53 protein-coding genes (1 of these 53 cut by a window edge) are annotated in these 55,363 nt (G+C 71.9%); 33 read left to right on the top strand and 20 right to left on the bottom strand.

The annotated features are described in order from the left end of the window. Positions 1 to 68, bottom strand: partial view of an LOG family protein gene (locus N1F89_RS08565; RefSeq protein WP_290083364.1) — the start only. The gene continues 772 nt to the left of window position 1, outside the view; 68 of the gene's 840 nt are visible here — the first part of the coding sequence; its start codon is at positions 66 to 68; its stop codon lies off the left edge, out of view. A 153-nt stretch (positions 69 to 221) separates the two neighbouring features. Here N1F89_RS08565 and dapD point away from each other — a divergent pair, with 153 nt between their 5' ends. Genes dapD through N1F89_RS08545 form a run of 4 tightly spaced genes read left to right on the top strand, consistent with a single transcriptional unit; the run spans position 222 to position 3,302 of the window. Beyond that, complete coding sequence (gene dapD / locus N1F89_RS08560) at positions 222 to 1,076, top strand: 2,3,4,5-tetrahydropyridine-2,6-dicarboxylate N-succinyltransferase (protein ID WP_290083395.1); 855 nt, start codon at positions 222 to 224, stop codon at positions 1,074 to 1,076. An 18-nt stretch (positions 1,077 to 1,094) separates the two neighbouring features. Continuing rightward, complete coding sequence (locus N1F89_RS08555) at positions 1,095 to 1,463, top strand: DUF805 domain-containing protein (protein WP_290083363.1); 369 nt, start codon at positions 1,095 to 1,097, stop codon at positions 1,461 to 1,463. Between the two features lie 52 nt (positions 1,464 to 1,515). Then, complete coding sequence (gene dapE, locus N1F89_RS08550) at positions 1,516 to 2,700, top strand: succinyl-diaminopimelate desuccinylase (protein WP_290083361.1); 1,185 nt, start codon at positions 1,516 to 1,518, stop codon at positions 2,698 to 2,700. Between the two features lie 2 nt (positions 2,701 to 2,702). Then, positions 2,703 to 3,302 carry a transporter gene (locus tag N1F89_RS08545; RefSeq protein WP_290083360.1) on the top strand — a complete coding sequence of 200 codons (600 nt, stop codon included), beginning with the start codon at positions 2,703 to 2,705 and terminating at the stop codon, positions 3,300 to 3,302. Here N1F89_RS08545 and truA read toward each other — a convergent pair. The 4 genes from truA to def form a co-directional block, all read right to left on the bottom strand. Then, the gene (gene truA, locus N1F89_RS08540) at positions 3,283 to 4,053 is read right to left on the bottom strand and encodes a tRNA pseudouridine(38-40) synthase TruA (protein ID WP_290083358.1); all 771 of its coding nucleotides are present in this window, start codon (positions 4,051 to 4,053) and stop codon (positions 3,283 to 3,285) included. The genes N1F89_RS08545 and truA overlap by 20 nt on opposite strands. Positions 4,054 to 4,059: 6 nt before the next feature. Then, a complete protein-coding gene (locus tag N1F89_RS08535; protein WP_290083356.1) occupies positions 4,060 to 4,560 on the bottom strand; it encodes an N-acetyltransferase in 501 nt (166 codons plus the stop codon). Next, positions 4,557 to 5,492 (bottom strand): methionyl-tRNA formyltransferase, encoded by a 936-nt coding sequence (fmt, locus tag N1F89_RS08530; protein ID WP_290083355.1) that lies wholly within the window; start codon positions 5,490 to 5,492, stop codon positions 4,557 to 4,559. Before fmt ends, N1F89_RS08535 begins: the two co-directional genes overlap by 4 nt. An 84-nt stretch (positions 5,493 to 5,576) precedes the next feature. Then, the gene (def, locus tag N1F89_RS08525; RefSeq protein WP_290083353.1) at positions 5,577 to 6,107 is read right to left on the bottom strand and encodes a peptide deformylase; all 531 of its coding nucleotides are present in this window, start codon (positions 6,105 to 6,107) and stop codon (positions 5,577 to 5,579) included. 104 nt (positions 6,108 to 6,211) lie between these two features. Here def and rmuC point away from each other — a divergent pair, with 104 nt between their 5' ends. After that, entirely contained in the window at positions 6,212 to 7,489 is a 1,278-nt protein-coding gene (gene rmuC / locus N1F89_RS08520; RefSeq protein WP_290083350.1) for a DNA recombination protein RmuC, read from the top strand. A 112-nt stretch (positions 7,490 to 7,601) separates the two neighbouring features. Here the strand turns inward: rmuC and hisG are convergent, their stop codons facing one another. The 5 genes from hisG to N1F89_RS08495 all read right to left on the bottom strand — a co-directional run bounded on the left by hisG (position 7,602) and on the right by N1F89_RS08495 (position 14,634). Next, positions 7,602 to 8,309: an ATP phosphoribosyltransferase gene (hisG, locus tag N1F89_RS08515; RefSeq protein ID WP_290083348.1), complete on the bottom strand. Its 708-nt coding sequence runs from the start codon at positions 8,307 to 8,309 to the stop codon at positions 7,602 to 7,604. After that, positions 8,306 to 9,439 carry an ATP phosphoribosyltransferase regulatory subunit gene (locus tag N1F89_RS08510; protein ID WP_290083345.1) on the bottom strand — a complete coding sequence of 378 codons (1,134 nt, stop codon included), beginning with the start codon at positions 9,437 to 9,439 and terminating at the stop codon, positions 8,306 to 8,308. The genes hisG and N1F89_RS08510 overlap by 4 nt, the downstream gene beginning before the upstream one ends. 118 nt (positions 9,440 to 9,557) lie before the next feature. Further along, entirely contained in the window at positions 9,558 to 11,135 is a 1,578-nt protein-coding gene (gene hisS / locus N1F89_RS08505; RefSeq protein ID WP_290083342.1) for a histidine--tRNA ligase, read from the bottom strand. A gap of 213 nt (positions 11,136 to 11,348) precedes the next feature. Further along, positions 11,349 to 13,265 (bottom strand): TadE/TadG family type IV pilus assembly protein, encoded by a 1,917-nt coding sequence (locus tag N1F89_RS08500; protein ID WP_290083340.1) that lies wholly within the window; start codon positions 13,263 to 13,265, stop codon positions 11,349 to 11,351. A 127-nt stretch (positions 13,266 to 13,392) separates the two neighbouring features. After that, positions 13,393 to 14,634, bottom strand: a complete 1,242-nt coding sequence (locus N1F89_RS08495) for an EAL domain-containing protein (RefSeq protein WP_290083338.1) — start codon at positions 14,632 to 14,634, stop codon at positions 13,393 to 13,395. A 188-nt stretch (positions 14,635 to 14,822) separates the two neighbouring features. On the opposite strand from N1F89_RS08495, the gene N1F89_RS08490 reads away from it, so the two are divergent. The 5 genes from N1F89_RS08490 (at position 14,823) to N1F89_RS08470 (ending at position 21,714) form a co-directional block, all read left to right on the top strand. Continuing rightward, positions 14,823 to 15,683 carry a TIGR01459 family HAD-type hydrolase gene (locus N1F89_RS08490; protein WP_290083393.1) on the top strand — a complete coding sequence of 287 codons (861 nt, stop codon included), beginning with the start codon at positions 14,823 to 14,825 and terminating at the stop codon, positions 15,681 to 15,683. A 3-nt stretch (positions 15,684 to 15,686) separates the two neighbouring features. Further along, positions 15,687 to 16,673 carry a bifunctional riboflavin kinase/FAD synthetase gene (locus N1F89_RS08485; protein ID WP_290083337.1) on the top strand — a complete coding sequence of 329 codons (987 nt, stop codon included), beginning with the start codon at positions 15,687 to 15,689 and terminating at the stop codon, positions 16,671 to 16,673. A 111-nt stretch (positions 16,674 to 16,784) separates the two neighbouring features. Continuing rightward, complete coding sequence (locus N1F89_RS08480; RefSeq protein WP_290083335.1) at positions 16,785 to 17,594, top strand: MipA/OmpV family protein; 810 nt, start codon at positions 16,785 to 16,787, stop codon at positions 17,592 to 17,594. A 239-nt stretch (positions 17,595 to 17,833) separates the two neighbouring features. Further along, positions 17,834 to 20,812: an isoleucine--tRNA ligase gene (ileS, locus tag N1F89_RS08475; protein ID WP_290083334.1), complete on the top strand. Its 2,979-nt coding sequence runs from the start codon at positions 17,834 to 17,836 to the stop codon at positions 20,810 to 20,812. A 254-nt stretch (positions 20,813 to 21,066) separates the two neighbouring features. Then, positions 21,067 to 21,714 carry a hypothetical protein gene (locus N1F89_RS08470; protein WP_290083333.1) on the top strand — a complete coding sequence of 216 codons (648 nt, stop codon included), beginning with the start codon at positions 21,067 to 21,069 and terminating at the stop codon, positions 21,712 to 21,714. A gap of 222 nt (positions 21,715 to 21,936) precedes the next feature. Here N1F89_RS08470 and N1F89_RS08465 read toward each other — a convergent pair whose 3' ends face one another. After that, positions 21,937 to 22,371, bottom strand: a complete 435-nt coding sequence (locus N1F89_RS08465; RefSeq protein ID WP_290083392.1) for a nucleoside deaminase — start codon at positions 22,369 to 22,371, stop codon at positions 21,937 to 21,939. A gap of 190 nt (positions 22,372 to 22,561) precedes the next feature. On the opposite strand from N1F89_RS08465, the gene N1F89_RS08460 reads away from it, so the two are divergent. From N1F89_RS08460 to N1F89_RS08450, 3 genes are all read left to right on the top strand, one after another. Then, positions 22,562 to 24,265, top strand: a complete 1,704-nt coding sequence (locus N1F89_RS08460; protein WP_290083331.1) for a pseudouridine synthase — start codon at positions 22,562 to 22,564, stop codon at positions 24,263 to 24,265. A 3-nt stretch (positions 24,266 to 24,268) separates the two neighbouring features. After that, positions 24,269 to 24,823: a 16S rRNA (guanine(966)-N(2))-methyltransferase RsmD gene (gene rsmD / locus N1F89_RS08455; protein WP_290083330.1), complete on the top strand. Its 555-nt coding sequence runs from the start codon at positions 24,269 to 24,271 to the stop codon at positions 24,821 to 24,823. A 154-nt stretch (positions 24,824 to 24,977) separates the two neighbouring features. Beyond that, on the top strand, positions 24,978 to 25,841 hold the full coding sequence (locus N1F89_RS08450) for a patatin-like phospholipase family protein (protein WP_290083390.1): 864 nt from the start codon (positions 24,978 to 24,980) through the stop codon (positions 25,839 to 25,841). Positions 25,842 to 25,958: 117 nt separating this feature from the next. Here the strand turns inward: N1F89_RS08450 and N1F89_RS08445 are convergent, their stop codons facing one another. After that, positions 25,959 to 27,761, bottom strand: a complete 1,803-nt coding sequence (locus tag N1F89_RS08445) for a monovalent cation:proton antiporter-2 (CPA2) family protein (protein WP_290083328.1) — start codon at positions 27,759 to 27,761, stop codon at positions 25,959 to 25,961. A gap of 189 nt (positions 27,762 to 27,950) precedes the next feature. On the opposite strand from N1F89_RS08445, the gene N1F89_RS08440 reads away from it, so the two are divergent. The 6 genes from N1F89_RS08440 to lpxK all read left to right on the top strand — a co-directional run bounded on the left by N1F89_RS08440 (position 27,951) and on the right by lpxK (position 33,598). Further along, complete coding sequence (locus N1F89_RS08440) at positions 27,951 to 29,294, top strand: TldD/PmbA family protein (protein WP_290083325.1); 1,344 nt, start codon at positions 27,951 to 27,953, stop codon at positions 29,292 to 29,294. Beyond that, positions 29,281 to 30,087 carry a 3'(2'),5'-bisphosphate nucleotidase CysQ gene (locus tag N1F89_RS08435; RefSeq protein WP_290083324.1) on the top strand — a complete coding sequence of 269 codons (807 nt, stop codon included), beginning with the start codon at positions 29,281 to 29,283 and terminating at the stop codon, positions 30,085 to 30,087. The genes N1F89_RS08440 and N1F89_RS08435 overlap by 14 nt, the downstream gene beginning before the upstream one ends. A gap of 116 nt (positions 30,088 to 30,203) precedes the next feature. Further along, positions 30,204 to 30,455, top strand: a complete 252-nt coding sequence (locus N1F89_RS08430) for a DUF4170 domain-containing protein (protein WP_290083322.1) — start codon at positions 30,204 to 30,206, stop codon at positions 30,453 to 30,455. A gap of 4 nt (positions 30,456 to 30,459) precedes the next feature. Continuing rightward, positions 30,460 to 31,239, top strand: a complete 780-nt coding sequence (locus tag N1F89_RS08425; protein ID WP_290083320.1) for a lysophospholipid acyltransferase family protein — start codon at positions 30,460 to 30,462, stop codon at positions 31,237 to 31,239. After that, positions 31,236 to 32,564 (top strand): lipid IV(A) 3-deoxy-D-manno-octulosonic acid transferase, encoded by a 1,329-nt coding sequence (gene waaA, locus N1F89_RS08420; RefSeq protein ID WP_290083318.1) that lies wholly within the window; start codon positions 31,236 to 31,238, stop codon positions 32,562 to 32,564. The genes N1F89_RS08425 and waaA overlap by 4 nt, the downstream gene beginning before the upstream one ends. Beyond that, positions 32,561 to 33,598 carry a tetraacyldisaccharide 4'-kinase gene (gene lpxK, locus N1F89_RS08415; protein ID WP_290083316.1) on the top strand — a complete coding sequence of 346 codons (1,038 nt, stop codon included), beginning with the start codon at positions 32,561 to 32,563 and terminating at the stop codon, positions 33,596 to 33,598. Before waaA ends, lpxK begins: the two co-directional genes overlap by 4 nt. 19 nt (positions 33,599 to 33,617) lie before the next feature. Here lpxK and N1F89_RS08410 read toward each other — a convergent pair whose 3' ends face one another. The 4 genes from N1F89_RS08410 to N1F89_RS08395 form a co-directional block, all read right to left on the bottom strand. Next, on the bottom strand, positions 33,618 to 33,848 hold the full coding sequence (locus N1F89_RS08410; RefSeq protein WP_290083314.1) for a DUF2093 domain-containing protein: 231 nt from the start codon (positions 33,846 to 33,848) through the stop codon (positions 33,618 to 33,620). A gap of 72 nt (positions 33,849 to 33,920) precedes the next feature. Next, positions 33,921 to 35,726: a DNA mismatch repair endonuclease MutL gene (gene mutL / locus N1F89_RS08405; RefSeq protein ID WP_290083312.1), complete on the bottom strand. Its 1,806-nt coding sequence runs from the start codon at positions 35,724 to 35,726 to the stop codon at positions 33,921 to 33,923. Positions 35,727 to 35,991: 265 nt separating this feature from the next. Continuing rightward, positions 35,992 to 36,384, bottom strand: a complete 393-nt coding sequence (locus tag N1F89_RS08400; protein ID WP_290083310.1) for a lysozyme inhibitor LprI family protein — start codon at positions 36,382 to 36,384, stop codon at positions 35,992 to 35,994. Positions 36,385 to 36,590: 206 nt separating this feature from the next. Continuing rightward, on the bottom strand, positions 36,591 to 38,660 hold the full coding sequence (locus N1F89_RS08395; protein ID WP_290083308.1) for an EAL domain-containing protein: 2,070 nt from the start codon (positions 38,658 to 38,660) through the stop codon (positions 36,591 to 36,593). A 265-nt stretch (positions 38,661 to 38,925) separates the two neighbouring features. Between N1F89_RS08395 and N1F89_RS08390 the strand changes: the two genes are divergently transcribed. The 5 genes from N1F89_RS08390 to tdh all read left to right on the top strand — a co-directional run bounded on the left by N1F89_RS08390 (position 38,926) and on the right by tdh (position 44,570). Then, positions 38,926 to 40,143, top strand: a complete 1,218-nt coding sequence (locus N1F89_RS08390; RefSeq protein WP_290083307.1) for an acyl-CoA dehydrogenase — start codon at positions 38,926 to 38,928, stop codon at positions 40,141 to 40,143. Between the two features lie 39 nt (positions 40,144 to 40,182). Next, positions 40,183 to 41,010, top strand: a complete 828-nt coding sequence (locus N1F89_RS08385; protein WP_290083305.1) for an ABC transporter substrate-binding protein — start codon at positions 40,183 to 40,185, stop codon at positions 41,008 to 41,010. 125 nt (positions 41,011 to 41,135) lie between these two features. Continuing rightward, positions 41,136 to 42,173 (top strand): amino acid ABC transporter permease, encoded by a 1,038-nt coding sequence (locus N1F89_RS08380; protein ID WP_290083303.1) that lies wholly within the window; start codon positions 41,136 to 41,138, stop codon positions 42,171 to 42,173. Between the two features lie 130 nt (positions 42,174 to 42,303). Then, entirely contained in the window at positions 42,304 to 43,491 is a 1,188-nt protein-coding gene (locus N1F89_RS08375) for a glycine C-acetyltransferase (protein ID WP_290083301.1), read from the top strand. Between the two features lie 41 nt (positions 43,492 to 43,532). Continuing rightward, the gene (gene tdh, locus N1F89_RS08370) at positions 43,533 to 44,570 is read left to right on the top strand and encodes an L-threonine 3-dehydrogenase (protein WP_290083300.1); all 1,038 of its coding nucleotides are present in this window, start codon (positions 43,533 to 43,535) and stop codon (positions 44,568 to 44,570) included. A 225-nt stretch (positions 44,571 to 44,795) separates the two neighbouring features. Here the strand turns inward: tdh and N1F89_RS08365 are convergent, their stop codons facing one another. Next, positions 44,796 to 45,251, bottom strand: coding sequence for a MarR family transcriptional regulator (locus tag N1F89_RS08365; RefSeq protein WP_290083298.1), 456 nt, complete (start codon positions 45,249 to 45,251; stop codon positions 44,796 to 44,798). Positions 45,252 to 45,348: 97 nt separating this feature from the next. On the opposite strand from N1F89_RS08365, the gene hmgA reads away from it, so the two are divergent. From hmgA to N1F89_RS08340, 5 genes are all read left to right on the top strand, one after another. After that, positions 45,349 to 46,662: a homogentisate 1,2-dioxygenase gene (gene hmgA / locus N1F89_RS08360; protein WP_290083296.1), complete on the top strand. Its 1,314-nt coding sequence runs from the start codon at positions 45,349 to 45,351 to the stop codon at positions 46,660 to 46,662. A gap of 126 nt (positions 46,663 to 46,788) precedes the next feature. After that, the gene (locus tag N1F89_RS08355) at positions 46,789 to 47,808 is read left to right on the top strand and encodes a fumarylacetoacetate hydrolase family protein (protein ID WP_290083294.1); all 1,020 of its coding nucleotides are present in this window, start codon (positions 46,789 to 46,791) and stop codon (positions 47,806 to 47,808) included. Continuing rightward, positions 47,792 to 48,355 carry a dihydrofolate reductase family protein gene (locus N1F89_RS08350; protein ID WP_290083292.1) on the top strand — a complete coding sequence of 188 codons (564 nt, stop codon included), beginning with the start codon at positions 47,792 to 47,794 and terminating at the stop codon, positions 48,353 to 48,355. Before N1F89_RS08355 ends, N1F89_RS08350 begins: the two co-directional genes overlap by 17 nt. Next, positions 48,352 to 49,302: an MBL fold metallo-hydrolase gene (locus N1F89_RS08345; RefSeq protein ID WP_290083290.1), complete on the top strand. Its 951-nt coding sequence runs from the start codon at positions 48,352 to 48,354 to the stop codon at positions 49,300 to 49,302. The genes N1F89_RS08350 and N1F89_RS08345 overlap by 4 nt, the downstream gene beginning before the upstream one ends. Positions 49,303 to 49,306: 4 nt before the next feature. Continuing rightward, the gene (locus N1F89_RS08340) at positions 49,307 to 49,597 is read left to right on the top strand and encodes a hypothetical protein (RefSeq protein WP_290083288.1); all 291 of its coding nucleotides are present in this window, start codon (positions 49,307 to 49,309) and stop codon (positions 49,595 to 49,597) included. A gap of 182 nt (positions 49,598 to 49,779) precedes the next feature. Here N1F89_RS08340 and N1F89_RS08335 read toward each other — a convergent pair whose 3' ends face one another. Together N1F89_RS08335 and N1F89_RS08330 are read right to left on the bottom strand one after the other, a co-directional pair. Then, positions 49,780 to 50,160, bottom strand: coding sequence for a type II toxin-antitoxin system VapC family toxin (locus tag N1F89_RS08335; protein WP_290083286.1), 381 nt, complete (start codon positions 50,158 to 50,160; stop codon positions 49,780 to 49,782). Beyond that, positions 50,157 to 50,420, bottom strand: coding sequence for a type II toxin-antitoxin system prevent-host-death family antitoxin (locus tag N1F89_RS08330; protein ID WP_290083284.1), 264 nt, complete (start codon positions 50,418 to 50,420; stop codon positions 50,157 to 50,159). Before N1F89_RS08330 ends, N1F89_RS08335 begins: the two co-directional genes overlap by 4 nt. A 65-nt stretch (positions 50,421 to 50,485) precedes the next feature. On the opposite strand from N1F89_RS08330, the gene N1F89_RS08325 reads away from it, so the two are divergent. Together N1F89_RS08325 and N1F89_RS08320 are read left to right on the top strand one after the other, a co-directional pair. Further along, positions 50,486 to 52,120, top strand: a complete 1,635-nt coding sequence (locus N1F89_RS08325) for an FAD-dependent oxidoreductase (RefSeq protein ID WP_290083282.1) — start codon at positions 50,486 to 50,488, stop codon at positions 52,118 to 52,120. Beyond that, positions 52,117 to 52,320 (top strand): DUF2783 domain-containing protein, encoded by a 204-nt coding sequence (locus N1F89_RS08320; protein WP_290083280.1) that lies wholly within the window; start codon positions 52,117 to 52,119, stop codon positions 52,318 to 52,320. The genes N1F89_RS08325 and N1F89_RS08320 overlap by 4 nt, the downstream gene beginning before the upstream one ends. 71 nt (positions 52,321 to 52,391) lie before the next feature. Here N1F89_RS08320 and hppD read toward each other — a convergent pair whose 3' ends face one another. Further along, positions 52,392 to 53,504, bottom strand: coding sequence for a 4-hydroxyphenylpyruvate dioxygenase (gene hppD, locus N1F89_RS08315; protein WP_290083278.1), 1,113 nt, complete (start codon positions 53,502 to 53,504; stop codon positions 52,392 to 52,394). Between the two features lie 164 nt (positions 53,505 to 53,668). Here hppD and N1F89_RS08310 point away from each other — a divergent pair, with 164 nt between their 5' ends. Both N1F89_RS08310 and N1F89_RS08305 read left to right on the top strand, forming a co-directional pair. Continuing rightward, positions 53,669 to 54,136: an Lrp/AsnC family transcriptional regulator gene (locus N1F89_RS08310; protein WP_290083276.1), complete on the top strand. Its 468-nt coding sequence runs from the start codon at positions 53,669 to 53,671 to the stop codon at positions 54,134 to 54,136. A 154-nt stretch (positions 54,137 to 54,290) separates the two neighbouring features. Further along, a complete protein-coding gene (locus tag N1F89_RS08305) occupies positions 54,291 to 55,343 on the top strand; it encodes a TRAP transporter substrate-binding protein (RefSeq protein ID WP_290083274.1) in 1,053 nt (350 codons plus the stop codon). Positions 55,344 to 55,363 lie beyond the last annotated feature (20 nt).

The following is a 55,363-nucleotide window of genomic DNA, read 5'->3' as shown; positions in this document are numbered from 1 at the left end:
CGCGCGCGCTTGAGGTCCTCGTCCGAATGCGGCAGCGGTGTCCAGCCCGCCTGGTCCGTCGGCTCCATGCCGTCCCTGTGTCCCCGCTGCGGCGCCATCCCGGGCGCCTACCAGATTGACCCCCCTCGGCGCTTCGCATAGGTTCCGCGCCGGCTTTCGGGTCGTTGTCGTCGAAGGCTAGTGCGCACCCCCTTAACAGCTCGTGTAGCGGAGCCCCGATGATGATGAAGACCGACCTCGCGGCCCTCGAGACCACCATCGAAGAGGCGTTCGAAAACCGCGATTCGGTCGACACCGGCACCCGCGGCGCGGTGCGCGAGGCGGTCGACGAGGCGCTCGACCTGCTCGACCGCGGCGCCGCCCGCGTCGCCGAGCGCGACGCCGACGGCCGCTGGCACGTCAACGAGTGGCTCAAGAAGGCGGTGCTGCTGTCCTTCCGGCTCAACCCGATGGCGGTCATCAAGGGCGGCCCGGACGACGCGCGCTGGTGGGACAAGGTGCCCTCCAAGTTCGACGGCTGGAACGCCGAGGCGTTCGAGCGCGCCGGCTTCCGCGCGGTGCCCAACTGCGTGGTGCGGCGCTCCGCCTTCGTCGCGCCCGGCGCGGTGCTGATGCCGAGCTTCGTCAATCTCGGCGCCTATGTCGGCGCCGGCACCATGGTCGACACCTGGGCGACCGTCGGCTCGTGCGCGCAGATCGGCGCCAACGTCCACCTGTCGGGCGGCGTCGGCATCGGCGGCGTGCTGGAGCCGATGCAGGCGACCCCGACCATCATCGAGGACGGCTGCTTCATCGGCGCCCGCTCGGAGGTGGTGGAAGGCTGCATCGTGCGCGAGGGCTCGGTGCTCGGCATGGGCGTCTACATCGGCAAGTCGACCAAGATCGTCGACCGCGAGAGCGGCGAGATCTTCTACGGCGAGGTGCCGCCCTACTCGGTGGTCGTGTCGGGCGCGCTGCCCGGCAAGCCGCTGCCCGGCAAGGACTGGGGCCCGAGCCTCTACTGCGCGGTGATCGTCAAGCGGGTCGACGAGAAGACGCGCGCCAAGACGTCGATCAACGAGCTGCTGCGCGACTGACCGGCGGGAGGAACCGCGGTGAGCGGCAGGCAGATCCTTTGGCTGTTCTTCGGCTTTTCCGGACGCGTCAGCCGGGCGGCCTATTTCCTGGCCGGGCTGCTGCTCGTCGTCCTGCAGATGTTCTTTCTCTACCGCTTCGCGCTGGCGCCGCAGGAGAGCCCGGCGAGCGAGACCTGGGCGCTCGGCTTCTGGGTCATCCTGCTGGTCTCGATGTGGTCCTATGTGGCGCTCGGCGTGAAGCGGCTGCACGATTTCGGCAAGCCCGGCATCTTCGCCCTCAGCCTGTTCATCCCGGTCGTGTCGATCATCGCCTTCATCCTGTTCTGCATCTATCCCGGCGACGAGGGGGCCAACCAGTACGGCACGCGGACCAACGCCGAGCGATAGCGCCTCGGGCGCCTTGGTGACAGGCGCCGGCGGTTCGATTATCCCTGCCGGCATGAGCCTTCCGACCGACCCCGCCGAAAACCTCGCCGCGCTGATCCGCTGCCCCTCCGTCACGCCGGACGAGGGCGGCGCGCTCGCCGCGCTCGAAACCATGCTGGCGCCGCTCGGCGCACGCGTCGACCGCCCGGTGTTCGCCGCCGCCGGCACGCAGGCGGTGGAGAACCTCTATGCCCGCATCGGCGCGGCGGGGCCGCATCTGATGTTCGCCGGCCACACCGACGTGGTGCCGCCGGGCGACGCGGCCGCCTGGACGCACCCGCCGTTCTCGGCCGCCGTCGCCGACGGCATGATGTATGGCCGCGGCGCCGTCGACATGAAGGGCGGCATCGCCTGCTTTGTCGCCGCGCTTGCCCGGCTGGTGGCCGAGGATGGCCCGCCGTCGGGCTCGGTGTCGCTGCTCGTGACCGGCGACGAGGAGGGGCCGGCGGTCAACGGCACCGAGCCGCTGCTCGCCTGGGCGGCCGGCCGCGGCGAGCGCTGGGATGCCGCCCTGGTCGGCGAGCCGACCAACCCCGAGGCGCTCGGCGACATGATCAAGATCGGCCGCCGCGGCTCGCTGTCGGGCGTCGTCACGGTGACCGGCCGGCAGGGCCACGTCGCCTATCCGCATCTGGCCGACAATCCGGTGCGCGGCCTCATCGCGCTGTGCGAGGCGCTGCTCGAGCCGGCCTTCGACGCCGGCACGGAGCATTTCCAGCCGAGCAATCTCGAGATCACCAGCCTCGACGTCGGCAACCCGGCGACCAACGTCATTCCGCAGAGCGCGCGGGCGACCTTCAACATCCGCTTCAACGACACCTGGGACGCGGAAACCGTGCGCGCGGAGATCGCCGCGCGGCTGGCCCGCGCGGCCGCCTCCGGCCGGCTGCGGCCCGGCCGCGCCGAGCCGGTCGACCACGCGCTGGCGTGGACCGGCCGGGCGAGCCCGGTGTTCCTGACGCGCGACGATGCGCTGATCGACACGCTGGCCGGCGCGGTCGCCGCGGAGACCGGCCGGCAGCCGGCGCTGTCGACCTCCGGCGGCACCTCGGACGCCCGCTTCATCAAGGATCACTGCCCGGTGGTCGAATTCGGCCTGGTCGGCCGCACCATGCACATGGTCGACGAGCGCGTCGCGCTCGACGATCTCGAACGGCTGACGCGCATCTATCTGCGCTTCCTGCGCGACTGGTTCTGACCGTGCCCCCGGCCGACGATATCCAGCGCTATCTGGGCGGCGTGTGGCAGGTGATGACCGGCCGGCCGGACGGCATGCGCCGGCTCGACCTTTCGGCCGACGGCTTCTGGAATTCCTTCTTCGCCATCGTCGTGGCGCTGCCGGCGCTGGCGATCGGCTGGGTGTCGGTGCTGCACGAGTTCGTGCCGGCCGATGCCGGCGCCGGCGCCGCCGTCGCGGTGGCGCTGCGCCTGGCGGTCATCGACCTCGGCTCCTGGATCGTGCCGCTGGCCGTGCTGGCCGCCGTTTCCGGACCGCTCGGCATCGGCGACCGCTTCGTGCCCTATGTCGTGGCCTCCAACTGGGCCTCGGTGATCCTGGTGTGGATCACCCTGCCGCCGGCCCTGCTGCGGCTTGCCTTTCCGGCGACCGAAGGGTTCGCCGCTCTCCTGTCGCTCGGTCTGTTCGCGCTGTCGATGGTGCTGTTGTGGCGGCTGACGGTGATCGCCATCGACCGCGGCACCGGCGTGGCCGCCGGCGTCTATTTCGGCATGCTCGGCCTGTCGCTCGCCGTCCTGTTCGCGCTGCAGGGCCTGTTCGGTCTCACGCCGGTGCCGGCGTGACGGCGTCGCCGTAGTCGACCGCCACGAGGTAGAGCCCCTGCGGCGGCGCCACCGGGCCGCAGGACGCGCGGTCGCGGGCGGCGAGGGCGGCGGCCACGTCGGCCCGGCTCCAGGCGCCTTCGCCGACGCGCTTCAGCGTGCCGACCATCGAGCGCACCTGGTTGTGCAGGAACGAGCGCGCCGAGGCGCGCACCAGGATCTCGTCGCCCGCACGCGTCACCTCCAGCCGGTCGAGCGTCTTGAGCGGGCTCCTGGCCTGGCACTGCACCGAGCGGAAGGTGGTGAAGTCGTGCAGGCCGACCAGTGCCTGGCCGGCGGCCTGCATGGCCGCGGCGTCGAGCGGGCGGGCGACGTGCCAAACCCGGCCGCGCGCCAGCGCGGCCGGCGCGCGGCGGTTGAGGATGCGATAGAGATAGTGCCGGGCGGTGGCGGAGAAGCGGGCGTCGAAATCGCCGGCCGCCGGTGCGGCCGCCAGGACGCTCACCGCCGCGCCGGCCATCGACAGATGGGCGTTGAGCGCGTCGCGCACGGTATCGGCCGGCCAGTCGCGGGCGAGGTCGACATGCGCAACCTGGCCGAGCGCGTGCACGCCGGTGTCGGTGCGCCCGGCGCCGCGCAGCCGCACCGTCTCGCCGCAGAAGCGTTCGATCGCCTCCTCGAGCGCCTGCTGCACCGAGGGCTGGCCGGCCTGGCGCTGCCAGCCGCAGAAGCCGGTGCCGTCATACTCGATCGTCAGGCGGAAGCGCGGCATTGCCGGTCAGAGCGCCTGGAAGGCGGCGGCGTAGACGAGCCGGCCGGCCTGCGGCGCCTCGCCGGTCGCGCGCGCCTGCAGCGCCGCGCCCTGAAAGGCGCTGTCGAAGCCGGCCGCGCGCGCATGGCTGTAGCCGAAGCGGCCGTAATAGGCGGGATCGCCGAGCACCAGGATCAGCGTCTCGCCGGCCGTCTCGAGCCGGAGATGCGCTTCGTCGATCAGCATTCCGCCGATGCCCTCGCGCTGGTGGTCCGGGTCGACCGGGAGCGGCGCCAGCGCCACGGCGGCGGCGCGGCCGGCGGGCGTCTCGACGGTCAGGCGCGAGAACAGGATGTGGCCGCGGATGTCGCCGTGCCGCTCGGCGACCAGCGACAGGACGACGTCGCCGTCGGCCGTCAGCCGCTCGACCAGCGCCGCCTCGTGCGGGCCGGCGAAGGCCCGCCGCAGCATGGCGAGCACGGCGGGACGGTCCTGCGGCGTCTCTTCGCGGATGACGACGGCGCTCATGGCAGGCGCGCTCCCGCCTGCAGGCCCGCGCCGCGCATGAAGGCGTCGCCGGCGACCGGCCGGCCGCCGGCACGCTGCACCTCGACCAGCCGCACCGCGCCGTCGCCGCAGGCGACCGTCGGCGCGGCGTCGAGCACCGCGCCGGCCGGCCCGGCACCGCCGGCAAGCGCCGTGCGCAGCACCTTGACGCGCTCGTCGCGGCCGCCGAGCGGCATCGGCGCCCAGGCGCCCGGCACCGGCGACAGCCCGCGCACATGGTCGTGCACGCGGCCGGCCGGCAGGCTCCAGTCGATGCGCGTCTCGCCCTTGGCGATCTTGGCCGCGTAGGTGACGCCGTCGGCCGGCTGCGGCGCCAGCGTCAGCGTGCCGGCCTCGAGCCGGGCCATTGCCTCGACCATCAGCCCGGCGCCGACCTGCATCAGCCGGTCGTGCAGCTCGCCGGCGGTGGTGTCCGGCCCGATCGCCACGCGCTCGGCGAGCGCCACCGGTCCGGTGTCGAGGCCTTCGTCCATCTTCATGACCATCATGCCGGTCTCCGCGTCGCCGGCCATCACGGCGCGCTGGATGGGCGCGGCGCCGCGCCAGCGCGGCAGCAGCGAGGCATGCCCGTTGTAGCAGCCGAGCCGGGTGCCGGCGAGGATCGGTGCCGGCAGGATGAGCCCGTAGGCGACCACCACCGCGGCGTCGGCCGCCAGCCCGGCGAAGGCCCGCTGCTCCTCCGGCGCCTTGAGCGAAACCGGCGTGCGCACGGCCAGGCCGAGCCGCTCGGCCGCCTGCTGCACCGGCGAAGGGGTGGCGGCGAGGCCGCGCCGGCCGCCGGCGCGCGGCGGCTGGGTGTAGACGGCGGCGATCGCGTGGCCGGCCGCGGCGAGCGCCTCGAGCGTCGGCACGGCGAAGTCGGGCGTGCCCATGAAGATCAGGCGAAGCGGCATCGCGACGGGTTCCTTGCGGGTTCGGGGCCGGCGGCCCCGATCCGCTTCAAGCCGCTCGCCGCCGCCCGGTCAAGGGCCGCGGCCTCAGCCGACCAGACGCGCCGGCTGGCGATCGCGCGCCAGCTTGCGGAAGCGGCGCACCACCATGTCGCGCTTGAGCTTGGAGATGTGGTCGATGAACAGCACGCCGTTGAGGTGGTCGATCTCGTGCTGCAGCGCCGTGGCGAGCAGGCCGTCGGCGACGAGCTCGCGGCTTTCGCCGGCGCGGTCGACATAGCGCACCGTCACGCCGGCCGGCCGCTCGACGTCGGCGTAGTAGTCGGGGATCGACAGGCAGCCTTCCTCGTGCACGTTCACGGCATCGCTGCTGGCGACGATCTCGGGGTTGATGAAGACCTGCGGCGCCGGCTCCTCCTCCTTGCCCGCCACGTCGATGACCAGCATGCGCAGCGGCTCGCCGATCTGGATGGCGGCCAGGCCGATGCCCGGCGCGTCGTACATAGTCTCCAGCATGTCGTCGGCGAGCGCACGCACGGCGTCGTCGACGCGCTCGACGGGCCGGGAGACCTGGCGCAGGACGGGATCGGGCAGGATGACGAGGGGACGGATGGCCATGCGCGTCAGGTAGTCGCTCGCCCGCGCGGCGTCAACTCGCCGTGCGCGCGGCCTGTTCCCCTTTTGGTCTTATAGGCGCGGCGCGAATCGTCTAGGCTGCGACGATGACCGATCTTTCCGCGCTGTTCGCCACGCCGCTCGCCACGCTCGGCGGCGCCACCGTCACGCTCGGCCACGCGGTGCTGTTCGGCGGCGCGCTGCTCGTCCTCGTCGCGGTCGCCGCGCTGTGGCGCGGCCAGGCCGCGCGCGCGGCGGCGGCCGATGCCCGGGCGCGCGAGGCGGAGGCGCGGATGGCCGAGATCGCCCGCGCCCAGGCCGAGATGCAGGGCCGCATCGGCAGCATGGCCGAGCTGCTCGGCAGCCGCCAGTCGGAGCTCGCCCGCACGCTCGGCGAGCGGCTCGACGGGCTGTCGACGCGCATCGGCAGCTCGATCAGCGAGCAGACCAGGTCGACGCACGAGAACCTGGCCAAGCTGCAGGAGCGGCTGGCGGTGATCGACACCGCGCAGGGCAACATCCAGGCGCTCGCCGGCCAGGTGGTGCAGCTCCAGCACATCCTGGCCAACAAGCAGACGCGCGGCGCCTTCGGCCAGTCGCGCATGGAGGCGATCATCGCCGACGGGCTGCCGCACCACGCCTACAGCTTCCAGGCGACGCTTTCCAACAACAGCCGGCCCGACTGCGTGGTGCGCATGCCCAACGGCGCCCCCTCGCTCGTCATCGACGCCAAGTTCCCGCTCGAATCCTGGCACGCCATCCGCGCGGCGGAGGAGGGCGAGGGCGGCGAGGCGCGCAAGGCCGCGCAGCAGGCCTTCCGCCGCGACGTCGAGGTGCACGTCAAGGCGATCGCCGAGAAGTACCTGATCACCGGCGAGACGCAGGACACCGCCTTCATGTTCGTGCCCTCGGAATCGATCTTCGCCGAGATCCACGAGAACTACGAGGCGCTGGTGCAGAAGGCGCACCGGGCGCGCGTCGTCATCGTCTCGCCGTCGCTGTTGATGCTGTCGATCCAGGTCATCCAGGCGGTGCTGAAGGACGCGCGCATGCGCGAGCAGGCGCATCTCATCCAGGCCGAGGTGGTGCGGCTGATGGCCGATGTCGGCCGGCTCGACGACCGCGTGCGCAAGCTGCAGCAGCACTTCCAGCAGGCCAACAAGGACGTCGACATGATCCTCACCTCGACCGACAAGGTCGTCAAGCGCGGCGCCCGCATCGAGGCGCTCGAGCTCGGCGGCGAGAGCGAGGGCGAGCGGCTGGCGGCGCCCGCCGACCGGTCGTCCGACAAGGCCGCCGGCAAGGAGACCGCGCGCGAGCGGCGCCCGGCGGCGGCCGAGACGACGACCGGCTCGCTGCGCCTCAGGCTGGTCGACGAGGAGTAGGCGCGACGGCCTCCGGAGCCGTGCTGCCTTTTGCCTGCGCGCAGATCGGCTCGACCGTGTTGTTTCGACGCGGTTGCGAACGGCGAAGCGGTATCCGTCGCCTGGAAACGCCCTAGCCTTGCGGCGCGTTGCCGGCGAGGCGGCCGGCGACCTCGGCCACCAGCGCGGCGTCGGCCTCCGCGCGCGGCTGCCGGGCGGCGACCAGGCAGGCCTGCGAGCGCAGGATGACGCCGTCGTCGAGCACCTTCAGGTGGTTGGCGGCGAGCGTCGCGCCGGTCGAGGTGATGTCGACGATGACGTCGGCCGAGCCGGCCGCCGGCGCGCCCTCGGTGGCGCCCAGGCTCTCGACGATGCGATAGACCTGGATGCCGTGCTTCTGCGAGAAGAACTGCTGCGTCAGCCGCCAGTATTTCGTGGCGATCCTGAGCCGCCGGCCGTGCCGGTGGCGGAACTCGGCCGCCACGTCGTCGAGGTCGGCCATCGTGGCGACGTCGAACCACACGTCGGGCACGGCCACCACCACGTCGGCGCGGCCGAAGCCGAGCCGGGCAGCGATCTCGACCTTGTCCGACCAGCCGGCGATCGTCTCGCGCACCAGGTCCTCGCCGGTGACGCCGAGGTCGACGGCGCCGCGGCCGAGCTCGCGGGCGATCTCGGAGGCCGACAGGAAGGCAACCTCCAGCCCGTCGAAGCCGGCGACGCGGGCGCTGTAGCGCCGGGCGTCCTGCGGCGCCTCGACCGTGAGGCCGGCCGCGGCGAGCGCGGCCAGCGCGTCCTCCTTGAGCCGGCCCTTGGAGGGCAGGGCGATCGTCACGCTCATCGCGGCCGCTCCCAGTGGCGCTCCACCCGGTCGAGCCAGACCGAGAAGCCGACGCCGGGGATCGGCTGCGGCGCGCCGAGCAGCGTCAGCAGCCGGTCGTAGCGGCCGCCGCCGGCGAGCGGCCGGGCCGCGCCGTCCGCGCCGTCCGGCAGCGCGATCTCGAAGACGAAGCCGGTGTAGTAGTCGAGCGGCCGGCCGAAGGCGGCGTCGAAGGCGATCGCGCCGTCCGGCAGGCCGTGCCCGGCGATCGCCGCCGCGCGGCCGGCGAAGGCGGCGATGGCGTCGTCGAGCACCAGCCCGGCCTCGTCGGCGAAGCCGGCGAGCGCGTCGGCCGCCCGGTCGAGCGGCGCGCGGATGGCAAGATAGGTCTGCAGCGCGGCGAGCGCGCCGTCGGCGATGCGCAGGCTGGCGAGCTGCGCGCGCTCGATCAGCCGCTGCGCGATCTCCTGCGGCGTGCGGCCGGCGCTGGGCGACAGGCCGGCAGCCTCCATCGCCTCGCCGACATGCGCCGTCAGCGCCGCCTCGTCGCCGGCGGCCACCAGCCGCGCCACCGGCCGCGGCAGCGGCGCGGCGGCCGGCGGGTCGGCGAGCTCGGCCAGCGCGTCGGCGAGCTTGTCCGGCGAGCCGAAGGCGCGCGTCAGCTTGGTCTGCCAGCCGGGCGGCAGGCCGAGCGCGGCCAGCACCGCCTCGAACATCGCCTGGTCGCCGAGCGTCACCGCGAGTCGGGCGGACGGCAGCAGCCGCTCGAGCAGGCCGTGCGCGTCGGCCAGCGAGCGCGCGTCCGCGGCCGCAATGTCGGCGTCGCCGAGATCCTCGATGCCGGCTTGGTAGAACTCGTTGCCGCCGGCGCGGCGCTGCCGGAACACCTCGCCGAGATAGCCGTAGCGGCGCGGCGTGGCGGCGCGGCTTTCGATGTGGTCGCGGCACACGGGAATCGTGAACTCCGGCCGCAGGCACAGCGCCTCGCCGCTCTCGCTCTCGGTCAGGAAGACGCGCCGGCGCAGGTCCTCGCCGGCCATGTCGAGAAACGGGTCGGCCGGCTGGATGACCGGCAGCTCGACCGGCGGCGCGCCGCGCTCGCGAAGATGCGCCAGGATGTCCGGCGCGAAGGCGGGGTAGCGCGGGCTCATGCCGGCGCGGGGGCCGTGCGTCCCCCCTCTGGCTTGCCGGCCGTTGCCCTGGCACGGGGGGCGGGCGCCGGCGCTCTTCGGCACCGAACCCTGGCCAGGGAGAGGCTGCACACGGCCGTCACGCGCCCCGCGCGCGGTCCGCCGCCTGGGCGTCGAGGATGTCGCGCACGGTGTCGACCAGCCGGTCCTCGGCGACCGAGACCTGCGCCGGACGCTGCGCGCGCCAGGTCACGTTGTCGGCGATCTCGGCCGACAGCCGCTTGCCCTCGACCAGGTCCTTGATCTGCACCTCGCCGCGCTCGCGCTCGTCGCCGCCCTGGATGACGACGCACGGGCTCGCCCGCCGGTCGGCATACTTCATCTGCGCCTTCATGCCGGCGCCGCCGAGATACATCTCCGCCCGGATGCCGGCGGCGCGCAGCGCGCCGACCATGCGCTGGTAGCGGCCGAGGCTCTGCGGATCGCGGTCCATGGCCAGAACGACCACCGGGCCGGCGCCGTCGGCCGCCGGCAGCTTGCCGAGATTCTTGAGCGCGGTGGCGAGCCGCGACACGCCGATAGAAAAGCCCGTCGCCGGCACCGGCTCGCCGCGGAAGCGCGAGACCAGCCCGTCGTAGCGGCCGCCGCCGCCGACCGAGCCGAAGCGCACGATGCGGCCCTCCTCGTTGGGGATCTCGGCCAGAAGCTCGGCCTCGTAGACGGGGCCGGTGTAGTATTCCAGGCCGCGCACCACGGAGGGGTCGATGTCTATGCGGTCGCGATAGCCACATGCATCGAAAACAGCAGCCATCTCCTGCAATTCACGTGCGCCCTCGCTGCCGGATTCGGTCGTTGCCAAATCGGCGGCCAGCTTTTCAAGTCCGTCGTAGTCGGCGACGTGAGGAATACCGTCAAAGCTTCGTAGGCCGTGCTCATAACCTTCAGTTGTCGCCGGGCTATAGTGTGTTACGGAACCAGAGAGCATGGCGCGGAAGAAGATTTCGATTTGCTCAACCGATAGGTTGGCTCCGGGTGTCCAATCGCCCGATTCATCAAGCCGGCCTGGACCCATCAGTTCACGAACAGCATCCGCTCCAAGCCGGTCTAGCTTGTCGATCGCTCGGAGCACCTGTAAGCGCCGGCCTGCATTTGCCTCGCCAATGAGCCCGGCCTTCGCCATGTAGCCGTCGAGCACCTTGCGGTTGTTGACGCGGATGACGTAGTCGCCGCGGGCGATGCCGAGCGCCTCCATCACGTCGGCCATCATCATCGCCATCTCGGCGTCGGCCGCCACGCCCGGCGTGCCCACCGTGTCGGCGTCGCACTGCATGAACTGGCGGAAGCGGCCGGGTCCCGGCTTCTCGTTGCGGAACACCCAGCCGGTGCGGTAGCTGCGGTAGGGCTTGGGCAGCCGCTCGAAGTTCTCCGCCACGTAGCGCGCCAGCGGCGCGGTCAGGTCGTAGCGCAGCGACAGCCACTGCTCGTCGTCGTCCTGGAAGGAGAACACGCCCTCGTTCGGCCGGTCCTGGTCGGGCAGGAACTTGCCGAGCGCCTCGGTGTACTCGATCAGCGGCGTCTCGACCGGGTCGAAGCCGTAGCGCTCGTAGACGCCGGCGATGGTGCGCAGCATCGCCTCGACGGCGCGGATGTCGTCGGGGCCGCGGTCGACCAGGCCGCGCGGCAGCCGTGCCTTCACCTTGTCGGTCCTGTGCGCCATGAGAAAACCGTTGTCGGGACGAAAGAAAACGCGCCCCGGAGCGGGGCGCGCGTTACCTAGCCGATATGGTCTGGAGCGGCAAGGGCGCCGCCGCGCTTCGCCCCGGCCCGGCTCGGGCCGATCTGCTCTTCATGGAATTGCAGATCGGCTCCGATTTGTTGTCTTGCCGCGTTTGCGGACGGCGAACCGGTGTCCACCTCGCCTGGAAACGCTCTAGCTGACGATGCGCAGGTTGGACAGCTCGTCGGCGATCTCCTTGAACTTGTCGGCGAGATCGGAGCCGGTGGCGTTCCAGTAGAGCTTGGCCGGCTTCGAGGGGTCGTCCGGGTCCTTGCGGAAGCGCGAGTAGGAGGCGCATTCCTTGAGCGCCGCGATCTGCTTCTTCTCCGCGTTGTCGCTCGTCGACAGGTCGAGCGACACCGTCATCATGATGACGCCGGAGTCCTTGGCATTGGTGCACAACGCCGTCATCTGCTCGTTCAGCGCGTCGGAATAGTTGCCGTTGGAGAAGTCCGACTTGCCGACGTCGCTGCCGGTGCCCATGAACAGCCGCGTCGCCGTCTCGCCCGGCTGGACGCGGCCGGTGTAGCCGTAGCTCGAATAGGTCGACTTGTTGCCGGCCAGGTCGTTGTAGCCCAGCGAGCCGGGCGTGTAGTAGGTGTTGGCGCCGTCGGTCAGCACGATCACCACCTTGTCGTTGCCCTTCTCGCTGTCCGGCCGGCCCTCGGTGAAGGGCTCGCCGCCCGACACCACGCGCCAGCCCCAGGCGATGCCCTGCGGCACGTTGGTCGCGCCGTTCGGCGCCATGGCGTCGATCGCCCCCTTGATCTCGTTGAGGCCGGCCGTCTTGCTGACGTCCTTGAGCGGCGTGATCGGCTCGGTCGTGCAGCTCGCGTTCGGCCCCTGGCCGGCACCGGCCGGCGCGGTGCCGTCGGGCGCCGGCGCGAAGTATTTCGGCATGTAGGCCTGGCGCTTGTCGTTGTGCGAGCCGCCCAGCATGTCGGGCCACCAGTCGCCGTTGGCGCGCCGGCCGGAGCCGTCCTTCAGGTCGGTCTCGTCGGGCGCGAACATCGGCACGAACAGTGTGGCCGGCGTGGCCGCGCTGGGCGGCGTGTCGGTCTTGTCATAGGGGTGCGGCCGGGCCTCCACGCAGCCCTGCCAGCTCGCATAGCTGCCGTAGGTGTAGGTCCACTCGCCGGTGTCTTCCCAGTCCCACCAGTAGCAGCTGCCGCGCCACCACAGCTTGCACACCTTCTCCTGGCCGCCGCTCCACTCCTGGCCGGTGACGCGCGTCAGCTCGTCGAACAGCGTGAAGCGGCTGACGATCTCGTTCTCCTCGTCGCCCCAGTCGTCGCCCTTCTTGACGTACATGCCGCCGGAAAGCTGCACCCGCTTCTGGCCGGTCATCGTCGTCCAGTCGAAGTTCTCGTGATGGATCGGCGACACGCCCTTGGTGTCCATCCAGCTCTCTGTCGCCTTGTCGGCCCCGACGTTGACGGAGGCGGCGAACGGCACCAGGCCGAACTGCACCGGCTTGGGCACCTGCTTCATCTGCGCGCCCTGCGCGGCGATGGTGTCGACGAGCTGCTTGGCCGCATCCTTGAGCAGGTCGATGCGCTTGTTGCCCGAGCCCGAGCCGCGGTAGTCCATGGAGCCGGAGTTGTCGAGCACCAGCGCCACCTCGAGCGTGTTCTTCAGCCGCACCTCCGAGCGGGCGGTGAAGTCGACATTGGCCGAGCCGGCGTCGAAGCCGGGCTTCATCAGGGCGCGGAAGGCGGGCAGGAAGTAGGGCTTGTAGTTGAGCTCGGCGGTCAGCTCCAGCGTCCCGCCGCCGGTGTTGTTCTGCGGCAGGACGACCTGGAGCGTGGCGTTCTCCGGGTCGACCGGGCCGAGATTGGCCAGAAAGAAGTCGTTGGCGTAGGTGACCAGCTCCGCTTCGCTCGCCCCCTCGATCACCCGGCGCGCGGTGGCGATGCCGGCGGCGTCGAGCGCGTTGAGCGTCGCCTGGCGCTGCCGCGTCATCTCGGCATAGTCGATGCCGATGGCCAGAGCGCCCATGATCGGCACGATCGCTGCCGCCGTGAGGAGCATGTAGTTGCCGCGTCTGTCCTGCCAGAATCTGCGAAACATCGAGTGCACCCAAGCCTGAATTGCCGGATGCACCGTGGCACAGACCCCTTAATTTGGCGTTCCCGCGGGCCGACAATACGCCGCGGCCGGTTCATCGCGCCTTAACCAAGCCGCCGCCGCGCCGGCTTCACATGCGCTGGCGCGGCTCGCTGCGCGGTCCCGGATAGGGCTTCACCCGGCGCGGCAGCGAGAAGCGCGGCCCGCACATCAGCTCGACGCCGAGGTCGATCAGCGCCATCGCCTGCGCGTCGCTGCGCACGTCCTGCGCCACCAGGGCGAGACCGGCGGCCTGTGCCGCCTCGATCGCCTCCTGCCGGTCGGCCAGCAGCCGCCCGGCCGGAAGCTTGACATGCGTGACGCCGGCCGCGCGCAGCGCCGCCGCGTCCGGCGCGCCGGGCCAGTCCTCGACGGCGAGCCCGCCGCCCGCCTGCAGGAAGGGCCGGAGCGCGCCGCGCAAGGCCTCCGCCTCGTCGAAGGCCGTCGCCGGCAGCGACAGCACGAAGGAGCGCGCGACCTCGGGATGCACCGCGAGCGTCTCGGCGAGCCAGTCGGTCTCCGCGCCGCCCGCCAGCAGCGCCTGCGACACCGGCACGTGGAAGGGCGTGCGCTCGGCCGCCGCGCCGAGGTGGCGCCGCGCGCCGGCGATGACGGAGGCGATCAGCACGCGCTCGAAGCGGGCCGGATCGAGCCCGTCGCCGGCGGCCGGCCGGCGCAGGTCGCGGGCGTCGCCGTCCGTGCCCGGCACGTGCGCCAGCACCTCGTAGGCCGCCGTCTCGCCGCTCGTCACCGAGATCACCGGCTCGAGGCTGACCTCCACGCTGCCCGCCTCGAGTGCGGCGGCGAGCGCGGTTTCGGCCCCGCCGGACGCCGCCTCCGACGTTGCTGCGGGCTCGGCCGCGGCTGCCCGCCTGAGCGTTGCCGGATGGAAGATCACGTTGCTGTCGTCGGCCGCCGCCGTCGCCGCGCCGGGCGCCGGCTCGGGCGCCGCGGCGGGCGCCGCCTCGGCCGGTGTGGCGGGCGCGGCGCCGAGCCGCGCCTTCAGCGCGCCCATCTCGCGCGCCATCGCGCGGTTGAGCTCGTCGAGCGAGGCGGCGTCGCGGCCGCTGCGTCGCTCGATCTCGCCGAGCGCGCCGTCGAGCGAGCGGGTGACCACGACGAGCTGGCGGCGCATCGCCTCGGTGCGGCGCATCGCCCGCCAGGCGAGCGCCAGCGCGGCCAGCGCCAGCGCCAGTGCCGCGACGAGCACGAGCGGCGCGAGCGCCAGCCCGGCGAGCCAGGCGCGCGTCGTCTCCGGCAGCGCGCCGGTCCACAGCGCGGCTGCCGCGCCGAGCAAGGCGAGGGTCGCGACCAGCGCTGCTGCCCGTTCCATCGGCTCTCCCACCGCTTCGCCGGAGCGCGAGCGCGTCCGGCGCCGTCCGTCCTTCTTTTCGCATTCCCCGGCCATGCTGTTAAGGGAAAGCTGGTGACAGGGTGAACCGCTTCGGTTAATCCCGACACGCCGCGCCGGCCGCCGTTCGGCAGCCGCAGCCCAGCCGACGGGAGACAATCTTGCCACAGATGCCGGACAGGCCGGAGACCATTGCCACGCTCGACCGCATCGCCGAGCGCTATGCCGTGATCCTGTGCGACGTGTGGGGCGTGGTGCACAACGGCATCGGCGCCTTCGAGGCGGCCACCGCGGCGCTGGCGCGGGCGCGCGCGGCCGGCTGCACGGTGCTGCTCATCACCAACGCGCCGCGCCCGCACGGGCCCGTGGAACGCCAGCTCGCCGCGCTCGGCGTGCCGTGCGAGGCCTGGGACAAGCTGATCACCTCGGGCGACGTGACGCGCGCGCTGATCGCCGAGGGTCCGCGCCGCGTCTTCCATATCGGGCCGGAGATGGACCTGCCGCTGTTCGACGGGCTCGACGTCGAGCTGGTCGAGGAGTTCGAGGCGGCGGGCGTGGTGTGCTCCGGCCTCGAGGACGACCGCAGCGAGACGCCGGACGACTATGCCGAGCTGCTCGCCCGGCTGCGCGCCCGCGACCTGCCGATGATCTGTGCCAACCCCGACATCGTCGTCGAGCGCGGCGACCGGCTGATCTGGTGCGCCGGCGCGCTCGCCCGCGACTACGGCCTGCTCGGCGGGCGCACGATGATCGCCGGCAAGCCGCACCGGCCGATCTACGAGGCAGCACTGCGCGAGGCCGAGGCGCTGATCGGCCGCCCGGTCGCCGCCAGCGAGGTGCTGGCCATCGGCGACGGCATCCTGACCGACATCAAGGGCGCGGTGAACGCCGGCATCGACGCGCTGTTCGTCACCGCCGGCATCCACGCGCGCGAATATGGCGACGGCGCCGAGCCGGAGCCCGAGCGCCTGGCCGCCTTCCTGGCCGGGCACGGCTTCATGCCGGCGGCCGTGATCCCGCGGCTCGCCTAGACCGTGAGCGAGTTCGCGCGCATCGCCGGTGCCGCGGGCCTGCCCGAGACCCTGCGCGGCGGGGTCGTCGCGGTGGGCAATTTCGACGGCGTCCACCGCGGTCATCGCGCCGTTCTCGACGAGGCACTGGCGATCGCCGGCGGGCGCGGCCTGCCCGCCCTGGTGCTGACCTTCGAGCCGCATCCGCGCAGCGTCTTCGCGCCGCACGTGCCGCTGTTCCGGCTGACGCCGGCGCCCGCCAAGGCGCGGCTGCTCGCCGCGCTCGGCTTCGACGCGGTGGTCGAGCAGCCCTTCGACCGGGCCTTCGCGGCGCTCGAGCCCGAGGCCTTCGTGCGCGACGTGCTGGTCGGCGGCCTGGGCATCGCCCACGCGGTCACCGGCTACGACTTCCACTATGGCCGCGAGCGCGGCGGCGGCCCGGCCGAGCTTGCCGCGGCCGGCCGGGCGCACGGCTTCGGCGTGTCGCTCGCCGAGGCCTTCTGCGACGAGGGCGGCGCGGTGATATCCTCGACGCGCATCCGCGGCTGCCTGGCCGAGGGCGACGCGGCCGGCGCGGCCGGCCTGCTCGGCTACCGCTACACGGTCGCGGCCACGGTGGCCGCCGGCCGCCGGCTCGGCCGCACGCTGGGCTATCCCACGGCCAACATGGCGCTCGCCCCCGAGACGGCGCTGCGCCACGGCATCTACGCGGTGCGGCTGCGCCGCGCCGACGGCAGCCTGCACGACGGCGTGGCGAGCTTCGGCCGCCGGCCGACGGTCGAGGACGACGGCCGGCCGCTGCTCGAAACCTTCCTGTTCGACTTTTCCGGCGACCTCTACGGCGAGACCTGCACGGTGTCGCTGTTCGGCTTCCTGCGCGGCGAGGAGAAGTTCGACGACCTGGAGGCGCTGACCGCGCAGATGCGGATCGACGAGGCCGAGGCGCGGGCGCTCTTGTCCGACGTGCGGCCGCTGTCGGCGCTCGACGCGCGCATCTGCTTCGCCGGCTGAGCGGGGCAGGGGGCGCGGGTTGCGACGCTGCGCCGCAGGGGCCGTTAACCGCGCCGCGCTAGGTTCGACCGACAGTGGGGCCTGTGTGCGTCCGAGCCCGGGGGAGAGAGCATGATCGGAAACAAGGTGGCCGGCCTGGTGGCCGGCGGTGCGCTGCTCGCCGCAGCCACACTCGGCGCGCGCGCCGAGCCCGGCGCGTGGTTCTCCGGCGACTGGCACCTCACGCTGGGCGCTGCCGTGTTCACCGCCCCCGACTACGCGGGCGCGCGCGACTATCTGATCCGCGGCCAGCCGCTCGTCTCGCTGTCGCGCGCCGGCGCCGTGACGCGCTTCTCCTCGCGCAACGACAACATCTCGATCGCCGTCATCGACACCGGCGACGTGCGCGTCGGCGCCACCGGCAAGATCGTGTTTCGCCGCGATGCCGGCGATTCGCCGGACCTCGCCGGCCTCGACCCGGTGCGCTGGGGCGCCGAGGTCGGCGCCTTCGCCGAGGTCTACCCGACCGGCTGGCTGCGCCTGCGCGGCGAGCTGCGCCGCGGCATCCGCGCCCATGACGGGGTGGTCGCAGACCTCGCCGCCGACGCCTTCGTCGACGTGACGCCGACCGTGCGGCTGTCGGGCGGGCCGCGGCTTTCGGCCGCGACGGCCGACTATTTCGACGCCTATTACGGCGTCGGCGCCGCCGAGGCGGCCGCCTCCGGTCTCGGTGTGTACGCGCCGGCCGGCGGCATCGGCGCCGTCGGTCTCGGCGGTGCGGTCACCTGGCAGGCGAGCGAGCGGGTGACGACCAGCCTGTTCGGCGAGTACAGCCGGCTGATGGGCCCGGCCGCCGACTCCACCCTGGTGCGCCAGCGCGGTGCCCGCGACCAGTTCCTGCTCGGCGTCTCGGCCACCTACCGCTTCGACTTCTCGCTCTGACGGCCGCGCGGCCTTGCGACTTTGGCCTTTATTCGGCCGGTCGGCTCGGCTAAAAGGCGCGGACCATGTGCGCGCATGACCGTTTCACGCCGCTGACGCTGCGAATTACCGGCCCGGCCCGCCGGGCGGCCTGATGCCGCCGGAGGGGTCGGGACGCTTGCGCCTGGTGCGCCCATCCGCACATCCCACAGACATTGCCGGGGCCGCGCGCGGCTTCGGCCATCCGACACGGCGATACGATGACCGAAACGGCTGACAAGATCGACTATTCCGCCACGCTCTACCTGCCGAAGACCGACTTTCCCATGCGCGCCGGCCTGCCCAAGAAGGAGCCGGAGATCGTCGCGCGCTGGGAGGAGATCGACCTCTACCGCAAGCTGCGCGACGACGCGCGCGGCCGGCCGCGCTACGTGCTGCACGACGGCCCGCCCTACGCCAACGGCAACATCCACATCGGCCACGCCCTCAACAAGGTGCTGAAGGACGTCATCACGCGCTCCTTCCAGATGCGCGGCTTCGATTCCAACTACGTGCCGGGCTGGGACTGTCACGGCCTGCCGATCGAGTGGAAGATCGAGGAGCAGTACCGCGCCAAGGGGCTTGACAAGGACCAGGTGCCGGTCAACGAGTTCCGCAAGGAGTGCCGCGACTTCGCCACCCACTGGATCGGCGTGCAGACGCAGGAGTTCAAGCGGCTCGGCGTGGTCGGCGATTTCGACGACCCGTATCTGACGATGGCCTTCCACGCCGAGGCGCGGATCGCCGGCGAGCTCCTGAAGTTCGCCATGTCGGGCCAGCTCTATCGCGGCTCCAAGCCGGTGATGTGGTCGGTGGTCGAGCGCACCGCGCTGGCCGAGGCCGAGGTCGAGTACCACGACCACGAATCCGACACGGTGTGGGTCAAGTTCCCGCTCAAGCGCAATCCGGCCGCGCCGCCCGGCAGCGCCGCGCCGGAGGATCTCGAGGGCGCGCACGTCGTCATCTGGACGACCACGCCCTGGACGATCCCCGGCAACCGCGCCGTCTCCTATTCGCCGCGCATCGCCTACGGCCTCTACGCGGTGACCGAGGCCGAGAACGACTACGGCCCGCAGCCCGGCGAGCGCCTGCTTCTGGCCGACGTGCTGGCCGAGGAGTGCTTCGCCAAGGCCCGGCTCGCCGCGCAGCGCGTGCGCGCGGTGGCGCCGCAGGAGCTCGAGGCGATGGTCTGCAGCCATCCGCTCTACGGGCTCGGCGGCGGCTACGGCTTCCTGGTGCCGCTGCTGGCCGGCGACCACGTCACCGACGATGCGGGCACCGGCTTCGTGCACACCGCGCCGGGCCACGGCCGCGACGACTTCGACGCCTGGATGGACCACCGCGAGGCGCTCGAGGCGCGCGGCATCGACACCGCCATCCCCTTCACCGTCGATGACGCCGGCCGCTACACCCGGGACGCGCCGGGCCTCGGCCCGGACCGCCAGGGCGGCGCGGCGCGGGTGATCGACGACAACGGCAAGAAGGGCGACGCCAATAAGGCGGTGATCGAGGCGCTGATCGCGCGCGACATGCTGTTCGCCCGCGGCCGGCTGAAGCACCAGTACCCGCATTCCTGGCGCTCCAAGAAGCCGCTGATCTTCCGCAACACGCCGCAGTGGTTCGTCCACATGGACAAGGACCTGGCCGGCTACGGCCGCGCCGCGGGCGCGGCCGGCACGACCGGCCCCGACACGCTGCGCAGCCGGGCGCTGGCGGCGATCGACGCGACGCGCTTCGTGCCGGCGGCCGGCCAGGCGCGGCTGCGCGCCATGATCGAGGACCGGCCGGACTGGGTGCTGTCGCGGCAGCGCGCCTGGGGCGTGCCGATCTGCGTGTTCGCCGACGACACGGGCGCCATCCTCAAGGACGAGGCGGTCAACCGGCGCATCCTCGAGGCCTTCGAGGCCGAGGGCGCCGACGCCTGGTTCGCCGAGGGCGCCAAGGTCCGCTTCCTCGGCGACGATCACGACCCGGACGCCTGGCACCAGGTCACCGACATCCTCGACGTGTGGTTCGATTCGGGCTCCACGCACGTCTTCACGCTGGAGGACCGCGACGACCTCAAATGGCCGGCCGACGTCTATCTCGAAGGCTCCGACCAGCACCGCGGCTGGTTCCACTCCTCGCTGCTGGAAAGCTGCGGAACGCGCGCCCGCGCGCCCTACGAGACGGTCATCACCCATGGCTTCACCATGGACGAGGACGGCCGCAAGATGTCGAAGTCGCTCGGCAACGTGGTCGTGCCGCAGGACGTGATGAACCAGTCGGGCGCCGACATCCTGCGCCTGTGGGTGATGACCACCGACTACTGGGAGGACCAGCGGCTCGGCAAGAACGTGCTGCAGACCAACATCGACGCCTACCGCAAGCTGCGCAACACCATCCGCTGGATGCTCGGCACGCTGGCGCACGAGACCGGCGAGACGGTCGCCGTCGCCGACATGCCGGAGCTCGAGCGGCTGATGCTGCACCGGCTGGCCGAGCTCGATGCGGTGGTGCGCAAGGGCTATAACGGCTTCGACTTCAAGCGCGTCAGTCGCGCGCTGGTCGACTTCATGACCCTCGACCTGTCGGCCTTCTATTTCGACGTGCGCAAGGACACGCTCTACTGCGACGCGCCGTCGAGCCTGCGCCGCAGGGCGGCGCTGCAGGTCGTCGGCACGCTGTTCGACGCGCTGGTGACGTGGCTGGCGCCGATGCTGCCCTTCACCACGGAGGAGGCGTGGCGGGAGCGGCGCCCGGAGGCGGTGTCGGTGCATCTCGAGCAGTTCCGCGAGATTCCCGCCGAATGGCGCGACGAGGCGCTGGCGGAGAGGTGGCGCAAGGTGCGCCAGGTGCGCCGCGTGGTCACCGGCGCGCTCGAGGTCGAGCGGCGCGAGAAGCGCATCGGCGCCTCGCTCGAGGCCGCGCCGGTGGTGCACGTCACGGCGCCGGAGCTGCGCGCGGCGATCGCCGACCGCGACATGGCCGAGATCTGCATCACCAGCGGCATCGAGATCACCGACGCGCCGCCGCCGGCCGGTGCCTTCATGCTCGACGACGTCGCCGGCGTCGCGGTGGTGCCGGCGCTCGCCAAGGGCCGCAAGTGCGCCCGCTCGTGGCGCATCACCGAGGATGTCGGCTCCGATCCGGCGTTCCCGGAGGTCTCGGCGCGCGATGCGGCCGCGCTGCGCGAGCTGCGCGACCTCGGCCGTCTTTGAGACGGGCAAATCGTGATCGGCCGGCCGCGTTGCCGCGGCCGGCCGCATGCGCTACAAGCGGCGCGCGCCCGGCGGTCATCATGTCGCCAGAATTTTCGGTGACAGCCGGGTGAGGGGATGGCCCCTCCGTGCCCGCCGCGGCGAAGCGGCATCGCCGGGCACGGACGTGGCCAAACGAGCAGAACACGGTCCGGAAGGGTAATCGGGTGGATATGACGGGCTCCGCAAAATCAGGGCGCAGCGCCGCGCAAGCCGTGCTTGCGGTCGCCGTCGCCGGCCTCGCGCTGTCGGGTTGCGTCAGTTCGCCGACCTACGGCACCGGCACGCCGGCCGACCAGCAGCTCCTCGAGGACCTGACCGACGTTCTGTCGCTCGGCCCCGACAACGAGGAGCGCATCGTCTACGCGCCGCGCCCGGAGATCGTGAAGCCGCCGTCGACGGCGGTGCTGCCGCCGCCGCAGGACAACATCGCCAGCGCCGGCAACCCGGCCTGGCCCGAATCGCCGGAAGAGCGGCTCGCCCGCATCCGCGCCGAGGCGACCGAGCAGCGCGACAACGTCAATTTCGAGCCGGCCGTCGTCAACGACCTGCCGCGCACGCGCGAGGCCTCGGTGCGCCGCACCCGCGGCGACGACCAGTATGTCGGCGCCAACCCGAACGACCCGTCGAACACCATTCGCCAGCGCCAGGCGTTCCAGCAGCGCCTTGCCGCCAGCCGGCAGGGCAGCCCCGACCAGCGCCGCTATCTGAGCGAGCCGCCGACCGACTATCGCCAGCCGGCGGCCTCCGCCCCGGCCGACGAGCTCGGCGTCGACGAGTGGCGCAAGGAGCGCGACGCCAAGGCGGCGGCGCGCAAGAAGAACGGCCGCACGGGCTTGCGCGACCTGGTGCCCTGGCTCTAACTCATTGTTTTGACGCGTTTCCGGACGGCGAACCGGTTTCCACGTCGCCTGGAAACGCTCTCGGGCGAGCCGGCGAGTCCTGCGCCGTCCCGAACGCATCCGGACGGGACGCCTCGAGACAGGAGGCAAGGCCGATCCGCGATGCAGTGGCATGCGGCGCCATGCCGGCAGCAGGTCGCCGCCGTGTGGTGCCGCCTGGCCGCGCGCCTGCGGACCGGCCGGTCAGTCCTGCCGCCTGGCGCGGAAGAAGCTCTTGAGCAGCCGCGCCGCCTCGGCTTCGCCGATCCCCGCATAGACCTCCGGCGCATGATGGCAGGTCGGCTGGTCGAAGAAGCGCGGCCCGTTTTCCACCGCGCCGCCCTTCGCGTCGCTCGCGCCGAAATAGAGCCGGCGGATGCGGGCGAAGGAGATCGCCCCGGCGCACATCGCGCAGGGCTCCAGCGTGACGTAGAGATCGGCGCCGACCAGCCGCTCGGCACCGAGCGCCGCGCAGGCCTGCCGGATCGCCAGCATCTCGGCATGCGCGGTCGGGTCGTCGAGCTCGCGCGTGCGGTTGCCGGCGCGCGCCACCACCGTGCCGTCGCGCACCACCACCGCGCCGACCGGCACCTCGCCGCGCCCGGCGGCGGCCCGCGCTTCGGCGAGCGCCTCCGCCATGAAGCCCGGACGCGCCGCCGCGCCGCTCGTTGCCGATTTCACTCGCAAGCCGCCTCGCTTCCTGTTACCACCGCGCCGCCCGCCCGCGTGCGGGCATATGCGCCGCGGCGCGCCGCACCGGCTCCTCCATGCCGGATACCGGCCGCCGCTGGCAAGCCTCGGCGCCCCCGGCGCGACGAACGATGACCGCATGACCGACAGAACAGACGACAGGAAGACCCGAAAGCCGCAGCGCGGCCCGGCCGGCCCGAAGCGGGGCGGGCGCGACGCGGCTGCCGCAAAGCGCGGCGCCGGCGCGGTGCCGGCCGGCCCGGCGCCGGCCGGCGAACGCATCGCCAAGCGGCTGGCGCGCGCCGGCGTGGCCTCGCGCCGCGACGCCGAGGCGATGATCGCGGCCGGCCGCGTGACGCTCAACGGCCGCGTGCTCGACACCCCGGCCGTCACCGTCGGCCCCGACGACCGCATCGCGGTCGACGGCGCGCCGATCCCGGCCATCGAGCGCACCCGGCTGTTCCTGTTCCACAAGCCGACCGACTGCGTGACGACGACGCGCGATCCCGAAGGCCGGCGCACCATCTTCGACCTCCTGCCGCCCGACCTGCCGCGCCTCATCACCGTCGGCCGGCTGGACATGAACACCGAGGGGCTGCTGCTGCTGACCAACGACGGCGGGCTCGCGCGCGTGCTCGAGCTGCCGGAGACCGGCTGGCTCCGGCGCTACCGCGTGCGCGTGCACGGCCGGGTCGATCCCGACCGGCTCGCCGCGCTCGCCGAGGGCATCGCCGTCGACGGCGTCTACTACGGCGCCATCGAGGCGACGCTGGACCGCGAGCAGGGCGCCAACGCCTGGCTGACGCTCGGCCTGCGCGAGGGCAAGAACCGCGAGGTCAAGAACGTGCTCGGCGCGCTCGGCCTCGACGTCACGCGGCTGATCCGCGTCTCCTACGGACCGTTCCAGCTCGGCGCGCTGCCGTCGGGCGCCGTGCAGGAGGTGCGCGGGCGCACGCTGCGCGACCAGCTCGGCGAGCGGCTGGTCGCCGAGGCGGGTGCCAATTTCGAGGCGCCGGTGGCCACGCCGTTCTCCAACCGGCCGGTGCGCGGCGGCGAGCGGAGCGCGCCGCCGGCCGGCGCCGCCGCGCGCGATGCCGGCCCGTCGCGCCCGCCGCAGAACGCCAAGCGCCGGCGCGAGCAGAAGCGCGAGGAGGCGCTCGGCCGGCTGCAGACCCGGCCCGGCGCGCCGCGCGAGCCACGGCGCGGCAGGGAGACCGAGCGCCCGGCCGCGATGCCGCGCTCGCGCGCGTCCAATGTCTGGATGGCGCCGGGCGCCCGTCCGTCCGGGCCGAAGGCGCAGGCCGAGCCGGAGCGCCCGGAGACCGGCCGCGCCCGCGGACCGGGCCGCCCGCCCGCGCGCGCCGCGACACCGGACCGCGCGGGTCCTGCCGGCAAGGCGAAGGAACGCGCCGGCCCGCGCGGCCGCCCCGCGGACCGCGATCCGGCTGCCCGCGACGCCGGGCCCGGGCGCAAGGGCGGCAAGCCGTCGCCCTCGCGCGGGCCGCGGCCGGCCGCCGGCCGGACCGGTCCCGCCGGCGGCTACAAGGGCAAGCCGGAGGGCGAGCGCAAGCCCGGCGCCGGCGGCTACAAGGCCAGGCCCGAGGGCGGCGCCGGTGGCTACAAGGGCGGGTCCGAGGGCGCCGCCGGTGGCTACAAGGGCAGGTCCGAGGGCGGCGGCTACAAGGGCAGGCCCGGCGGCAAGCCGCGCAGCGGAGCGGGCGGCGGCAAGGGCAAGCCCGCAGGCGGTCCCCGTGGCGGCCCCGGGGGCGGCAAGCCGGCCGGCGGCGGCCGACCCGCCGGCGGCAGGGGCCGGCCGGCGAACAAGCCGCCGCGCGGGCGCTGAGCGATGCGCATCGTCGGCGGCACCCTGCGCGGCCGGCCGCTCGCCGCGCCGAAGACGGAGGCCATCCGGCCGACCACCGACCGCACGCGCGAGGCGCTGTTCAACGTTCTGGCGCACCGCTTCGCCGACCGCCTGGGGGGCGCGCGCGTGCTCGACCTGTTCGCCGGCACCGGCGCGCTTGGCCTCGAGGCGCTGTCGCGCGGCGCGACCTTCTGCCTGTTCGTCGAGGAGAGCGCGGCCGGCCGCGCCCTGCTGCGCACCAACGTCGAGGCGTTCGGCCTGCAGGGCCGCACCAAGATCTACCGCCGCGACGCCACCCGGCTCGGCGAGGCCGGCACGCTGCAGCCCTTCGCGCTGCTGCTCGCCGACCCGCCCTATGGCCGCGGCCTGGCCGAGCTGGCACTGGCGGCCGCGCGCGCCGGCGGCTGGCTGGCGCCGGGCGCGCTGTGCGTCGTCGAGGAGCGGGCCGGCGTTCCGCTCGATCCGGGCGACGGCTTCCGCCGGCTCGAGACGCGCGATTATGGCGAGACCGCCATGCACCTCTTCGAATGCGCCTGAGCGCGGCCGCGATGCCGCCGCAGCGGGCCGCGGCGCTTGCGCGCCGGCCCGCGCGCGCCCATGATCGTGCGGCGATGAGCTGGAGCGGAGCATCAGCGTGAGCAGCAAGCGTGCGCGGCCGGAGCCGGCCGTTCCCTCGCCCGGGCCCCGCCCGGTGTCCTCCGGCGGTCCGAGCTTCGCCGTCGCCTTCGGCGGCGGCGGCGCGCGCGGGCTCGCCCACATCCACGTCATCGAGGCGCTCGACGAGCTCGGCATCCGGCCGGTGGTGATCGCCGGCTCCTCGATCGGCGCCATCATGGGCGCCGGCATGGCCTGCGGCATGACCGGCCAGGACATCCGCGACCACGCCCGCAAGGTGCTGGCCAGCCGCGCCGAGGTGGCCGGCCGGGTCTGGCGCGCGCGGCCGGCGAGCTTCGGCGAGATGATGGAGGGCGGGCTGCGGCTCGGCCAGTTCAACGTCGAGCGCATCCTGCAGTCCTTCCTGCCCGATCGCCTGCCGGCCACCTTCGAGGAGCTGTCGACCCCGCTGCGGGTGCTGGCGACCGACTATTTCGGTCACCGCCAGGCGGTGTTCCAGACGGGCGAGCTGCGCTCCGCGCTCGCCGCCTCAGCGGCGATCCCCGCGCTGTTCCGCCCGGTGCGCCGCGACGGCCGGCTTTTGATCGACGGCGGCATCTACAATCCGGTCCCCTTCGACCTGATCGAGAACGACGCCGATCTGCTGATCGCCATCGACGTGGTGGGCGCGCCGACGCTCAGCCCACGGCGGCCGCCGAGCGCGGTCGACCTGATGTTCGGCTCCACCCAGCTCATGATGCAGTCGATCACCGCGCTCAAGCTGCAGCACAAGCGGCCGCACATCTTCCTCAAGCCGCCGGTGTCGCGCTTCCGCGTGCTCGATTTCCTCAAGATCGACGCCGTGCTGGCCGAGACCGCCTCGATCAAGGACGAACTCAAGCGCGCCGTCGAGAAGGAAGTCGCGCGCTACGAGAAGCGCCACCCGCGGGTGATCGCATAACGCGTTTGCAGGCGAAGTGGTTTCCGGTTCGCCGTCCGCGAACGCGGCGGGGATAACCTGTTCGCAGGCGACGTGGGCCCGGTTCGCCGTTCGTGAGCGCTCCGGCCGCCGGGCCGGCTATTCCGCGGCCGGCTCCGACTGGTCGAGGCGGCGCGATTCGCGCGTCGGCCGGACCAGCGGCTCGGGCGCCACGGGGCGCACATGCATCTTGTCGCGCCCGGCATAGATGCTGCCCTCGACCGCCTGGATGGCCAGCCGCTCCTCGTCGCGCCGGCGCACGTCCTCCGCGATGTCGGCCGCCGAGGCTTCGCTGGCGCCGAGCGCCTCGAGCGTGCGCCGCCCGAACATCAGCCCGGATTCGAAGGTCTCGCGGATCTCGTAGTCGATGCCGCGCGCCTTCAGCGACAGCGTGTGCACCCGGTCGTAGGAGCGCACGTAGAGCCGGACGTGCGGGAACTCGCTGCGGATCAGGTCGACGATGTAGTCGGTCGTCTCGCGCCCGTTGGTGCACACAGCGACGATCTTGGCGCGCCGGATGCCGGCCGCCTCGAGCACCTCCTTGCGCCGGCCGTCGCCGAAATAGATGCGGAAGCCGAACTTCTCGACCGTCCGGATGCGCTCGGCCGAGCGGTCGATGATCGTCACCTCCGTGCCGCCGGCCAGCAGGATCTGCGAGGCGATCTGGCCGAAGCGCGAGAAGCCGATCATCAGCACGTCCGAACCCGCGCCCTGGAAATCCTCCTCCATCTGCTCGCTCACCTCGCCGCGCGTCAGCCGTTCGCCGAGCCGCACCGACAGCGGCGTCAGCGCCATCGAGATGGTGACGACGGCGATCAGCAGCGAGGCCGTGGCGGCCGGGAAGATCGCCGCCGAGGAGGCGGCGGTGAACAGCACGAAGCCGAACTCGCCGCCCTGCGGCAGCACCATGGCGACGCGCAGCGCATCCGTGTGGCCGTTGCCGAACAGCCGGCACAGGCCGTAGATCAGCGCCGCCTTGACGACCATCAGGACCGGCACCGCCAGCACGATGGTCAGCCAGTTCTGCGCCAGCACGCCGAGGTCGAGCGACAGCCCGACCGCCATGAAGAACAGGCCGAGCAGCACGCCGCGGAAGGGCTCGATGTTGGCCTCCAGCTCGTGCCGGAAGGAGGATTCGGCGAGCATCACGCCGGCGATGAAGGCGCCGAGCGCCATCGACAGGCCGGCGATCTGCAGCAGCGTCGCCGAGCCCAGCACCACGAGCAGGGCGGCGGCGATCATCGCCTCCTTGGCACCGGCGTTGGCGATGATGCGAAACAGCGGGTTGAGCAGGTAGCGGCCGGCCGCCACCAGCGCCACGACGCTGGCCAGCGCCAGCGCGAAGCGCGTGCCGCTGATCGTCTCGGCGCCCTCAGAGCCGGGCGCCAGCAGCGGCACGAGCAGCAGCAGCGGCGCGATGGCGATGTCCTGCAGCAGCAGCACGGAGAAGGAGGTCTGGCCGTAGCGCGTGTTGAGCGCCCCCTCCTCCTCGAGCGTCTGCATGGCGAAGGCGGTCGACGACAGCGCCAGCCCGAAGCCGACGATCGTCGCCGCGGCCACCGACAGCCCCATGCCGTAAAGCGCCATCAGCCCGAGCACGAATCCGGTCAGCACGACCTGGCCGAGGCCGAGGCCGAAGATCTCGCCGCGCATCTGCCACAGCCGCGCCGGCTTCAGCTCGAGGCCGATGATGAACAGCAGGAAGACGACGCCGAGCTCGGCCACGTGCAGCAGCTCGCGGCCGTCGGTGATGAGGCGCGCCACCGGTCCGATCGCCACCCCGGCGGCCAGATAGCCGAGGATGGTGCCGAGGCCGATGCGCTTGAACAGCGGCGCCGCCACCACGGCGCCGGCAAGCAGCAGCAGCGGCTCGTAATAGGTGACCGTGTCCTCTACCGCCATCGACCGTCCGTGCCCGTTCCTCTGCCCGTCCGCGGGGCGCGCCGTCCGCACCCCGCTGCAGCCGCTACCATTGCACATGGCGCGCGCCGACAATAGATGCAGGGATCGGGCGGGCCGCGCGCCGCGCCGCGCCGGCCGTCGCCACCACGTCGAAAACGCCGCCACCGAAGCCGGCAGGAAGCGAAGCGCATGTCCGGAAAGTCTCACAGCGAAGCCCTCGTCGACCGTGTCGCCGGCCTGGTGGAGGCTGCCCGCCGCGCCGGCGCCGACGCCGCCGACGCGGTGATCGTGCGCTCGCGGCAGACCGCGGTGTCGGTGCGCCTCGGCAAGGTCGAGGGCACCGAGGCGGCCGAGAGCGACGACATGGCGCTGCGCGTCTTCGTCGGGCGCCGCGTGGCGAGCGTCTCGGCGACGGCCTCGGGCGACCGCCATGCGCTTGCCGAGCGTGCCGTCGCCATGGCCAAGGCGTCGCCGGAAGACCCCTATGCGGGCCTCGCCGACGCCGGGCTTCTGGCCACCGAGATCGCCGATCTCGACCTGCACGACGATACCGAGGTGTCGAGCGAGGCGCTGCGCGAGGCCGCGCTCGCCGCCGAGGAGGCCGCGCTGGCGGTGCCCGGCGTGACCAATTCGTCGGGAAGCGGCGCCAGCGCCGGCGCCGGCGGGCTGGTGCTCGCCACCTCGCACGGCTTTCTCGGCCAGTACCGCTCGACGCGCTTCGCCCGCTCGGTCAGCGTGATCGCCGGCCAGGGCACGGCGATGGAGCGCGACTACGATTTCTCCGCGCGGCTGCACCACGCCGACCTCGAGGCGCCGCAGATCATCGGCCGCCGCGCCGGCGAGCGCGCCGTGCGCCGGCTCAACCCGCGCAAGGCCGACACCGGCCGCGTCGCCATCGTCTGCGACCCGCGCGTGGCGCGCGGCATCGCCGGCCATCTCGCCGGCGCGATCAACGGTGCCTCCGTCGCCCGCAAGACCAGCTTCCTGCGCGACCGCATGGACCAGCCGATCGCCGCGCCCGGCATCACGGTGACCGACGATCCGCACCGCCGGCGCGGCCCGTCCTCGCGCCCCTTCGACGGCGAGGGCGTCGCCGGCCGGCCGCTCACCATGGTCGAGGACGGCGTCCTGCGCGCCTGGCTTCTGTCGGCGGCGGTCGCCCGCGAGCTCGGCCTGCAGACCAACGGCCGCGGCGTGCGTGCCGCCTCCTCGGTGTCGCCGGCCGCCACCAACTTCGCCATCGAGCCCGGCACGGCGACGCCGGAGGCGCTGATCGGCGGGCTGAAGCGCGGCTTCTACGTGACCGAGGTGTTCGGCCAGGGCGTCAACATGGTGACCGGCGAGTACAGCCGCGGCGCGGCCGGCTTCTGGATCGAGGACGGCGAACTGACGCACCCGGTCTCCGAGGTCACGATCGCGTCCAATTTGCAGGACATGTTCCTGCACATGACGCCGGCAAACGACCTCGACCGCAATTTCGGCACCGCCGCCCCGACGCTTCTCATCGAGGGCATGACCCTTGCCGGTAACTGAGCCCGCGCGGCTGCGCCCGCACGACGACCTGAACCTGATTCGCGACGCCGCCCGCGAGGCCGGCGAGATCGCCATGCGCCATTTCCGCCGCGACCCCAAGGTGTGGTGGAAGGAGGGCCGCTCGCCGGTCAGCGAGGCCGACCTGGCGGTCGACAAGCATCTGCGCGCGGTGCTGCTCGGCGCCCGTCCGGACCATGGCTGGCTGTCGGAGGAGACGGCCGACACGCCGGCCCGGCTGTCGGCCGAGCGCACCTTCGTGGTTGACCCGATCGACGGCACGCGCGCCTTTCTCGACGGCCGCGACACCTGGTGCGTCTCGGTGGCGATCGTCGAGGGCGGTCGCACGGTCGCCGGCGTCATCGACTGTCCGGCCCGGCGCGAGATCTACGGCGCGGTGGCCGGCGGCGGCGTGACGTTGAACGACCGGCCGATCGCCGTCGCGGCGGCGGCCGAGGCGCCGGCGCTCGGCGGCCCGAAGACCATGCTGCGCGCGCTGCCCGAGCCGCTGCGCGCCCGCATGCGGCCGGTCGGCTACGTGCCCTCGCTCGCCTACCGCGTCGCCATGGTCGCCAAGGGCGAGCTCGGCGGCACCTTCATCAAGCCGGATTCGCACGACTGGGACCTCGCCGCCGTCGACCTCATCCTGCGCGAGGCCGGCGGCGCGGTGCGTGACCGCCACGGCAACGCGCCGCGCTACGCGACGCGCAACCCGCGCCACGGCCCGCTGGCGGCCGGCAGCGGCGTTCTGCTCGATGCCATGGTGGGCGTGCTCGCCGGCCTGCCGCACGAGTAGCCCCGCCGATGCCGGTAACGAATGGTTTCAAATCGGAATATTTTTCGCTAGAGCAGGTGCCGAAGCGGCCGGCGGCATGCATCCTGCAGCGCGAACGAGAAGGCTGAAGACCCGTCATGGCCGAACAAGGCGAACCCAAGCAGCTCCTCCACCTGGTGTTCGGCGGCGAACTGACGTCGCTGTCGCAGGTGGAGTTCCGCGACCTCGACCGGCTCGACATCGTCGGCATCTATCCCAGCTACAAGGCGGCCGAGGCGGCCTGGCGCGCCAAGGCGCAGGAAACGGTCGACAACGCGCTGATGCGCTATTTCATCGTCCATCTGCACCGCCTGCTCGATCCCGGCGACACCAGCGGGGGGCGGGATTGAGGCGATGGAATCGAAGGCCGCAGCGCCTGCCGTGAGCGCCAAGCGCCGGGCGCGCCGGCGCCCGTTCAAGCGCCTGTGGACGCTGGTGCGCGAGCCGCTGGCCGCCTCGCCGCGCGTCAAGGGCGCGCTCGCCGGCACGGTGGCCGGCGCCATCCGCTTCGTCGACCGCACCAACCGCCGCGTGCCCGGCTCGCACGACCTGCGCGACGTCGTCGCCGAGCATGCCCCGGCGATCGCCGCGCTGTGGCACGGCCAGCACCTGATGGCGCCGATCTTCAACCCGCCGGAGCATGCCGCCGTGGCGCTGTTCTCGCGCAGCGCCGATGCCGAGCTCAACGCGCTGGTCGCCCAGCGCTTCGGCTTCGAGGTGGTGCGCGGCTCGGGCGGCCGCGGCCCCGTGCAGCGCGTCGACAAGGGCGGCGCGCGTGCGCTGATCGCGCTCAGGCGCGCCATCGAGGCGGGCAAGAGCGTCGCCATGATCGCCGACATCCCGCACGGCACGCCGCGCGTCGCCGGCCTCGGCGTCGTCACGCTGGCGCGCATCACCGGCCGGCCCATCGTGCCGATGGCGATCGCCACCAGCCGCCGCAAGGTGCTGCACAGGAGCTGGGACAAGACCACGCTCAACCTGCCGTTCGGCCGCAGCGCGCTGGTGCTCGGCGCGCCGATCTTCGTGCCGGCCGACGCCGACGACGCGCAGATGGAGGCCAAGCGGCTGGAGCTGACGGAGGCCCTCAACCGGGCGACCGCGGACGCCTACCGCATGGTCGATCGCGGCCGATGAGCGAACGCTTCGCGCGCGCCATCCTGTGGACCTATCGCTGGGCGGGGGCGGCGGCCTTCCCGATGATCGGCGGCTATGTCGCCTGGCGCGCCAGCAAGGGCAAGGAGGACCGCCGCCGGCGCCGCGAGCGCTACGGCCAGGCCGGCCGGCCGCGCCCGCCGGGTCCGCTGATCTGGATGCACGCGGCGAGCGTCGGCGAGACCATCGCGGTGGTCGGCCTCATCGAGCGCATCCTGGCGCACGGCATCACCGTCGTGCTGACGACGGGCACGGTGACCTCCGCGCAGGTCGCCGAGGAGCGGCTCGGCGCGCGCGTCATCCACCAGTACGTGCCGCTCGATCTCAAGCCCGCCGTCAGCCGCTTCCTCGACCACTGGCGCCCGGACCTGGCGATCATCGCCGAATCCGAGATCTGGCCGATGACCATTCTGGAGCTCGGCGCGCGCCGCGTGCCGCAGGTGCTGGTCAACGGCCGGCTGTCGGACCGCTCCTTCGCCAACTGGAAGAAGCGCGCCTCGCTGGCCGAGGCGCTGTTCGAGAACCTGGCCCATGTCATCGCCCAGTCGGAGACCGACGGCGAGCGCTTCCGCGCGCTCGGCGCGCGGCCGGTCACCGTGTCGGGCAACCTCAAGGTCGACACCACGCCGCCGCCGGTCGACCAGGCCGCGCTCGGCAACTTGCGCGCGGCGATCGGCGCGCGGCCGACCTGGGCGGCCGTCTCCACCCATCCGGGCGAGGAGGCGGTGGCGGCGGCCGTGCACCGCAAGGTCAAGGCGCGGCATCCGGCGCTGCTGACCATCGTGGTGCCGCGCCATCCCGAGCGCGCCGAGGCGATCGAGCGCGAGCTTGCCGGTGCCGGGCTCGCGGTCGCCCGGCGCAGCCGCGGCGACGCGGTGACGGCGCAGACCGACGTGCTGCTCGGCGACACGATCGGCGAGATGGGCCTCTATCTGCGGCTGACCGAGATCGCCTTCGTCGGCCGCTCGCTGACCGGCGAGGGCGGCCAGAACCCGATCGAGCCGGCCGTGCTCGGCACCGCGGTGCTGGCCGGCCCGAACGTGCAGAACTTCCGCGAGGCCTACCGCAAGCTGATCGACCGCGGCGGCGCGCGGCTGGTGCGCGACGGCGACATGCTGGCCGGCGCCGTCGGCGCGCTTTTGGCCGAGCAGCGCGTGCGCACGGCGATGTCGGGCGCCGGCCGTGCCGCGGTCGGCGAGATGGCCGGCGCGCTCGACCGCACCTGGCAGGCGCTCGAGCCCTATATCCATCCTCTGATCGTCAAGGCGCGGCTCGAGACCGAGGCCGAGACGCGGCACCTGCGGTGAGCGCCGAGGCGCCGCCCTTCTGGTGGCAGCGGCCGGACTGGCGCGCCCGGGCGCTGGCGCCGGCCGCCGCCCTCTACGGCCTGGCCGCCGCCCACCGGCTGCGCCGCGCGCCGCGCCGGCCGGTCGGCGCGCCGGTGCTGTGCGTCGGCAACTTCACCGTCGGCGGCGAGGGCAAGACGCCGGTGGCGCTGGCGCTGGCCGCCGCCGCCGAGGCGGCCGGCCGGCGGCCGGGCTTCCTGTCGCGTGGCCATGGCGGCAGCCTGCGCCGGCCGCATCGCGTCGACCCCGCGGGCGACAGCGTGCGCCTGGTCGGCGACGAGCCGCTGCTTCTGGCCCGCCGCGCGCCCACCGTCGTGGCGCGCGACCGGGCGGCCGGCGCCCGGCTGCTGGTCGCTGAGGGCGTCGACTTCATCGTCATGGACGACGGCTTCCAGAGCGCGGCGGTGCATTTCGATCTCGCCGTCATCGTCGTCGATGCGCGGCGCGGCCTCGGCAACGGCCGCGTGCTGCCGGCGGGGCCGCTGCGCGCGCCGCTGCTCGCCCAGTGGCCCTATGTCGACGCGCTGGTGCGCATGGGCACCGGTACGGCGGCCGACACCGTGGTGCGCCAGGCCGCGCGCGCCGCCCGCCCGGTGCACGAGGCGCGCCTCGTGCCGCGCGCCGCCGGCTGGCTCGCCGGGCGCCGGGTGCTCGCCTTCGCCGGCATCGGCAATCCCGACAAGGTCTTCGCCACGCTGGAGGCGTGCGGCGCGACGGTGGCGGTGCGGCGCGCCTTCGCCGACCACCATCCCTACACGGCCGAGGAGCTCGACGACCTGGCGGCGACGGCCGCCGCCGGGGGCCTCGACCTGGTGACGACGGAAAAGGACATGGTGCGGCTGACGAGCGGGCCGGCCGGCCACCGCGCCTTCGCCGAGCGGGTGCGCACGCTCGCCGTCGAGGCGCAGTTCGATCCGCCCGACGCGCCGGCCATGCTCGTCGCCCAGACGCTGCGCGCCTGGCGCGAGGGCCGGCTGCGCCGCCCCGCCCGCTGAGCCTGTCGGCGGCGGCGTCTCAGCCGCGCTTGCGCAGGCCGGGATCGAGCTCGAGCTCGCGCTGCAGCGAGGCTTCGGCCGTGGCGTAGGCCTCCTGGCGGGCCACGCTCCAGTATTTCAGCTCGTCGAGCGGAATCGGCTGGCCGGTGACGGCGCAGCGCACGAAAGCGCCCGGCGTGACGACCTGAAAGTCGCCATCCAGGTAGCGCACCCGCGCCTCGCGCGCGCCCGGTCCCTCGAAACGGTTCATCAGCCTCGCCTCGTTTCGCGGCATGTCCGCCACAAAAGCGCCGGCCCGTCAAGATGGCGCGCGTGGGTCGGCTCAGCGCCGGCCGAACAGCCGCTCGATGTCGGCCAGCTTGAGCTCAACATAGGTCGGCCGGCCGTGGTTGCAGGTGCCCGAGCCGGGCGTCGCTTCCATCTGACGCAGCAGCGCGTTCATCTCCTCAGGCTTGAGCCGCCGTCCGGCGCGCACCGAGCCGTGGCAGGCCATGGTCGCGGCGACGCGGTCGAGCCGGGCGCGCAGCCCGCCCGCCGTGTCGCTGTCGGCGATCTCGTCGGCGAGGTCGCGCACCAGGCGCTGCGCGTCGACCTCGCCGAGCAGCGCCGGCGTGCCGCGCACGCACACCGCGCCCGGGCCGAACGCCTCGATCTCCAGCCCGCAGCGCGCCAGCGCCGCACCGTGTGCGCAAAGCCGCTCGACGTCCTCTTCCGGCAGGTCGACGATCTCCGGGATGAGCAGCATCTGGGCGGCCAGCGGGCGGGCGTCGAGCGCCGCCTTCAGCGCCTCGTAGACGAGCCGCTCGTGCGCGGCGTGCTGGTCGACGATGACCAGCGAATCCGCCGTCTGCGCAACGATGTAGTTTTCGTGCACCTGGGCGCGCGCGGCGCCGAGCCGCTGCGCCAGCGCCGCGGCGTCGGGCGCGGCCGTGCCGGCGCGCGCATCCGCACTCGGCGCAGGCGTGCCGGCGAGCTCGGCCTGGGCGGCTTCGGCGAAGCCCGTCGCGGCGGCCGCCTCGACCGGCTCGAGCGGGCGCTGCGGCGAGCGCTCCGGCGTCCAGCCCGGCGCCGTGCCCGCCGGCCTGCCCCCGCCCGGGCGGAAGGCGCCGAAGGCGGCCGCGGCGGCCTGCGTGGAGGCGCGCAGCCCCTGGCGCGCCAGGGCCTCGCGGATGGCACCGACGATCAGCCCGCGCACCAGGCCGGGATCGCGGAAGCGCACGTCGGCCTTCGCCGGATGCACGTTGACGTCGACGAGCGCGGGATCGAGCTCGAGAAACAGCGCCGCCACCGCGTGCCGGTCGGCCGGCAGCGCGTCGGCATAGGCGCCGCGGAGGGCGCCGGCGACGAGCCGGTCGCGCACCGGGCGGCCGTTGACATAGGCGTATTGCAGCAGCGCGTTGCCGCGCGAATAGGACGGGATCGACACGCGGCCGGACAGCCGCACGCCCTCGCGCTCGGCCGATATGGCGATCGCGTTGTCGGCGAACTCCGCGCCCATCACCTGGGCGATGCGCCGCGCCGCGTCGCCGCCGGTCGCCGGCAGGTCGAGCGTCGTGCGGTCGCTGCCCGACAGGGTGAAGCGCACGTCGGGAAAGGCGACGGCGATGCGCTTGACCACCTCGGTGATCGCCGCCGCCTCGGCCCGCGTGCTCTTCATGAACTTGAGCCGCGCCGGCGTGGCATGAAACAGGTCGCGCACCTCGACCGCGGTGCCGCGGTTTGCCGCCACCGGCCGCACCGGTCCGACCGTGCCGGCCTCGGCGACGATCTCGGCCGCCGCGTCGGCGCCGGCCGGCCGCGAGCGCAGGCTGAGCCGCGCCACCGAGGCGATCGAGGGCAGCGCCTCGCCGCGGAAGCCGAGCGAGCGGATGTCGTCGATGGCGTCGCCGAGCTTCGAGGTGCAGTGCCGCGACAGCGCCAGCGGCAGCTCCTCCGCCGCCATGCCGCTGCCGTCGTCGGCGACGCGGATCAGCGACAGCCCGCCGCCGGCCGTGGCGATCTCGACATGGCGCGCGCCGGCGTCGAGCGCGTTCTCCACCAGCTCCTTGACGACGCTGGCCGGCCGCTCGACGACCTCGCCGGCGGCGATCTGGTTGATGATCGTGTCGGAAAGCTGGCGGATCGGCATGGCCGCTCCCTATAGCGTTTGCAGGCGAAGTGGACACCGGTCGCCGGTCGCAAACGCGTTGAAACGATAATGTCGGGCCGATCTGCGAGTCCGTGACAAGCAGACCGGCTCTAAGGCACGGGAAGGTGGGACGGCCGCGCCCGACGCCGCATGTGAGCCTCGATATCAAGCCTTCGGACCATGATGCCGTCGCCGCCGCCTCGCACGCTTCGCCGGCGAGCTTAGGCGGATTCGCGCGCGCCGCGAAGCCGTCGCGGTGCGCCGGTCACCGCTCGAGGAGCGTTTCGAGCTCGAGCGCGCGGTCGCGCGTCAGCACGTAGAGGCAGACCGCCGCCTCGACCTGCGCCAGCGCACCGTGGCCGGAGCCGTAGAAGCGGCAGCTCGCCTCGCGATAGGCCAGCCAGCGCTGCTGCACTGCGTCGAGCGCGCTGCCGCGCTCGGCCGGCAGGAAGTCGAGCGCCTGGCGGTAGGCCGCGTTGAGCCGGTCGTCCCACAGGCCATAGAGGTCGTCGATGCATTCGACGGTCTCGAGCGTCGATTCCTTCTCCGCGCACGCCCGGTAGTCGCGCGTGTACCAGTCGGCGCCCTGCGCACCGGTGCGCGCCGGCAGGAGCGCCGCCGCGGCGAGAAGCACCAGCCCGAAAGACGTCTTGTGCATCGATCCGTCCCCAGAGCACGCCGCGGCCGGGTGGCGCCACCCCGGCGTCGCACACATGCAGCAAAATCAATAAGATGGGCCGTGATGTCGTCCGAAGACCGCTGCACGCTCTCCGGCATCATGGTCCAGCGCCGCGGTCGCCGCGCAGGCGGCAGGATAGGGGCGCGACGAGGCGCCGTCAAAGCGCTGCGCGGGCATGCCGCCGGTCAGCGCCCGCCGCCCGCCCGCAGCGGCACCAGCCGCGCCTTCGGCATGCGCGCCGCCATCCATTGCCGCGCCTCCGCTTCGGGCATGGGGAAGGCGACCGAGTAGCCCTGCACCTGCTCGCAGCCGATCGCCAGCAGCGACGTCAGCTCCGCCTCGGTCTCCGCGCCCTCGGCGATGATGGCGATCCCCAGCCCGCGCGCCAGCTCGGTGATGGCGCGCACGATCTTGGTGTTGTCGCCGTTGGCGTCGATGCGCTGCACGAAGCGGCGGTCGATCTTCAGCCGGTCGATCTCGTTCGGATTGACATGGCTGAGCGAGGCGTAGCCGGTGCCGAAGTCGTCGAGCTCGAGGTGGACCCCGGCCGCGCGGATGCGCCGCAGCTTGGCGGCGATGCCGGTCTTCTCGTCGTCGAGAATGACGGACTCGACGATCTCGAGCGACAGCTTGTCGGCCGGCAGCCCGGTTTCCTCGAGCGTCTGGAACAGGAAGCCGGAGAAGTCGGGCTCGCGCAGCTCGCTGCCCGACACGTTGATGGCCAGCCGGCCGAAGGCGATGCCGGCGCGATGCCAGCATGCCGCGTCGGCGAGCGCCTTCTCCATCACCAGGCGGCCGATCTCGGCCATCAGCCCGCAGCGCTCGGCGACCGGAATGAAGGTGCCGGGCGCGATCATGCCGCGCTCGGGGTGGCGCCAGCGCACCAGCGCCTCGACGCCCGTCACCCGCCGGTCGACCAGCGAGACCTGCGGCTGGTAGTGCACGGTGAAGCCGCGTGCCGCGATGGTCTCGCGCAGGTCGGCCTCGAGCTGCTTGCGGTGCTCGAGCTCCGCGCGCAGCTCGTCGGAGAAGAAGGAGAAGCCGCCGCCGCCCGTCTTCTTGGCCGCATAGAGCGCCAGATCGGCATGCACCAGCAGGTCGCTCGCATTGTCGGCGTCGAGCGGGAAGACGGCGATGCCGGCGCTGGCGCCGGGCTGGATCGTCACCCCCTCGTAGTCGAGCGGCTGGTTGAGGTTGTCGAGGATGCGCTTGGCGACCAGGTTGATGTCCTCCCAGGTGCCGGCGCCGCTCAGCACCATGACGAACTCGTCGCCGCCGAGCCGCGCGCACAGGTCGGAGGCGCGGCACGAGGCGCGCATGCGCTCGGCCGTCTTGACCAGCACGTAGTCGCCGGCGGGATGGCCGAGCGTGTCGTTGATCTGCTTGAAGCGGTCGAGGTCGAGCTGCAGCACGGCGAGGCTCTCGCCGCGCCGCCGCGCCGCCTTGAGCAGCGTGTCGAAATGGTTGTGCAGGAAGGTGCGGTTGTAGAGCCCCGTCAGCCCGTCGTGCACGGCAATGAAGGCCATCGAGTTCTTCGCCTCGACCAGCTCGGAGGTGCGCCGGCGGATCATGGCGGCCATCGGCCGGAAGATCAGCAGCGTGACCAGCACGATGACGCCGATCGTGGCGAAGAACAGCACCTTGTGCATCCGCAGCACCGCCGCCGCGCGCCGCTGCGCCATGCCGGAGATGACGTCTTCCAGCGCCAGGTAGCCCGCCATGGTGGCGGTCGCCACCGTCTCGTCGAGCTCGGCGCGCTCGCGCGCGCTCGACGCGCCGGCGAGCGGCAGGCCGGACAGGTCCTGCTCGAGCGCGGCGATCAGCCGCCAGCCATTGGCCGCCAGGCCGACGGAGAAGTAGTCGAGATGGTGCGGCCGGCCGAAGAACAGCGGCGCCAGCGCATCGGCGGCCTCGCCGACCGGCGGCGCGGCGTCGACGCCGGTGACCGAAAGCAGCCGGTCGTAGTTGCGCTCGAAGCCGGCATTGGCCGTGCGCAGCGCTGCCACCAGCTCGGCCTTGCGCCTTTCCGGCGCATCCTCCGCTTCCTTGGCGAGGAACACGATGCGCTGCGACAGCGCCTTCTGCGTGGAGACCAGCGACAGCAGCGACTGGTCCTTCTGGTGCGCGGCGAGCATGCCCTGCAGCAGCAGGTAGGAGGCCATCGCCATCACCGCGATGATGGCGAGCGCGATCCAGTAGGCGCATTTGATAAAAAGCACGAGCTTTCTGGTGCCGATTGTGTTTGGATCGCCCATCGAAGAAGGTCGCCTCCGGCGTTTGCGCGCAGTCGGCCGCAACCATGCCGAGAAGCCGGTTAACGGCGCCGAAAGGCGTCGGGCCAGGGCGGCGAATCCGCCGGCATTCGCCCTGTTTGGTTAGCGTTCGGTTGGCACGGAGGTGCAAATGTCGCATAGCGTGTCGGCAGCGCGGCCGCGCCCGCAGCCAGCGTACGCAAGAGGGGGCTTTCGCCCCGGCGCCATTTTGCTTTAAGCTTAAAGGACACAGGGAACCGAGCCGAGAATGAACATCGAACAGCCCAAGCCCAAGTCCGCCGCCTCCGCCGCCAGCTTCGTGTGGTCCGATCCCTTCCTGCTCGAGGAGCAGCTCGACGAGGAGGAGCGCATGATCCGCGACGCGGCGGCGAGCTTCGCCGCCGACAAGCTCGCGCCGCGCATCCAGGACGCCTACATGAACGAGACCGTCGACGCGGAGATCTTCGCCGAGATGGGGGCTGCCGGCCTGCTCGGCGTCACCATTCCCGAGGCCTATGGCGGCGTCGGCGCCGGCTATGTCTCCTATGGGCTGGTGGCGCGCGAGGTCGAGCGCGTGGATTCGGGCTACCGCTCGATGATGAGCGTGCAGTCCTCGCTGGTGATGTACCCGATCCACGCCTACGGCTCGGAGGAGCAGCGCAAGAAGTATCTGCCCAAGCTGGCGAGCGGCGAATGGATCGGCTGCTTCGGCCTGACCGAGCCGGACGCCGGCTCCGACCCCGGCGGCATGAAGACCCGGGCGCAGAAGACCGATGGCGGCTACCGCCTGTCGGGCGCCAAGATGTGGATCTCCAACAGCCCGATCGCCGACGTGTTCGTGGTGTGGGCGAAGTCCGACGCGCATGACGGCAAGATCCGCGGCTTCGTGCTGGAGAAGGGCATGAAGGGGCTGTCGGCGCCGAAGATCGGCGGCAAGCTCAGCCTGCGCGCCTCGGTCACCGGCGAGATCGTGATGGACGGCGTCGAGGTCGGCGAGGAGGCGCTGCTGCCCAATGTCGAGGGGCTGAAGGGCCCGTTCGGCTGCCTCAACCGCGCCCGCTACGGCATTTCCTGGGGCGTGATGGGAGCGGCGGAGGACTGCTGGTTCCGCGCCCGCCAGTACGGCCTGGAGCGCAAGCAGTTTTCCCGGCCGCTGGCCGCCACCCAGCTCTACCAGAAGAAGCTCGCCGACATGCAGACGGAGATCGCGCTCGGCCTGCAGGCCAGCCTGCGCGTCGGCCGGCTGTTCGACGAGCACAAGGTGACGCCGGAGATGATCTCGATCGTCAAGCGCAACAATTGCGGCAAGGCGCTCGACATCGCCCGCCAGGCCCGTGATATGCATGGCGGCAACGGCATCCAGATCGAGTACCATGTCATGCGGCATGCGCAGAATCTGGAGACCGTCAACACGTATGAGGGCGCGCACGACGTGCATGCCCTGATCCTGGGGCGCGCGCAGACGGGCATCCAGGCGTTTTCGTGACCGCTTAGCCGGCGGGATCGCAATCAGAGGGAGGAGACAATGAGACATTTCGCAATGCCGCTGGTCGCCGCCGCGCTGACGGGGCTCGCCCTGTCGGCGGCGCAGGCGGGCGAGACGCTCGACCGCGTGATGGAGAACAACAAGCTCGTCATGTCGAGCGACCCGGAGTATCCGCCGCAGTCGTTCCTCAACGACAACAACGAGATGGACGGCTTCGACATCGACGTCGGCAAGGCGATCGCCGAGCGCATGGGCGTCGAGCTCGAGATCGTCACGCCGTCCTGGGAGGTCATCACCGCCGGCAACTGGTCGGGCCGCTGGGACATGTCGGTCGGCTCGATGACGCCGACGGCCAAGCGCGCCGAGGTGCTCGACTTCCCGGCGATCTACTACTACACGCCCGCCGCCTTCGCCGTGCACGAGGACTCCGACGTCTCCTCGCTCGAGGAGCTCAACGGCAAGGTGATCGGCACCTGCGGCGGCTGCACCTACGACGCCTATCTCAACAAGGACCTGGTGATCGACGCCCAGGGCGTGCCGGAGTTCGAGTACCAGGTCGAGGCCGGCGAGCTCAAGACCTACGAGACCGACACCAACGCCTTCGACGACCTCAGGCTCGGCGACGGCGTGCGGCTCGACGCGGTGTTCTCGGCCCTGCCGACCATCCAGGAGGCGATCAAGAACGGCTATCCGCTGCGCGTCGTGGGCGAGCCCGCCTTCTACGAGCCGCTCGCCGTGGCGACCGACAAGGGCGATCCGGAGTTCGACGCCAAGATCGCCGAGATCGTCGAGGCGATGCACGCCGACGGCACGCTCTCCGAGCTGTCGCAGAAGTGGTACGGGGTCGATCTCACCACGGTGCGCTAGCCGGCGACGCCGTCAGACTGTGCAACGGTTCGGGACGCCGTCATGACCCATCGGGTTGATCTCTTCCCATGTCCGCGCGGCCGGGTGCGTGCGCCCGGCCACGGCGGATCCAGCGTGCCGGCGGCTTGACGTCCTCCGACACCACGCTGGAACGGCCGCCGGGTCCCGTCAGCGGGACCTGGCTCACCGACATTCGTCCTTCGCGCGGCGAGGTGGTCTTTTTCGGCTGCCTCGCCGTTTTTCTGTCCTGGCTGGGGCTCGGCGACACGCGGGTCGGCGCGCTGCTGGCGCCGCTGATCGGCGCGGGGCCCGAGGCCGAGGCCGGCCTGGCGCTCCACATCGCGACCGGCGTGCTTCTCGCCGGCGCGGTCGCGCTCAACGTGCTCCTGCTCAGGGCGCTGCCCTTCCGCTTCCAGGTTCTGCTCGTCTGGCTCGAGCTGCTGGTCGTCTTCATCGCCTTCGTCGACAGCTTCAACCGCGACCTCGGCGTGTGGTTCGAGACGACGCGCGACGGCCAGACCAACATCGCCTTCCTGATCACCACCGGCGCGGTGACGACGCTCTACGTGTCGCTGCTGTCGATCCTGATCGCCTGCGGCCTGGCGCTGGTCGCCGCGCTCGCCCGGCTGTCGGCCTCCGGGCCGGCCTATGCGGTGTCGACCTTCTACATCTCCTTCTTCCGCGGCACGCCGCTCTTGCTGCAGGTCTATCTGATCTATATCGGCCTGCCGCAGCTCGGCCCGCAATTCGCTCTCGAGGCGGTGCCCTCCGGCATCCTGGCGCTGTCGCTGTGCTACGGCGCCTATCTGGCGGAGATCTTCCGCGCCGGCATCGCCGGGGTGCCGCAGGGCCAGCGCGACGCGGCCGCCGCGCTCGGCCTGTCGAACCGGCTGACCTTCCGCAAGATCGTCTTTCCGCAGGCCATGCGGCTGATCGTGCCGCCGACCGGCAACCAGTTCATCGCCATGCTGAAGGATTCCTCGCTGGTCTCGGTGATGGGCGTGTGGGAGCTCACCCGCACCGCGCAGATCATCGGCAAGCGCGACTTCAAGGTGTTCGAGATGCTGATCGCCGCGGCGATCATCTACTGGTTCCTGTCGATCTGCTTCGAGATCGTCCAGTCGCGCATCGAGCGCCACTACGGCAAGGGCTACCAGCGCTGACGCGCCGGCCGCCGGGCCGGCCGCGGCCTTGCCGGGGCGGGCGATTGCCGCTTCGGCCGAACTTCGCTATCAAGCCGGACGATGCGGCCCGCGCCGCCGGCCGCGCGCCCCTTGTCCGAAAGCGCCGCCCATGTCCGACACCTTCCTGTCCCGCCTCGACGACCAGCTTGCCGAATTGCGGCAGGCCGGCCTCTACAAGACCGAGCGGGTCATCGCCTCGCCGCAGGGCGGCGCCATCGAGGTCGGCGGGCGCCGGGTGCTCAACTTCTGCGCCAACAACTATCTCGGCCTGGCCGACAATCCGCGCCTCGTCGCCGCCGCCAAGGCCGCGCTCGACCGCTACGGCTACGGCATGGCCTCGGTGCGCTTCATCTGCGGCACGCAGGAGGAGCACAAGGCGCTCGAGGCGCGCATCTCGCGCTTTCTCGGCTTCGAGGACACGATCCTTTATTCCTCCTGCTTCGACGCCAACACCGGCCTGTTCGAGACGCTGCTCGGCGAGCAGGACGCGGTGATCTCCGACGCCCTCAACCACGCCTCGATCATCGACGGGGTCAGGCTCGCCAAGGCGCGGCGCTACCGTTACGCCAACAACGACATGGCCGAGCTCGAGGCCAGGCTGAAGGAGGCGGCCGACGCGCGCGTGCGGCTGATCGCCACCGACGGCGTGTTCTCCATGGACGGCACCATGGCCGACCTGGCGGCGATCTGCGACCTCGCCGAGCGCCACGACGCCATGGTGATGGTCGACGACAGCCATGCCGTCGGCTTCGTCGGCGCCAACGGCCGCGGCACGCCGGAGGCGTGCGGCGTCGAGGGGCGCGTCGACATCGTCACCGGCACGCTCGGCAAGGCGCTCGGCGGCGCCTCGGGCGGCTACACCAGCGGCAAGCGCCAGGTGGTCGAGTGGCTGCGCCAGCGCTCCCGGCCCTATCTGTTCTCCAACACGCTGGCACCGGTCATCGCCGCGACCTCGCTCGCCGTCTTCGACCTGCTCGAGGAGGGCGGCGCGCTGCGCGCCCGGCTCGCCGACAACGCGGCGCGCTTCCGCGCGCAGATGACGGCGGCCGGCTTCACGCTCGCCGGCAACGGCCATCCGATCATCCCGGTGATGCTGGGCGACGCGGCGCTGGCCGAGCGCATGGCAGCGCGGCTGATGGAGCACGGCATCTACGTGATCGGCTTTTCCTATCCGGTGGTGCCGAAGGGCGCGGCGCGCATCCGCACGCAGATGTCGGCCGCGCACGGCACCGCCGACATCGACCGCGCGGTCGAGGCCTTCGCCACGGTCGGCCGCGAGCTGGGCGTGATCGCCTGATCGGCGCGCGCGCCGCGCCGCGGCCCACTGGAGGATCGCCGATGTCCAACATGATGAAGGCGCTGGTGAAGGCGAAGGCAGAGCCCGGGCTGTGGATGGAGCGCGTGCCGGTGCCCGAGATCGGCCCCAACGATGTGCTGGTCCGCGTCGGCAAGACGGCGATCTGCGGCACCGACGTGCACATCTGGAACTGGGACGCCTGGGCGGCCGCCACCGTGCCGGTGCCGCTCGTCACCGGCCACGAGTTCGTCGGCACGGTGGCCGACGTCGGCGCCGCGGTCAGCGAATACCGTGTCGGCCAGCGTGTCTCCGGCGAGGGACACATCGTGTGCGGCCACTGCCGCAACTGCCGCGCCGGGCGCGGCCATCTGTGCCGCAACACGCTGGGCGTCGGCGTCAACCGGCCGGGCGCGTTCGCCGAGTATCTCGCCATCCCGCAGCACAACGTGGTGCCGATCCCCGACGACGTGCCCGACGAGATCGCGGCGATCTTCGACCCGCTCGGCAACGCCGTGCACACCGCGCTGTCCTTCGACCTGGTCGGCGAGGACGTGCTGGTCACCGGCGCCGGCCCGATCGGCATCATGGGCGCGCTGGTCGCCCAGTGCGTCGGCGCGCGCAAGGTGGTGATCACCGACATCAGCCCCGACCGCCTGGCGCTCGCCCAACGGCTCGGCGTGCAGCATGTCGTCGACGCCTCGCACGAGACGCTGGGCCACGTCATGGCGCGCATCGGCATGACCGAGGGCTTCGACGTCGGGCTCGAGATGTCGGGCGCGGCGGCCGCCTTCCGCGACATGATCGACGCGATGAACAATGGCGGCCGCATCGCCATCCTCGGCATCGCGCCGACCGGCTTCGAGATCGACTGGAACAAGGTGATCTTCAAGATGCTGCATCTCAAGGGCATCTACGGCCGCGAGATGTTCGAGACCTGGTACAAGATGATCGCCCTGGTGCAGGGGCCGCTCGACGTGTCGGGCCTGATCACCCACCGCATCGCCGCCGACGACTTCGCCGCCGGCTTCGAGGCGATGCGCGGCGGCCGCGCCGGCAAGGTGGTGATGGACTGGCGCTGACGGCAGCAAGGCGAAGCCTTCCCTGACCGATCAACGGACATGAAGCTGGTGCGCGGCATCGACACGCGGCCGGCGAGCCAGGCGATCGGCGCCGGCGTCGCCGGCATCGCCCGCGCGCTCGACCTGACGGTCATCGCCGAGGGCGTCGAGACGGAGGCCGGGCTGATGACGCTGCGCGCCGCCGGGCCGTGGCGCCGAGAGGCGCGATGCGGGCTTCGCGCGACGTCAGGGTGCCGCCCGGCCCGTCAAGGTGGCGCGCTCGAGCGCCGCCAGGCCGGCGAGGACGGCCGCGCGTTCCTCGGGTGCGAGCGCCTCGAGCAGCCCGGCCTCGAAACCGTGCGCCAGTGGTACCAGGTCGCGATAGGCCGCCATGCCGGCGCGCGTCAGCGCCAGGTGCTCGATCCGGCGGTCGGCCGCGTCGGCCTTGCGCCGCAGCCAGCCGCGCCGCTCCAGCGCGGCGACCGCGCGGCTCACCTTGGTCTTGTGCATCGCCGAGTGGGCGCCGATTGCCGTCGCCGTCATCGAGCCGTACTGGCCGAGCGTGGCGAGCGTGCGCCACGCCGGCCGCGTCAGCCCGTGCCGCTCGCGGTAGAGCCGCGAGAAGTCGCGGCTGACGGCGTCGGCCAGCCGGTTCAGCCGGTAGGGCAGGAAGGCTTCGAGCGCGAGATCGCTGTCGGACATGGCGGGCCTGCTCGGTTGATAGTTACAAATCCGATTGTTACGCATGCAACGAATTCGCACCTCCGGTCAAACGGCCGGCCAGACAGGGAGACGCGCCATGGCCTTGTCCTACATGCCGGGCTTCGGCAACGACTTCGAGACCGAGACGCTGCCCGGCGCCCTGCCGCAGGGGCAGAACTCGCCGCAGCGCTGCGCCTACGGGCTTTATGCCGAGCAGCTTTCCGGCTCGCCCTTCACCGCGCCGCGCGGCACCAACGAGCGCTCCTGGCTCTACCGCATCCGGCCGAGCGTGCGCCACACGGCGCGCTTCAAGCCGGTGCGCTACGCGACGTGGAAGAGCGCGCCCAACCTCGACGACAGCGAGCTGCCGATCGGCCAGCTGCGCTGGGATCCGCTGCCGATGCCCAACGAGGAGACGGATTTTCTCGCCGGCATGCGCACCGTGACGACGGCCGGCGACGTCAACGGCCAGGCCGGCATGGCCGCGCATGTCTACGTCGCCAACGTCTCGATGGTCGATGACCATGTCTTCAACGCCGACGGCGAGCTGCTGATCGTGCCGCAGGAGGGCGGCCTGCGCGTCTTCACCGAGATGGGCGTCATGGAGGTGGAGCCCGGCGAGATCTGCATCGTGCCGCGCGGCATGATCTTCAAGGTCGAACTGATGGACGGCCCGGCGCGCGGCTATGTCTGCGAGAACTACGGCGCCAAGTTCACGCTGCCCGACCGCGGCCCGATCGGCGCCAACTGCCTGGCCAACCCGCGCGACTTCAAGACGCCGGTCGCCTGGTACGAGGACAAGGAGACGCCGTGCCGGCTGACGGTCAAGTGGTGCGGCCGCTTCTACGTCACCGAGGTCGGCCATTCGCCGCTCGACGTCGTCGCCTGGCACGGCAACTACGCGCCCTACAAATACGACCTGTCGACCTATTCGCCGGTCGGCGCCATCCTGTTCGACCACCCCGACCCGTCGATCTTCACCGTGCTGACCGCGCCGTCGGGCGAGGAGGGCACCGCCAACATCGACTTCGTCATCTTCCCGCCGCGCTGGATGGTGGCCGAGCACACCTTCCGCCCGCCGTGGTACCACCGCAACATCATGAGCGAGTTCATGGGCCTCATCAAAGGCCAGTACGACGCCAAGGAGAAGGGCTTCGTGCCCGGCGGCATGAGCCTGCACAACATGATGCTGCCGCACGGGCCGGACGCCTTCGGCTTCGAGAAGGCCTCGACCGCCGATCTCGGCCCGCAGAAGCTCGACGACACCATGGCCTTCATGTTCGAGACGCGCTTTCCCCAGCACGTCACCCGCTTCGCCGCCGAGGCCGAGGTGCTGCAGGACGACTACATCGACTGCTGGGCAGGGCTGAAGAAGCGCTTCGACGGCACGCCGGAGGGCGACTGGAGCTGACCGACGGGCCGCCCGCGGGCGGCCGGGCTGGCGCAAGGGGCCCGAGTTGGTGCTAAGTGTCGCGAAGCGGGCGATGCCGGCGCCGCGGCCGGCCGCCCGCACGCAACGACACGGCAGGAGGACCGCTTGAAACTGGCCACGCTGAAGAACGGCACCCGCGACGGCCGCCTGGTCGTCGTCTCGCGCGACCTGACGCGCTGCACCGACGCCGCGTTCCTGGCGCCGACGCTGCAGGCCGCGCTCGACGACTGGCGCCGCATCGCGCCGCATCTGGAGGCGCTGGCCGAGAGCCTGGAGCACGGCGCGGTGCCGGCCGAGCGCTTCCACGAGCACGACGCGCTGTCGCCGCTGCCGCGCGCCTATCAGTGGGCGGACGGCTCGGCCTACGTCAACCATGTCGAGCTGGTGCGCCAGGCGCGCGGCGCCGAGATGCCGGAGAGCTTCTGGAGCGATCCTTTGATGTATCAGGGCGGCTCGGACTCCTTCCTGGCGCCGCGCGATCCCATCCGGCTCGCCGACGAGGCCTGGGGCATCGACCTCGAGGGCGAGGTCGCCGTCGTCGTCGACGACGTGCCGATGGGCGCGAGCCTCGAGGCGGCCGGCGAGGCGATCCGGCTTTTCATGCTGGTCAACGACGTGTCGCTGCGCGGGCTGATCCCGGCCGAGCTCGCCAAGGGCTTCGGCTTCTTCCAGTCGAAGCCGTCGTCGGCCTTCTCGCCGGTCGCCGTCACGCCCGACGAGCTCGGCGCGGCGTGGGACGGCGGCAAGGTGCATCTGCCGCTTGCCGTCGATCTCAACGGCCGGCCCTTCGGCCGCGCCGACGCCGGTGTCGACATGACCTTCGATTTTCCGCGCCTCGTCGCGCATGCGGCGAAGACGCGGCCGCTCGCTGCCGGCTCGATCATCGGCTCGGGCACGGTGTCGAACAAGCTCGACGGCGGTCCGGGCAAGCCGGTCGACCAGGGCGGCGCCGGCTATTCCTGCATCGCCGAGATCCGCACCATCGAGACGATCCGCGACGGCAGGCCGACGACGCCGTTCCTGCGCTTCGGCGACACCGTGCGCATCGAGATGAAGGACGCCGCCGGCCACTCGATCTTCGGCGCCATCGAGCAGACGGTGGAGCGCTATGAGCGCCGTGACTGAGACCGCCGGCCCGACCCGCTACGTCGGCTATGTCGCCATGAGCCTCGACGGGCGGATCGCCGACGCGGCGGGCGGGCTCGACTGGCTGATGTCCGGCGGCGGCATGTCGCAGGAGCAGCAGGCCGACTACGACGCCTTCTACGCCTCGGTCGACGCGCTGATCCTCGGTCGCACGACCTATGATGTCGTCGCCGGCGGGCACGAGTGGCCCTATGCCGGCAAGCAGGCCTATGTCGTGACCCGCCGGGCGCTGGACGCGGGGCGCGACGACGTCACCGCCGTTGCGCCCGACTATGCGGCGTTGCGCGCGCGCATTGCGGCGGCCGGCCACCGCACCGTCTGGGTGGTCGGCGGCGGCATCGTCCAGCGCAGCGCCATGGATGCCGGGATGTTCGACCATCTGCGGGTCTTCGTCATCCCGGTGGTGGTCGGCTCGGGTCCGCTGATCTTCGCCGACGGCCCGCTGCGCCGGCTGGCGCTGGAGACAAGCCGCAACTGGGCGGGCGGCGTCGTCGAACTGGCCTATTCCATTGGAGAGACTGCATGACCAAGACCTTTGCCTCGGCCGGCGACCTGGCCGAAAAGACGGTCTCGTTCACCGAGATCGGCCGCGACCTGTGGGCCTTCACCGCCGAGGGCGATCCCAACACGGGCGTCATCGTCGGCGACGACGCGGTGATGATCGTCGACGCGCAGGCGACCCCGCGGCTCGCCGGCAAGGTGATCGACAAGGTGCGCTCGGTGACTGACAAGCCGATCAAATACGTCGCGCTGACGCACTACCACGCCGTGCGCGTGCTCGGCGCCTCGGCCTATGGCGCCTCGGACATCGTGATGTCGGAGACGGCGCGCGCCATGGTCGCCGAGCGCGGCCAGGAGGATTGGGAGTCCGAGTTCGCCCGCTTTCCCCGCCTTTTCCGGGGGCACGAGTCGATCCCCGGGCTGACCTGGCCGACGCTGACCTTCAGCGACCGGATGAGCGTCCATCTCGGCAGCCGCCGCGTCGACCTGATGTTTCTCGGCCGCGCCCACACCGCCGGCGACATCGTCGCCCACGTGCCCGACGCCAACGTCATGTTCACCGGCGACATCGTCGAGTACAAGTCGGCCTGCTACTGCGGCGACGGCCATTTCCACGACTGGCCGGCGACGCTGGAGGAGATCCGCGCCTTCGACGTCGACGCCATCGCGCCGGGCCGCGGCGACGCGCTGGTCGGCCGCGACCGGGTCAACGAGGCGCTCGACCTGACGGCCGACTTCATCCACTCGACCTACCGGCCGGCGGCGCGCGTCGCCGCGCGCGGCGGCAGCCTCAAGGAGGCGTGGGACGCGGTGCGCGCGGAGTGCGACCCGAAGTTCTCCGACTATGCGATCTACGAGCACTGCCTGCCCTTCAACGTGGCGCGCGCCTATGACGAGGCGCGCGACATCGACACCCCGCGCATCTGGACGGCCGAGCGCGACCGCCGGATGTGGGACGCGCTTCAGGGCTGAGCCGGTGGCGCCGTTCGCCGTCGTCTCCGCCCTGTGGGGCCTCGCCACCGTGGCCGCGCTGATCGCGGCGATCCGGCTGTGCTACCGCATCGAGCGCCGTTCCGGCCGCTACCCGCCGGCAAGCCGCCTGCCGGCCTACGCCAACCTGCTGCCCGTCGCCTTCAACCGCGGCGTGGCGGCCGATGCCGAGACGCAGGCGCTGCGCCGACGCATGAACCGGCTGCTGATGGCGATCCTGGCGGGCTTCGTTCTCTTCGCCGGGCTCGTCGTCCGGCTGATGCCGTCGGGCCAGTGAGGAGCGGGAGGCGAGCCGCGATGGTTGCCGCATCCGCCACGCACCGCCACTCGCCCCCCGCACGGTTCCGTGGTCCGGTGCCGTTCGGCATTTCCGCGGCAGGCAGACCGGCTCGCCGTCCGGAAACGCGTCGAAACAACAAGTCAGAGCTGATCTGCGATCCCGTGAAAGGCAGAACGGCTCTAGGTCAGCGCGACGTCGTAGGCCGAAAAGCGCGGGTCGACGGTGACCAGCGTGAGACCTTCGACGCTCGCCTGCGCGACGAGCATGCGGTCGAACGGGTCGCGGTGGTGCAGCGGCAGGCGCCCGGCGACCACGGCGTGCTCGGCGAGGATGGGCATCAGCGCGACGCCGGCATCCACCAGCCGCGCGTGCGCGTCGCCGGGCGCTTCGAGCTTGCCGGTCTTGCGCTTGATCTCGATCTCCCAGAGCGTGACCACGCTCACCACCAGCCGCTCGCTGCCGAACACGATCGCCGCGTGGCGCTGCGACAGCCGGTCCGGGTCGGCGAGCGTCCAGAGCAGGATGTGGGTGTCGATCAGGAAGGTGAGCGACGGGCTCACAGATATTCCTGCCATTCCGGCCCCAGCTCGTCGAAGTCCTCGGCGATCGTCACCCGGCCCGACCAGGCGCCGCGCAGGCGCGCGCGGTCGGCCGCCTGCGGCGCCGGCGGTCCGATCACGGCCACCTGGCGGCCGTGGCGTGTCACGATGATCGTCTCGCCGCGCTCGGCGCGCGTCAGCAGCTCCGAAAAACGGGCCTTGGCTTCCGCGACGCTGAAGGCGTCCGGTCCGTGCCGTCCGGCATTCAGGGGTGCAGACATGGCCACCAGCCTTTCATTGTCCATAAAATAAGTCATCTTTCAGCAGCGAACAAGGAAACCGCGTGATGCCCCGCTATCGCTACGAGCCCTTCGCCTATCGCCGCCCGCGCGAGCTCGACGCCGGCGGGCGCGGCGACGCACCGGTCGTCATCGTCGGGGCCGGGCCGGTCGGCCTGACGGCGGCGATCGACCTGGCCCTGCACGGCGTGCCCTCGGTGGTGCTCGACGACAACGACGTGGTGTCGGTCGGCAGCCGCGCCATCTGCTGGTCGAAGCGCACGCTGGAGATCTTCGACCGGCTGGGCGTCGGCGACCGCATGCTGGACAAGGGCGTCACCTGGAAGGTCGGCCGGCTCTTCCACCGCGATCGCGAGGTCTGGAGCTTCGACCTTTTGCCCGAGCCCGGCCACAAGATGCCGGCCTTCGTCAACCTGCAGCAATATTATGTCGAGCAGTACCTGGTCGAGCGGGCGGCCGACTTTCCCGACCTGATCGACCTGCGCTGGAAGAACCGCGTCACCGCCGTCGCGCCGCGCAGCGACGGGGCCGCGGTCAGCGTCGACACGCCCGACGGCGCCTACAGGCTCGATGCCGGCTGGGTGATCGCCTGCGACGGCGCGCGCTCGCCGGTGCGCGCCATGCTGGGGCTCGACTTCGAGGGCCGCGTCTTCGAGGAGCGCTTCCTGATCGCCGATGTCGAGATGCAGGCCGATTTCCCGTCCGAGCGCTGGTTCTGGTTCGAGCCGCCCTTCCACCGCGGCCAGTCGGCGCTCCTGCACAAGCAGCCCGACGACATCTACCGCATCGACCTGCAGCTCGGCCCGGACGCCGATCCGGAGGCGGAGAAGAAGCCGGAGAACGTCATCCCGCGCATCGAGGCGATGATCGGCCACCGCGACTTCACGCTCGACTGGGTGTCGGTCTACGTCTTCCAGTGCCGCCGGCTCGAGCGCTTCGTGCACGGCCGGGTGATCTTCGCCGGCGATTCCGCGCATGTCGTCTCGCCCTTTGGCGCGCGCGGCGGCAATGGCGGCATCCAGGACGTCGACAACCTGGTGTGGAAGCTCGCCGCCGTGATTGCCGGCGCGGCGCCCGAAAGCCTGATCGAAAGCTACGACGAGGAGCGCGTGCACGGCGCCGACGAGAACATCGTCAACTCCGCCCGCGCCACCTCCTTCATGACGCCGAAGACCGAGATGGAGCGGCTGTTCCGCGACAGCGTGCTCGATCTGGCGGCCGACCACGCCTTCGCCCGCCGGCTGGTCAATTCCGGCCGCCTGTCGCAGCCCTGCTCGCTGGCCGGCCTGTCGCTGCAGACGCCGGCGGCCGCCGGACCCGGCGTGGCGCCGGGCCAGGTGATGCCCGATGCGCCGGTGGAAAACGGCAATGCCGGCTGGCTGCTCAACCATGTCGGCGGCGGCTTCGCGCTGCTTTCGGTGGGCGCCGCCCCGCCGGCCGGCCTGCCGGCCGCGCTCGACCGCATCGCGGTGGTCGACGGGCGCGGCGCCGCGCCGACCGACGGCACGCGGGTTCTGGTCGACCGTGCGGGCACGGTGCGGGCGCGCTACGGCGAGGGGATGAGCTATCTGGTGCGGCCCGACCAGCACGTCGCGGCGCGCTTCGCGGCGCCCGACGCGGCTTCCGTCGCCGCCGCGCTCGACCGCGCGACGGGCCGCACGCAACAGGGGAGGCGGGGATGACCGACGACGACGCGCAACTCGGCCGCGACCGGCTGGGACCGGCCGGCGACGACATCTATGCCGCGCTGATGGCCGCGCATGAGGGGCTGAGCTTTACCGAGAGCGCCGCGCTCAACGCCCGTCTGGTGCTGCTTCTGGCCAATCTGGTCGGCGACCGCGCGCAGATCGAGGCGGCGATCGCCGCAGCCGCCCGGCGCTGAAGCGCGGCCGAGACGAACGAGGCCGGCGCGGGCGCCGGCCCCGGGACCAGGGGAAGGGCGGCCGGCGGCCGCTACTCGGCGGCGTCGACCTTCAGCTCGCCGGTGCGGATCTGCTCCATCTCGATCGATTCGAACAGGGCGCGGAAATTGCCCTCGCCGAAGCCCTCGTCGCCCTTGCGCTGGATGAACTCGAAGAAGATCGGCCCGATCACGGTCTTGGAGAAGATCTGCAGCAGGATCTTGGTCTCGCCGCCGCCGACCACGCCCTCGCCGTCGATCAGGATGCCGTGCTTCTTCATCCGCGCGACCGGCTCGTCGTGGCCCTTCACCCGCTCGTGCGACATCTCGTAATAGGTGTCGGGCGGACCGGGCATGAAGGCGAGCCCGTTGCCGGCCAGCCGGTCGGTCGCGTCGTAGATCGCGTCGGTGCCGACGGCGATGTGCTGGATGCCCTCGCCGCGATACTTCTTCAGGTAGCTCTCGATCTGGCTCTTGTCATCGGTCGATTCGTTGAGCGGGATGCGGATCTTGCCGCACGGCGACGTGATGGCGCGGCTGACCAGCCCGGTGATCTTGCCGGCGATGTCGAAGAAGTGGATCTGCTTGAAGTTGAACAGCTCGCGGTAGAAGTCCCACCACTTGTCCATGTTGCCGCGATAGACGTTGTGGGTGAGGTGGTCGAGATAGTAGAAGCCGACGCCCTCGGGCTTCGGATCCGTCTCGCCGAGCCACTCGAACGCCGCCTCGTAGGGCGAGCCCTTGGCGCCGTAGCGCTCGACGAAATAGATCAGCGAGCCGCCGATGCCGACGATCGCCGGCACGTCGAGCGTCTTGTCGTCGCCCTCGTAAGGTTCGGCCCCGTTCGCCACGGCGTGCGCGAAGGCATGCTGCGCATCGACCACGCGCCAGGCCATCGACGGGGCGCAGGGCCCGTGCGCGTCGACGAAGCGCATGGCGTGGCTGCCCGGCTCGGCGTTGACGATGTAGTTGATGTCGCCCTGGCGCCACACGGTGATCTGCTTCGTGCGGTGCTTCGCCACCGGCGTGTAGCCCATGCGTTCGAACAGCGTGGCCAGCTTCTCCGGCTCGGGATGCGCGAACTCGACGAACTCGAAGCCGTCGGTGCCGGCCGGGTTGTCCTCGCTGATCTCCGGCGGCGGGGCGTCGTGCGGAAAGGGACCCATCGTTTCCTCCTGTTCGTCGCTGGCGCCGTTGCGACGCCGCATGGCCGCCGTTGCGGCCGTCATTCAGCATGGGAAGATAACGCGCCGGCCCCGCATCGGGGTTGCATTCTGCCGGGCCAGATGCTGCAAACGTGCACGTCGCGCGCACACGAAAGGCAGAATGCATGACGAATGCGCAGCTCGACCAGTTCGACCGCAAGATCCTGTCGCTGCTCCAGACCGACGGCCGGCTGACCAACAACGACCTGTCGGAACGGGTCAACCTGTCGCCCTCGCAGTGCTCGCGCCGCCGCCAGCGGCTCGAGGAGGACGGGCTGATCCGCGGCTACCGCGCCGTTCTCGACCGCGAGCGGCTCGGCTTTCCGCTGGTCAGCGTCGTCTCGGTGACGCTCGCCACGCACAACCGCGACAACGCGCGCCGCTTCGCCGAGCTGCTGGCGCGGCTGCCGGAGGTGCAGGAGGCGCATGCGCTGACCGGCGAGATGGACTACGTGCTGAAGATCGTCACGCCCGACCTGAAATCGCTCGCCGATTTCGTCAACGGGGTGCTTTTGCCCCACGAATCGGTGCAACACGTCAAGACGGCGATCGTGCTCGAGACGCTCAAGGAGACCGGCGCCCTGCCGCTGTGAGGGCCCGCCCGGAAACCGGCCAAGCGTTACGGGAATGTCCGCCATGCTGGCTTTATTGTTACATAAGATCGGGTAGAGTGCGGTGTGGACGCCGCCGCTGAGTGGGCGGATAATGGCGCCCGGCCTACCGATCGCTTTAAATGGGAGGAAGCGAATGACACGCAACTCGATCCGGAAGCTGGCGCTGGCCGGCGCCGTGGCCGCCGCCGGCTGGCTGGCTGCGGCCGCGCCGTCCCTGGCCCAGGAAGTCACCCTCAAGCTGCATCAGTTCCTGCCGCCGCAGGCCAACGTGCCGGCGCATGTGCTGGACCCGTGGGCCGACGGCGTCGAGGCCGATTCCGACGGCCGCATCAAGATTGAGCGCTACCCGGCCATGGCGCTCGGCGGCACGCCGCCGCAGCTCATGGACCAGGCAATCGACGGCGTGGTCGACATCGTGTGGACGGTGGTCGGCTACACGCCGGGCCGCTTCCCGCGCGTCGAGGTCTTCGAACTGCCCTTCATGATGACCAACGCCGAGGCGACCTCGCGGGCCTACTGGGACCTGTACGAGAAGGAGATGAAGGACACCGACTTCGAGAATGTCCACATCATCGGCACCTGGGTGCACGGGCCCGGCGTCATCCACTCCAGCTCGCCGATCTCCGGTCTCGACGATCTTCAGGGCAAGAAGCTGCGCGCCCCGACGCGCGTCATCACCGGCATGCTGGAGGAGCTCGGCGCGACGGCCGTCGGCATGCCCGTGCCGGCCATTCCCGAGGCGCTGTCCAAGGGCGTCATCGATGGCTGCGTCATCCCCTGGGAGGTGACGCCGGCGCTGAAGGTGCCGGAGCTGGTGCAGAACCACACCGAGTTCGGCGGCGACCGCGCGCTCTACACCACCGCCTTCGTGCTGGCCATGAACAAGGACAAGTACGAGAGCCTGCCGGACGACCTGAAGGCCGTGCTCGACGCCAATTCCGGCCAGGAGTTCTCCGCCTTCGCCGGCCGCACGCAGGCCGAGTGGGATGCGCCGGGCCGCCGCATGGCGGTGGAGAACGGCAACAACATCATCGAGCTCGACGCCGAGGAGGTCGCCCGCTGGCGCGAGGCCGCCGAGCCCGTCTACGACCGCTGGGTCGCCGAGATGGAGGAGAAGGGCATCGACGGCCAGGCGCTGATCGACGAGGCGCGCGCGCTGATCGACAAGTACACGGAAGGCATGTAGCCGCGGCGCGGGCGGGCCGC

This window comes from Aquibium sp. A9E412, assembly GCF_030398335.1.
Classification (GTDB): domain Bacteria; phylum Pseudomonadota; class Alphaproteobacteria; order Rhizobiales; family Rhizobiaceae; genus A9E412.
This window is presented reverse-complemented; position numbering and strand designations above follow the sequence as displayed.

Coding starts and splice junctions, on each gene's coding strand:
- dapD (WP_290083395.1), top strand. CDS start 222: ATGATGAAGACCGACCTCGCGGCCCTCGAGACCACCATCGAAGAGGCG.
- dapE (WP_290083361.1), top strand. CDS start 1,516: ATGAGCCTTCCGACCGACCCCGCCGAAAACCTCGCCGCGCTGATCCGC.
- truA (WP_290083358.1), bottom strand. CDS start 4,053: ATGCCGCGCTTCCGCCTGACGATCGAGTATGACGGCACCGGCTTCTGC.
- N1F89_RS08535 (WP_290083356.1), bottom strand. CDS start 4,560: ATGAGCGCCGTCGTCATCCGCGAAGAGACGCCGCAGGACCGTCCCGCC.
- fmt (WP_290083355.1), bottom strand. CDS start 5,492: ATGCCGCTTCGCCTGATCTTCATGGGCACGCCCGACTTCGCCGTGCCG.
- def (WP_290083353.1), bottom strand. CDS start 6,107: ATGGCCATCCGTCCCCTCGTCATCCTGCCCGATCCCGTCCTGCGCCAG.
- rmuC (WP_290083350.1), top strand. CDS start 6,212: ATGACCGATCTTTCCGCGCTGTTCGCCACGCCGCTCGCCACGCTCGGC.
- hisG (WP_290083348.1), bottom strand. CDS start 8,309: ATGAGCGTGACGATCGCCCTGCCCTCCAAGGGCCGGCTCAAGGAGGAC.
- N1F89_RS08510 (WP_290083345.1), bottom strand. CDS start 9,439: ATGAGCCCGCGCTACCCCGCCTTCGCGCCGGACATCCTGGCGCATCTT.
- hisS (WP_290083342.1), bottom strand. CDS start 11,135: ATGGCGCACAGGACCGACAAGGTGAAGGCACGGCTGCCGCGCGGCCTG.
- N1F89_RS08500 (WP_290083340.1), bottom strand. CDS start 13,265: ATGTTTCGCAGATTCTGGCAGGACAGACGCGGCAACTACATGCTCCTC.
- N1F89_RS08495 (WP_290083338.1), bottom strand. CDS start 14,634: ATGGAACGGGCAGCAGCGCTGGTCGCGACCCTCGCCTTGCTCGGCGCG.
- N1F89_RS08490 (WP_290083393.1), top strand. CDS start 14,823: ATGCCGGACAGGCCGGAGACCATTGCCACGCTCGACCGCATCGCCGAG.
- N1F89_RS08480 (WP_290083335.1), top strand. CDS start 16,785: ATGATCGGAAACAAGGTGGCCGGCCTGGTGGCCGGCGGTGCGCTGCTC.
- ileS (WP_290083334.1), top strand. CDS start 17,834: ATGACCGAAACGGCTGACAAGATCGACTATTCCGCCACGCTCTACCTG.
- N1F89_RS08465 (WP_290083392.1), bottom strand. CDS start 22,371: ATGGCGGAGGCGCTCGCCGAAGCGCGGGCCGCCGCCGGGCGCGGCGAG.
- N1F89_RS08460 (WP_290083331.1), top strand. CDS start 22,562: ATGACCGACAGAACAGACGACAGGAAGACCCGAAAGCCGCAGCGCGGC.
- rsmD (WP_290083330.1), top strand. CDS start 24,269: ATGCGCATCGTCGGCGGCACCCTGCGCGGCCGGCCGCTCGCCGCGCCG.
- N1F89_RS08445 (WP_290083328.1), bottom strand. CDS start 27,761: ATGGCGGTAGAGGACACGGTCACCTATTACGAGCCGCTGCTGCTGCTT.
- N1F89_RS08440 (WP_290083325.1), top strand. CDS start 27,951: ATGTCCGGAAAGTCTCACAGCGAAGCCCTCGTCGACCGTGTCGCCGGC.
- N1F89_RS08430 (WP_290083322.1), top strand. CDS start 30,204: ATGGCCGAACAAGGCGAACCCAAGCAGCTCCTCCACCTGGTGTTCGGC.
- N1F89_RS08425 (WP_290083320.1), top strand. CDS start 30,460: ATGGAATCGAAGGCCGCAGCGCCTGCCGTGAGCGCCAAGCGCCGGGCG.
- waaA (WP_290083318.1), top strand. CDS start 31,236: ATGAGCGAACGCTTCGCGCGCGCCATCCTGTGGACCTATCGCTGGGCG.
- N1F89_RS08410 (WP_290083314.1), bottom strand. CDS start 33,848: ATGAACCGTTTCGAGGGACCGGGCGCGCGCGAGGCGCGGGTGCGCTAC.
- mutL (WP_290083312.1), bottom strand. CDS start 35,726: ATGCCGATCCGCCAGCTTTCCGACACGATCATCAACCAGATCGCCGCC.
- N1F89_RS08400 (WP_290083310.1), bottom strand. CDS start 36,384: ATGCACAAGACGTCTTTCGGGCTGGTGCTTCTCGCCGCGGCGGCGCTC.
- N1F89_RS08395 (WP_290083308.1), bottom strand. CDS start 38,660: ATGGGCGATCCAAACACAATCGGCACCAGAAAGCTCGTGCTTTTTATC.
- N1F89_RS08390 (WP_290083307.1), top strand. CDS start 38,926: ATGAACATCGAACAGCCCAAGCCCAAGTCCGCCGCCTCCGCCGCCAGC.
- N1F89_RS08385 (WP_290083305.1), top strand. CDS start 40,183: ATGAGACATTTCGCAATGCCGCTGGTCGCCGCCGCGCTGACGGGGCTC.
- N1F89_RS08375 (WP_290083301.1), top strand. CDS start 42,304: ATGTCCGACACCTTCCTGTCCCGCCTCGACGACCAGCTTGCCGAATTG.
- tdh (WP_290083300.1), top strand. CDS start 43,533: ATGTCCAACATGATGAAGGCGCTGGTGAAGGCGAAGGCAGAGCCCGGG.
- N1F89_RS08365 (WP_290083298.1), bottom strand. CDS start 45,251: ATGTCCGACAGCGATCTCGCGCTCGAAGCCTTCCTGCCCTACCGGCTG.
- hmgA (WP_290083296.1), top strand. CDS start 45,349: ATGGCCTTGTCCTACATGCCGGGCTTCGGCAACGACTTCGAGACCGAG.
- N1F89_RS08350 (WP_290083292.1), top strand. CDS start 47,792: ATGAGCGCCGTGACTGAGACCGCCGGCCCGACCCGCTACGTCGGCTAT.
- N1F89_RS08345 (WP_290083290.1), top strand. CDS start 48,352: ATGACCAAGACCTTTGCCTCGGCCGGCGACCTGGCCGAAAAGACGGTC.
- N1F89_RS08330 (WP_290083284.1), bottom strand. CDS start 50,420: ATGTCTGCACCCCTGAATGCCGGACGGCACGGACCGGACGCCTTCAGC.
- N1F89_RS08325 (WP_290083282.1), top strand. CDS start 50,486: ATGCCCCGCTATCGCTACGAGCCCTTCGCCTATCGCCGCCCGCGCGAG.
- N1F89_RS08320 (WP_290083280.1), top strand. CDS start 52,117: ATGACCGACGACGACGCGCAACTCGGCCGCGACCGGCTGGGACCGGCC.
- hppD (WP_290083278.1), bottom strand. CDS start 53,504: ATGGGTCCCTTTCCGCACGACGCCCCGCCGCCGGAGATCAGCGAGGAC.
- N1F89_RS08310 (WP_290083276.1), top strand. CDS start 53,669: ATGACGAATGCGCAGCTCGACCAGTTCGACCGCAAGATCCTGTCGCTG.
- N1F89_RS08305 (WP_290083274.1), top strand. CDS start 54,291: ATGACACGCAACTCGATCCGGAAGCTGGCGCTGGCCGGCGCCGTGGCC.